The organism is Agathobaculum ammoniilyticum, assembly GCF_025567315.1.
GTDB classification, from domain to species: Bacteria; Bacillota; Clostridia; order Oscillospirales; family Butyricicoccaceae; genus Agathobaculum; species Agathobaculum ammoniilyticum.
Map to the genome: position 1 here is coordinate 51,002 of NZ_JAOQJE010000009.1, position 56,356 is coordinate 107,357.

General features: G+C 58.5%; 51 protein-coding genes, 3 tRNA genes, 2 pseudogenes and 1 riboswitch (1 of these 57 only partly in view). Of the genes and pseudogenes, 24 read left to right on the forward strand and 32 right to left on the reverse strand.

The genetic code is table 11. The features are described 5' to 3' along the window. The 3 genes from uraA to rnr all read right to left on the reverse strand — a co-directional run. Positions 1-1,130, reverse strand: a 1,130-nt coding sequence (gene uraA / locus OCV66_RS10550) for a uracil permease (RefSeq protein WP_147574281.1), incomplete at its 3' end; no start/stop codon positions are given. Positions 1,131-1,204: 74 nt separating this feature from the next. Then, the gene (locus OCV66_RS10555) at positions 1,205-2,047 is read right to left on the reverse strand and encodes a patatin-like phospholipase family protein (protein WP_054327994.1); all 843 of its coding nucleotides are present in this window, start codon (positions 2,045-2,047) and stop codon (positions 1,205-1,207) included. A 60-nt stretch (positions 2,048-2,107) separates the two neighbouring features. Next, on the reverse strand, positions 2,108-4,351 hold the full coding sequence (gene rnr / locus OCV66_RS10560) for a ribonuclease R (protein WP_054327993.1): 2,244 nt from the start codon (positions 4,349-4,351) through the stop codon (positions 2,108-2,110). 157 nt (positions 4,352-4,508) lie between these two features. Between rnr and OCV66_RS10565 the strand changes: the two genes are divergently transcribed. From OCV66_RS10565 to OCV66_RS10580, 4 genes are all read left to right on the forward strand, one after another. After that, a complete protein-coding gene (locus tag OCV66_RS10565; RefSeq protein WP_054327992.1) occupies positions 4,509-5,264 on the forward strand; it encodes an SDR family NAD(P)-dependent oxidoreductase in 756 nt (251 codons plus the stop codon). Next, a complete protein-coding gene (locus OCV66_RS10570; RefSeq protein ID WP_054327991.1) occupies positions 5,261-6,058 on the forward strand; it encodes a tRNA 2-thiocytidine biosynthesis TtcA family protein in 798 nt (265 codons plus the stop codon). Before OCV66_RS10565 ends, OCV66_RS10570 begins: the two co-directional genes overlap by 4 nt. Before the next feature lie 120 nt (positions 6,059-6,178). Continuing rightward, the gene (locus OCV66_RS10575; RefSeq protein WP_054327990.1) at positions 6,179-7,159 is read left to right on the forward strand and encodes a diaminopimelate dehydrogenase; all 981 of its coding nucleotides are present in this window, start codon (positions 6,179-6,181) and stop codon (positions 7,157-7,159) included. Between the two features lie 114 nt (positions 7,160-7,273). Beyond that, positions 7,274-9,001: an ABC transporter ATP-binding protein gene (locus OCV66_RS10580; protein WP_054327989.1), complete on the forward strand. Its 1,728-nt coding sequence runs from the start codon at positions 7,274-7,276 to the stop codon at positions 8,999-9,001. A 49-nt stretch (positions 9,002-9,050) separates the two neighbouring features. Here the strand turns inward: OCV66_RS10580 and OCV66_RS10585 are convergent, their stop codons facing one another. The 5 genes from OCV66_RS10585 to OCV66_RS10605 form a co-directional block, all read right to left on the reverse strand. Then, a complete protein-coding gene (locus OCV66_RS10585) occupies positions 9,051-11,447 on the reverse strand; it encodes a heavy metal translocating P-type ATPase (protein WP_147574265.1) in 2,397 nt (798 codons plus the stop codon). A gap of 387 nt (positions 11,448-11,834) precedes the next feature. Continuing rightward, a complete protein-coding gene (locus OCV66_RS10590) occupies positions 11,835-12,527 on the reverse strand; it encodes a class II aldolase/adducin family protein (protein ID WP_147574266.1) in 693 nt (230 codons plus the stop codon). Positions 12,528-12,532: 5 nt separating this feature from the next. Continuing rightward, entirely contained in the window at positions 12,533-13,198 is a 666-nt protein-coding gene (locus OCV66_RS10595) for an HAD family hydrolase (RefSeq protein ID WP_147574267.1), read from the reverse strand. A gap of 1 nt (position 13,199) precedes the next feature. Further along, on the reverse strand, positions 13,200-14,186 hold the full coding sequence (locus OCV66_RS10600; RefSeq protein ID WP_054328143.1) for a transketolase family protein: 987 nt from the start codon (positions 14,184-14,186) through the stop codon (positions 13,200-13,202). 15 nt (positions 14,187-14,201) lie between these two features. Next, a complete protein-coding gene (locus tag OCV66_RS10605; RefSeq protein WP_147574268.1) occupies positions 14,202-15,104 on the reverse strand; it encodes a 1-deoxy-D-xylulose-5-phosphate synthase N-terminal domain-containing protein in 903 nt (300 codons plus the stop codon). A gap of 400 nt (positions 15,105-15,504) precedes the next feature. Between OCV66_RS10605 and OCV66_RS10610 the strand changes: the two are divergent. Together OCV66_RS10610 and OCV66_RS15635 are read left to right on the forward strand one after the other, a co-directional pair. Next, a pseudogene (locus tag OCV66_RS10610) lies at positions 15,505-16,335 on the forward strand (zinc-binding dehydrogenase); the annotation flags it as partial. 9 nt (positions 16,336-16,344) lie between these two features. After that, a pseudogene (locus tag OCV66_RS15635) lies at positions 16,345-16,467 on the forward strand (sorbitol dehydrogenase); the annotation flags it as partial. 63 nt (positions 16,468-16,530) lie between these two features. Here the strand turns inward: OCV66_RS15635 and OCV66_RS10615 are convergent. Continuing rightward, positions 16,531-17,487, reverse strand: a complete 957-nt coding sequence (locus OCV66_RS10615) for a sugar-binding transcriptional regulator (protein WP_107631274.1) — start codon at positions 17,485-17,487, stop codon at positions 16,531-16,533. A 172-nt stretch (positions 17,488-17,659) separates the two neighbouring features. On the opposite strand from OCV66_RS10615, the gene OCV66_RS10620 reads away from it, so the two are divergent. The 7 genes from OCV66_RS10620 to OCV66_RS10650 all read left to right on the forward strand — a co-directional run bounded on the left by OCV66_RS10620 (position 17,660) and on the right by OCV66_RS10650 (position 22,542). Continuing rightward, positions 17,660-17,920 (forward strand): HPr family phosphocarrier protein, encoded by a 261-nt coding sequence (locus OCV66_RS10620; protein ID WP_054328146.1) that lies wholly within the window; start codon positions 17,660-17,662, stop codon positions 17,918-17,920. Between the two features lie 18 nt (positions 17,921-17,938). Then, positions 17,939-18,397: a PTS sugar transporter subunit IIA gene (locus tag OCV66_RS10625; RefSeq protein WP_054328147.1), complete on the forward strand. Its 459-nt coding sequence runs from the start codon at positions 17,939-17,941 to the stop codon at positions 18,395-18,397. 45 nt (positions 18,398-18,442) lie between these two features. Next, positions 18,443-18,739, forward strand: coding sequence for a PTS sugar transporter subunit IIB (locus tag OCV66_RS10630; protein ID WP_054328148.1), 297 nt, complete (start codon positions 18,443-18,445; stop codon positions 18,737-18,739). Between the two features lie 88 nt (positions 18,740-18,827). After that, positions 18,828-20,240, forward strand: coding sequence for a PTS galactitol transporter subunit IIC (locus OCV66_RS10635; protein ID WP_107631273.1), 1,413 nt, complete (start codon positions 18,828-18,830; stop codon positions 20,238-20,240). A 101-nt stretch (positions 20,241-20,341) separates the two neighbouring features. After that, positions 20,342-21,427 (forward strand): 2-hydroxyacid dehydrogenase, encoded by a 1,086-nt coding sequence (locus OCV66_RS10640; RefSeq protein ID WP_107631272.1) that lies wholly within the window; start codon positions 20,342-20,344, stop codon positions 21,425-21,427. A gap of 18 nt (positions 21,428-21,445) precedes the next feature. Continuing rightward, positions 21,446-22,090 (forward strand): L-fuculose-phosphate aldolase, encoded by a 645-nt coding sequence (locus tag OCV66_RS10645; RefSeq protein WP_054328150.1) that lies wholly within the window; start codon positions 21,446-21,448, stop codon positions 22,088-22,090. A gap of 41 nt (positions 22,091-22,131) precedes the next feature. Beyond that, a complete protein-coding gene (locus OCV66_RS10650) occupies positions 22,132-22,542 on the forward strand; it encodes an eL24 family ribosomal protein (RefSeq protein ID WP_054328151.1) in 411 nt (136 codons plus the stop codon). Positions 22,543-22,547: 5 nt separating this feature from the next. Here the strand turns inward: OCV66_RS10650 and OCV66_RS10655 are convergent, their stop codons facing one another. Continuing rightward, complete coding sequence (locus tag OCV66_RS10655; protein WP_147574269.1) at positions 22,548-23,063, reverse strand: IS110 family transposase; 516 nt, start codon at positions 23,061-23,063, stop codon at positions 22,548-22,550. 259 nt (positions 23,064-23,322) lie between these two features. Here OCV66_RS10655 and OCV66_RS10660 point away from each other — a divergent pair, with 259 nt between their 5' ends. After that, positions 23,323-23,661, forward strand: a complete 339-nt coding sequence (locus tag OCV66_RS10660; protein ID WP_262564447.1) for a DUF4368 domain-containing protein — start codon at positions 23,323-23,325, stop codon at positions 23,659-23,661. Between the two features lie 93 nt (positions 23,662-23,754). On the opposite strand, the gene OCV66_RS10665 is transcribed toward OCV66_RS10660, so the two are convergent. Together OCV66_RS10665 and OCV66_RS10670 are read right to left on the reverse strand one after the other, a co-directional pair. Further along, complete coding sequence (locus OCV66_RS10665) at positions 23,755-24,663, reverse strand: DMT family transporter (RefSeq protein ID WP_262564449.1); 909 nt, start codon at positions 24,661-24,663, stop codon at positions 23,755-23,757. A gap of 37 nt (positions 24,664-24,700) precedes the next feature. Next, the gene (locus OCV66_RS10670) at positions 24,701-24,904 is read right to left on the reverse strand and encodes a type II toxin -antitoxin system TacA 1-like antitoxin (protein ID WP_054328155.1); all 204 of its coding nucleotides are present in this window, start codon (positions 24,902-24,904) and stop codon (positions 24,701-24,703) included. 121 nt (positions 24,905-25,025) lie between these two features. Between OCV66_RS10670 and OCV66_RS10675 the strand changes: the two genes are divergently transcribed. After that, positions 25,026-25,307 carry a hypothetical protein gene (locus OCV66_RS10675; protein ID WP_147574271.1) on the forward strand — a complete coding sequence of 94 codons (282 nt, stop codon included), beginning with the start codon at positions 25,026-25,028 and terminating at the stop codon, positions 25,305-25,307. A 22-nt stretch (positions 25,308-25,329) separates the two neighbouring features. Here the strand turns inward: OCV66_RS10675 and OCV66_RS10680 are convergent. The 4 genes from OCV66_RS10680 to OCV66_RS10695 all read right to left on the reverse strand — a co-directional run bounded on the left by OCV66_RS10680 (position 25,330) and on the right by OCV66_RS10695 (position 27,450). Continuing rightward, positions 25,330-25,405, reverse strand: a tRNA-Thr gene (locus OCV66_RS10680). A 4-nt stretch (positions 25,406-25,409) separates the two neighbouring features. Continuing rightward, a tRNA-Trp gene (locus tag OCV66_RS10685) sits at positions 25,410-25,485 on the reverse strand. Between the two features lie 3 nt (positions 25,486-25,488). After that, positions 25,489-25,564, reverse strand: a tRNA-Asn gene (locus OCV66_RS10690). A 710-nt stretch (positions 25,565-26,274) separates the two neighbouring features. Beyond that, positions 26,275-27,450, reverse strand: coding sequence for an iron-containing alcohol dehydrogenase (locus OCV66_RS10695; protein ID WP_054328158.1), 1,176 nt, complete (start codon positions 27,448-27,450; stop codon positions 26,275-26,277). A gap of 130 nt (positions 27,451-27,580) precedes the next feature. Here OCV66_RS10695 and OCV66_RS10700 point away from each other — a divergent pair, with 130 nt between their 5' ends. The 3 genes from OCV66_RS10700 to nifU all read left to right on the forward strand — a co-directional run bounded on the left by OCV66_RS10700 (position 27,581) and on the right by nifU (position 30,403). Further along, complete coding sequence (locus tag OCV66_RS10700; RefSeq protein WP_054328159.1) at positions 27,581-28,477, forward strand: putative ABC transporter permease; 897 nt, start codon at positions 27,581-27,583, stop codon at positions 28,475-28,477. A 183-nt stretch (positions 28,478-28,660) separates the two neighbouring features. Then, complete coding sequence (locus tag OCV66_RS10705; protein ID WP_054328160.1) at positions 28,661-29,893, forward strand: cysteine desulfurase family protein; 1,233 nt, start codon at positions 28,661-28,663, stop codon at positions 29,891-29,893. A gap of 60 nt (positions 29,894-29,953) precedes the next feature. Continuing rightward, complete coding sequence (gene nifU / locus OCV66_RS10710; RefSeq protein ID WP_054328161.1) at positions 29,954-30,403, forward strand: Fe-S cluster assembly scaffold protein NifU; 450 nt, start codon at positions 29,954-29,956, stop codon at positions 30,401-30,403. A gap of 110 nt (positions 30,404-30,513) precedes the next feature. Here the strand turns inward: nifU and OCV66_RS10715 are convergent, their stop codons facing one another. Beyond that, entirely contained in the window at positions 30,514-31,104 is a 591-nt protein-coding gene (locus OCV66_RS10715; RefSeq protein WP_147574272.1) for a hypothetical protein, read from the reverse strand. 102 nt (positions 31,105-31,206) lie between these two features. On the opposite strand from OCV66_RS10715, the gene mfd reads away from it, so the two are divergent. Together mfd and cysS are read left to right on the forward strand one after the other, a co-directional pair. Then, a complete protein-coding gene (gene mfd, locus OCV66_RS10720) occupies positions 31,207-34,665 on the forward strand; it encodes a transcription-repair coupling factor (protein WP_147574273.1) in 3,459 nt (1,152 codons plus the stop codon). A 628-nt stretch (positions 34,666-35,293) separates the two neighbouring features. After that, complete coding sequence (gene cysS, locus OCV66_RS10725; protein WP_107631265.1) at positions 35,294-36,712, forward strand: cysteine--tRNA ligase; 1,419 nt, start codon at positions 35,294-35,296, stop codon at positions 36,710-36,712. Positions 36,713-36,798: 86 nt separating this feature from the next. On the opposite strand, the gene ppk1 is transcribed toward cysS, so the two are convergent. Then, complete coding sequence (ppk1, locus tag OCV66_RS10730; protein ID WP_159068123.1) at positions 36,799-38,934, reverse strand: polyphosphate kinase 1; 2,136 nt, start codon at positions 38,932-38,934, stop codon at positions 36,799-36,801. Between the two features lie 212 nt (positions 38,935-39,146). Here ppk1 and OCV66_RS10735 point away from each other — a divergent pair, with 212 nt between their 5' ends. Continuing rightward, positions 39,147-39,704 (forward strand): inorganic diphosphatase, encoded by a 558-nt coding sequence (locus OCV66_RS10735; protein WP_054328163.1) that lies wholly within the window; start codon positions 39,147-39,149, stop codon positions 39,702-39,704. Positions 39,705-39,753: 49 nt separating this feature from the next. On the opposite strand, the gene pflA is transcribed toward OCV66_RS10735, so the two are convergent. Together pflA and pflB are read right to left on the reverse strand one after the other, a co-directional pair. Continuing rightward, a complete protein-coding gene (gene pflA, locus OCV66_RS10740) occupies positions 39,754-40,452 on the reverse strand; it encodes a pyruvate formate-lyase-activating protein (protein ID WP_054328164.1) in 699 nt (232 codons plus the stop codon). Between the two features lie 123 nt (positions 40,453-40,575). Continuing rightward, on the reverse strand, positions 40,576-42,804 hold the full coding sequence (gene pflB / locus OCV66_RS10745) for a formate C-acetyltransferase (RefSeq protein ID WP_107631262.1): 2,229 nt from the start codon (positions 42,802-42,804) through the stop codon (positions 40,576-40,578). 73 nt (positions 42,805-42,877) lie between these two features. Beyond that, a riboswitch (ZMP/ZTP riboswitch) is annotated at positions 42,878-42,967 on the reverse strand. 203 nt (positions 42,968-43,170) lie between these two features. Between pflB and OCV66_RS10750 the strand changes: the two genes are divergently transcribed. The 3 genes from OCV66_RS10750 to OCV66_RS10760 all read left to right on the forward strand — a co-directional run bounded on the left by OCV66_RS10750 (position 43,171) and on the right by OCV66_RS10760 (position 46,748). Beyond that, entirely contained in the window at positions 43,171-44,244 is a 1,074-nt protein-coding gene (locus OCV66_RS10750; RefSeq protein ID WP_054328165.1) for a 6-phosphofructokinase, read from the forward strand. A gap of 278 nt (positions 44,245-44,522) precedes the next feature. After that, positions 44,523-45,086: an alkyl hydroperoxide reductase subunit C gene (gene ahpC, locus OCV66_RS10755; protein WP_054328166.1), complete on the forward strand. Its 564-nt coding sequence runs from the start codon at positions 44,523-44,525 to the stop codon at positions 45,084-45,086. Positions 45,087-45,119: 33 nt separating this feature from the next. Further along, a complete protein-coding gene (locus tag OCV66_RS10760; protein WP_054328167.1) occupies positions 45,120-46,748 on the forward strand; it encodes an FAD-dependent oxidoreductase in 1,629 nt (542 codons plus the stop codon). Positions 46,749-46,808: 60 nt separating this feature from the next. Here OCV66_RS10760 and OCV66_RS10765 read toward each other — a convergent pair whose 3' ends face one another. From OCV66_RS10765 to OCV66_RS10815, 12 genes are all read right to left on the reverse strand, one after another. After that, positions 46,809-47,045 (reverse strand): DUF6514 family protein, encoded by a 237-nt coding sequence (locus OCV66_RS10765; RefSeq protein WP_054328168.1) that lies wholly within the window; start codon positions 47,043-47,045, stop codon positions 46,809-46,811. Beyond that, complete coding sequence (locus OCV66_RS15640; protein ID WP_082397365.1) at positions 47,017-47,259, reverse strand: helix-turn-helix transcriptional regulator; 243 nt, start codon at positions 47,257-47,259, stop codon at positions 47,017-47,019. The genes OCV66_RS10765 and OCV66_RS15640 overlap by 29 nt, the downstream gene beginning before the upstream one ends. A gap of 302 nt (positions 47,260-47,561) precedes the next feature. Next, entirely contained in the window at positions 47,562-47,987 is a 426-nt protein-coding gene (locus OCV66_RS10770; RefSeq protein ID WP_147574274.1) for a hypothetical protein, read from the reverse strand. Positions 47,988-48,042: 55 nt separating this feature from the next. Further along, positions 48,043-48,780 carry a DUF4367 domain-containing protein gene (locus OCV66_RS10775; RefSeq protein WP_147574275.1) on the reverse strand — a complete coding sequence of 246 codons (738 nt, stop codon included), beginning with the start codon at positions 48,778-48,780 and terminating at the stop codon, positions 48,043-48,045. Beyond that, positions 48,773-49,324 carry an RNA polymerase sigma factor gene (locus tag OCV66_RS10780; protein WP_054328170.1) on the reverse strand — a complete coding sequence of 184 codons (552 nt, stop codon included), beginning with the start codon at positions 49,322-49,324 and terminating at the stop codon, positions 48,773-48,775. Before OCV66_RS10780 ends, OCV66_RS10775 begins: the two co-directional genes overlap by 8 nt. Positions 49,325-49,334: 10 nt before the next feature. Beyond that, a complete protein-coding gene (locus OCV66_RS10785; RefSeq protein WP_054328171.1) occupies positions 49,335-49,712 on the reverse strand; it encodes a helix-turn-helix domain-containing protein in 378 nt (125 codons plus the stop codon). 667 nt (positions 49,713-50,379) lie between these two features. Beyond that, the gene (locus OCV66_RS10790) at positions 50,380-51,696 is read right to left on the reverse strand and encodes an acetyl-CoA hydrolase/transferase family protein (RefSeq protein ID WP_054328597.1); all 1,317 of its coding nucleotides are present in this window, start codon (positions 51,694-51,696) and stop codon (positions 50,380-50,382) included. A gap of 29 nt (positions 51,697-51,725) precedes the next feature. Then, positions 51,726-53,171 carry a 4-hydroxyphenylacetate 3-hydroxylase family protein gene (locus OCV66_RS10795; RefSeq protein ID WP_390125245.1) on the reverse strand — a complete coding sequence of 482 codons (1,446 nt, stop codon included), beginning with the start codon at positions 53,169-53,171 and terminating at the stop codon, positions 51,726-51,728. Positions 53,172-53,230: 59 nt separating this feature from the next. Further along, positions 53,231-54,259, reverse strand: a complete 1,029-nt coding sequence (locus OCV66_RS10800) for a zinc-dependent alcohol dehydrogenase (protein WP_054328359.1) — start codon at positions 54,257-54,259, stop codon at positions 53,231-53,233. A gap of 12 nt (positions 54,260-54,271) precedes the next feature. Beyond that, complete coding sequence (locus OCV66_RS10805) at positions 54,272-55,243, reverse strand: transketolase family protein (RefSeq protein ID WP_054328358.1); 972 nt, start codon at positions 55,241-55,243, stop codon at positions 54,272-54,274. A 20-nt stretch (positions 55,244-55,263) separates the two neighbouring features. Beyond that, positions 55,264-56,103 carry a transketolase gene (locus OCV66_RS10810; RefSeq protein ID WP_107631256.1) on the reverse strand — a complete coding sequence of 280 codons (840 nt, stop codon included), beginning with the start codon at positions 56,101-56,103 and terminating at the stop codon, positions 55,264-55,266. A gap of 34 nt (positions 56,104-56,137) precedes the next feature. Then, on the reverse strand, positions 56,138-56,356 hold the 3' portion of the coding sequence (locus tag OCV66_RS10815; RefSeq protein ID WP_054328357.1) for a cupin domain-containing protein. Its footprint extends 156 nt past the window's final position; 219 of the gene's 375 nt are visible here — the last part of the coding sequence; its start codon lies off the right edge, out of view; the stop codon is at positions 56,138-56,140.

A 56,356-nucleotide genomic window follows, 5' to 3' on the forward strand; every position in this document is an offset into this window, starting at 1 on the left:
GAGGTAAGCACCATGTTGCGGTTTTTTCCGTAATCCACATGGTTATCCACCAGGATGCGCAGGCCGGAGGTGCCGATCATGCCGTACAGCAGGAATGAGATGCCGCCGATGACCGGACCGGGGATGGTCTGGATGAGCGCCGCGAGCGGGCCGACGAACGAGCAGATGATGGAAAGCACAGCCGCGCCGCCGATTACGCGCACCGAGTAGACCCTGGTGATCGCCATTACGCCAATGTTTTCGCCGTAGGTCGTGGTCGGCACCGAGCCGATGAAGCCGGACAGCATGGTCGAGAAGTTATCCGCGAACAGCGAGCGGTGCAGGCCGGGGTCCCGCAGCAGGTCACGCCCGACCACCTTGCTGGTGACGAGCTGATGGCCGATGTGCTCGTTGGCAATGACCAAGATCACCGGCAGGATGATGAGGATAGCTTCCAGGTCGAACTTGGGCGCCTGGAAATTCGGAAGCTGGAATAACGGCTGGTGGAAAGCGGCGATAATGCCGTCCAAGATCACGCGCTCTCCGGCAAAATACTCGGTGACAAGGCCGGCGGCATAGCCGCAGAGGATCGCGATCAGGATCGGGATAACGGACAGGAATTTGCGGAACAGCACGCTGCCCAGCACCGCCACGCCCAGCGTGACGCAGAAGGTAATGACCGAGGCGGTGGTCACGCCGTCCCCCACAATCTCGCCAGTGGAGGCGGCGCTTCCGGCCAGCTCGAGGCCGATCAGCGCGACGACCGGACCCATGGCGGCAGGCGGCAGCACCACGTCTATCCATTTGGTGCCGCATTTGTAAATGACTGCCGCCAGGACGCAGCCGCACAGGCCGACCACCACGAAGCCGCCGAGCGCATAAGGGTAGCCCCAGTTCTGGATGACCAGCGTCGCCGGAGCGATGAACGCGAACGACGAGCCTAAGTAGGCGGGCGCTTTGCCCTTGGTGATGAAGATGAACAGCAGCGTGCCGATACCGTTCATGAACAGTACGATCGCTGGATTGATGTCGAACATAAACGGCACCAGCACGGACGCGCCGAACATGGCGAACATATGCTGGATGGACAGCGGCACCAGCAGACGGGGCGGCACCTTGTCCTCTACCTGGATGATTCTGTTTGTCTGCATTTTTCTTTTATCCCCTCTCATTTCTTTTGCGCCGCGTCGTGCGGCACTGTATGAAAAACGCGCGGCGGCGTTCCTCAGTCAAACAGGCGCCGGATATCCTCCATGCGCGAGCAGGCCATATTATACCCCATTTCATAGCCCCATTCAAGCTTTTTTACATCCTTTTCAAAGCTCTCAAGCCGTTCGGCGGGCTGGAGCAGCACGGTGTTTTCCGGCTGGGCCGCCGCAAGCCTGTGGCAGAAGCACACCGTTTGATTGTACCGCTTGGGGCGGGACAGCATGGTTGCGGCCAGCCGGGGGTAGCGATGGTGCAGGGCGCGCGCGGCGAACCGCGTGCCGCACGTCAGCTCCTTGCGGTAAGCGTCCGGCTGTGTCAGCACGATCAGGTTTTTGTGGTTGCCGTCGCGCAGGCTTTTCAGGATCGGGATTGGGTCGGCCAGGCCGCCGTCGTAATAGGTTTCGCTGCCGATGGATATGGGCGGGAAATAGATCGGGATGGCGCAGGTTGCGCGCAGCATGGTGCTGGGGCGGTCAAGCCGCATCCCGTCCAGATATTCCGCCTGTCCGGTGCGGGCGTTGGTTACGCCGACCAGCGCGCGCCCGCGGTAGGTGTGGAACGCCTCCCAATCGAACGGGATCAGCTCGTTTGGGATGGTGGAGAATACGAAATCCACGCCGAATACCGAATGGTCGCGCAGCAGGTTGCGCGCGCCCAGATAGCGCTTGTCGTTCCGGTACCGGCGCAGGACCTCCAGATTGCGCCCGCGCTGGCGGGACAGGTAGGAAACCGCGTAGGTGATGCCGGCGGAAACGCCGATCACATAGTCGAACAGAAGATCATGGTCCAGCAGCGCGTCCATCACGCCGCAGGAAAAGATGGGGCGGAACGTGCCGCCCTCCAAAACAAGTGCGGGCATTTTTTCAAACCTTTCTCAGATAACAGGGGCGCGCGGCGCGCCCGTCCGGTACGCCGGAGCCTACCGGCGTTTGCGCGTGGGTGGCTTTTTCCGGCTTTTGCCCCCGCGTGCGCCGCGCCGCCGCTGGGCGCGGTTCCCGCGCGGCTCGTCCGTGCGCTCCCGCGCAGGGGGAACGGCAGGCACATCGGCGGTCGGGAGGCTCCCCTCGGCGGGCGCGAAGTCGATCTGGCCAGTCACCTCGCTCGCGGCGAGCAGCCGCACGCGCAGGGGCGTGCCGATCGTAAAGCGCTTGCCGGTATGGCGGCCCTGCAGTGCCATGTGCTGCTCGTCATACTGGTAGTAATCGCCCGTGAGCAGTTCGATGCGGATCAGCCCCTCGCAGCCGTTTTCCAGCGCGACAAAGATGCCGAACGCCTGCACGCCGGACACCTCCGCGTCAAATTCCTCGCCGACGAAAGGCTTCATATACGCCGCGATGAACAGCTTGTCGATATCGCGCTCGCAGTTGTCCGCGGCCTGCTCGCGGGTGGTGGACTGCGCCGCGGCCTCCTCGCACGCGTTTTGGTCGGCGGCGGTGAACGCTTCGCCGGCGAGCGCCTTTTGCAGCATCCGGTGCGCGACGAGGTCGGGATAGCGCCGGATGGGCGAGGTGAAATGCAGGTAGAATTTCGCCTTGAGGCCGTAGTGGCCGATGCAATCGTCCGCATAGCGCGCGCGGGCGAGCGAGCGCAGCAGCAGCGTCGGCAGGATACGCTGCCTGGGGTCGTTTTTCACGCCGCGCAGCACGGCCTGGAACTGGAACGTATCCTCCGGCTTGCCGGGGTCGATGCGGTAGCCGAACGGCCGCGCGAACTGCGCGAATACGCGCAGCTTTTCCGGATCCGGATTTTCGTGTACGCGGTACACGGTGGGCTGGCCGCGCTTGCACATGAATTCCGCGACCGCCTCGTTGGCCTGCAGCATGAATTCCTCGATCAGCTTTTCGCTTTCTCCCCGTTCGCGGAAGCAGATGTCCACGGGATTGCCCGTTTCGTCCACTGTGATCTGCGCCTCCGGAATATCCAGTTCCAAAGCGCCGCGCTCAATGCGGCGCTGATATAGCGCGTGTGCAAGGCCGTTCATCTTCTCCGCAGTGGGGACGAGGAACGCATATTCCTCCCGCAGCGCCGCGTCGCCCGCGAGGATGCGGTTGACCTTGTTATAGGTCATGCGCGCTTGGGAGCGGATGACGGACTTTGCAAAGCTCGCCCGATAGCGCCGTCCGTCCCTGTCCACCTCCAGGAGCGCGGAAAAGGTCAGCCGGTCCACGCCCGGGTTGAGGGAACAGATGCCGTGCGACAGCGCAAACGGCAACATCGGTACGACATGGCCGGGATAATAGACCGAGGTGCCGCGCCGGTACGCTTCTTGGTCGAGCGGGCTGCCCTGCGTTACATAGTGCGACACATCCGCGATGTGTACGCCGAGCAGGTAATGCCCGTTTTCGAGCGGCTCGAGCGATACCGCATCGTCAAAGTCCTTGGCGTCGTCCCCGTCGATGGTGAAGATCAGCTTGTCCCGCAGGTCGAGCCGCTCTCCGGCGGCGGCCAGGTCGACCGTCTGCGGGATGGCGTCCGCCTGCCGTAGCACCTCGTCCGGAAAGGCATTGAATACGCCGTTTTCATGCAGGATGGCCGCGATCGAGGCCTCCATTGTCCCGTCCTCGCCCAAATCGGCCTGCACCACGCCCTGCGGCGCGGATTTTTCGTCCCCATAGTAAGAGATCGATACCGCCACGCGGTCGCCGGGCCGCGCGTCGCCCAAGTCGTGCCGGTCAATCGTGATTTCGGGATATTTTTTTGAGGTGGGCTGCACGAAAAAGGCGTTTCCACGCTGCACCAGCGCGCCGGTCAGTTCTCTGTCCGCTCGGCGCAGGACGCGCACGACTGCGGCCTCCCGCCGCCCGCGCCCGTTTTTCCGTTCGGAGAGCTTGACCAGCACCCGATCGCCGTGCCACGCGCCGCCCGAGGCGTTGGGCGGGATGAACAGGTCGTCCGGACGGGGCTCGCCCTCGGCTACATCCGGCGTGACGAACGCGAACGCACGCTCGGTGGCGAGGTAGGTGCCGGTGACGCAGCCGTAATGCGCGGAAACAGCGAAGCGGTTTTTCTTGTTTTTCATGACCGCACCGTCCGCGGTCAGGCGGTCGAGCGCGTCCTTTACCTCCTGCTTGCCGGCTTCCGGCAGGGCGCGGCGCAGCTCATCCAACCGCATGGGCTGTGTGAGCAGCGAAAGCAGCCTGCTTTCCAGCGCATGATCTTGCATAAATAGCCCTCCTCTTCCTCTTTTCTTCTGGTATCAGTATACCATCTTTGCTGTCCGAATAAAAGGAAAATTGACGTAAGGCATGGTTTGACGTTCCTCCAGCGGCATGATACACTAAGGATGGGAGAAAATAAGTCCGGCAAAGGAGGAAAAAATGATGAAAGCACTTGTTACCGGCGCGTCCTCCGGCATTGGGAGAGAGATCGCGCGCCTGCTCGCCGCGCGCGGGTATGACCTGATCCTGTGCGCGCGGCGCGAGGAGCGCCTGCGGCAGCTCGCTGCCGAACTGCCCACCGCGTGCCGTGTGATCGCGGCGGATATCGCGGATGAAAGGGAATGCCGCCTGCTGTACGAGGCGGTGCGCGGGGAGGAGCTGGAGGTGGTCGTCAACAACGCGGGCTTCGGCCTGTTCGGTGAATTCGCTTCGACCAGCCTGGAGGAGGAACTGCGCATGATCGACACGAACATCCGCGCGGTGCATATCCTGACCAAGCTGGCGGTGCGCGATTTTGCTGCGCGCGGGCGCGGGTACGTCTTGAATGTGGCGTCCTCGGCCGGCTTTCTGCCCGGCCCGCTCATGGCGACCTACTATGCGACCAAAAACTATGTCCTGCGGCTGACCGAGGCCATACGGGAGGAACTGCGCCGCGCGGGCAGTCCAGTCAAGGTCTGCGCGCTTTGCCCAGGGCCGGTGGATACCGAATTCAACAAGGTGGCGGGCGTGCGGTTTTCGCTCGGCGGCCTGAGCGCGCAACGCGTGGCGCGCGAGGCGGTCGGCGGGCTGTTCGCGGGCAGGGGCGTCGTTGTGCCGGGCGCGGCGATGAAAGCCATGACCCTGGCGCGCCACTTCGCGCCCGACTGCCTGCTCGCGCGCGTCACCTATCATTTCCAGCACAGGAAAAACGGCGGATGACCGCGCAGGAGATCAAAAGGACGCTGCAGCGCGAATTTGTGCGCCTGCTGCGCCGGCCGTTTGCGGCCGCGGTCCGGGAATACGGCATGGTGCGGCCGGGCGATCGGATCGCGGCATGCATTTCCGGCGGCAAGGACTCGATGCTGCTCGCCCTGCTGCTGCAGGATCTGCAGCGCACGGTGGACTTTAAACTGGTGTTCCTTGCCATGGACCCAGGATACGCGCCCGCCGGCCGCGCGCGGCTGGAGGAGAACGCCGCGCGCCTTGCTCTTCCGCTTGAGATATTCGACACCAATGTGCTGCGCGTCGCGGCGCGCCACGCGGCGGCGCATCCCTGCTTTCTGTGCGCGAAAATGCGGCGCGGCTACCTGTACGCCGAGGCGCGGAAGCGCGGCTGCAACAAGATCGCACTCGGCCACCACTATGACGACGCGATCGAAACCGTGCTCATGGGCTTGCTGTACGGCGGTCAGGTGCAGGCCATGCTGCCGCGCATGCGGGCGAAAAATTACGCGGGGATGGAGTTGATCCGGCCGCTTTGCCTGGTGCGCGAGCGCAGCGTGCAGGCCTGGGCGGATTACTGCGGGCTGACGTTCCTCCCGTGTGACTGTCCGGCGAAAGCGCTCGCAAACGATACCCGCCGTGCGGCGGTCAAAAAGCTGATCGCGTCGCTGGCCGCGGAAAACCCACAGGTCGAGGCGAATATCCTCAACGCGGTCAAAAACGTGGATACCGCGAAGCTGCTCGGCTGGCGGGACGGGGCGGGGCGGCACAGCTTTCTGGACAGGCTTTGAGCCGCCCGCCGGAAAGCAAGGAAAACCAATAGGAATACTGGACAGACGCCGGCGGACATGGTATCATAGGAGCAGAAAAAACACGCTTTTTCGGCACACAGTAAAGGAGACTTCTGAACTATGACCATTCGTATCGGTATTTTGGGGTATGGCAATCTGGGCCGCGGTGTGGAGGCCGCGGTTCGCCAGAATCCGGATATGGAGCTGAAAGCGGTGTTCACCCGCCGCGACCCGCAAGCCCTCCGGATCGCGGACGCGGGCGCAAAGGTGCTGCATGTGGATGCGGCAGAAGGCATGAAGGACGAGATCGACGTGCTGGTGCTTTGCGGCGGCAGCGCGACCGACCTGCCCGAGCAGACCCCCAAATACGCGGCCCTGTTCAACGTGATCGACAGCTTTGACACCCATGCCCGCATTCCGGAGCATTTCGCCAGCGTTGACGCGGCGGCGAAGAAAGCCGGCAAGGTGGGCGTTATCTCCTGCGGCTGGGACCCGGGCATGTTTTCGCTGAACCGCCTGTACGCCTCCTGCATCCTACCGGAGGGACAGGACTATACCTTCTGGGGTCGCGGCGTGAGCCAGGGCCATTCGGACGCGGTGCGCCGCATCGCGGGCGTAAAGGACGCGCGCCAGTACACCGTGCCGGTGCCGGCGGCGCTCGAGGCCGTGCGCGCGGGCCGGAACCCCGCGCTGACCACCCGCGAGAAGCATACTCGCGAGGTATATGTCGTCACGGAGGAGGGAGCGGACCGCGCCCGCATCGAGAGGGAGATCAAGGAGATGCCAAACTACTTCTCGGATTACGACACGACCGTGCATTTCATCGACGCGGACACGCTCGCGCGCGAGCATGCGGGCCTGCCGCACGGAGGCTTCGTCATCCGCAGCGGCGAAACCGGCGCCGGCAACAGGCATATCATCGAATATCGTCTGCAGCTTGACTCCAATCCGGAGTTCACGGGCGCGGTGCTGACTGCCTACGCCCGAGCGGCCTACCGCATGGCGCAGGAGGGTATGAGCGGCGCCAAGACCGTGTTTGATATTGCGCCCGCCTACCTGTCCGCGCGGACGGGCGAGGAGCTGCGCGCGCGCATGCTGTAAAAAACAAAAAGCAAACCGGCAAAAAGGATCTGCAGCCCTGCAGCTCCTTTTTGCTTTGCACGCCGGAAAAGAGAAAGGAACGGTGCTCTGTTGAAGCAATCGACCGGCGCCCTGATGCGGCGCTTTGCCCCCTATTTCAAGCCCTACGCGGGCGTCCTGCTGCTCGACCTGTTCTGCGCCGCACTGACGACGCTGTGCGAGATCGGCCTGCCGATGATGATGCGCCGCCTCGCGCAGGTCGGCATGGACGATGTTTCCCTGCTGACGAGCGGACTGGTGCTGCGCGTGGCGGCGCTGTATATCGTGCTGCGGCTGATCGACGTGGCCGCCTCCTACTTTATGGCGAACATCGGGCATGTCATGGGCGCACGCATCGAAACCGACATGCGCTCGGCCCTGTTCGGCCACCTGCAGAAGCTGTCGTTCGGCTATTTTGCAAACACCAAGGTCGGTCAGCTGATGGCGCGCATCACGGGCGACCTGTTCGACGTGACTGAGTTCTCGCATCACTGTCCGGAGGAATTTTTCATCGCGGGGCTGAAGATCGTGGTGTCGTTCGTCATCCTGTGTACGGTCAACGTGCCGCTGACCATCATCATCTTCGCCATTGTGCCGGTCATGGCCATCGTCGCGGGCAAGTTCAATATGGCGATGCGCAGGACGTTTGCGAAAAACCGCCGACAGGTGGGCGAGGTCAACGCGCAGGTCGAGGACAGCCTGCTGGGGGTGCGCGTGGTCAAGTCGTTTACCGGCGAGGCGCGCGAGATCGAGAAATTCGAGCAGGGCAACCGCGACTGGCTGGAGATCAAAAAGGAGAATTACCGCTGGATGGGCGCGTTCACCGCAACCACCCGCGCGTTTGACGGATTGATGTATATTGCGGTCATCATCGCGGGCGGCCTGTTCATGGTACACCGCCGCATCGACCCCGCGGACTTTATGGCTTACCTGCTGTATGTGGCGACGCTGCTCGCGACCATCCGCCGCATCGTGGAGTTCGCCGAGCAGTTCCAGCGCGGCATGACCGGCATCGAGCGGTTTTTCGAGGTCATGGACGTGGAGCCGGATATTGAGAGTCCGGAAAACGCGGAAAAGCTGCCGCGCGTACAGGGCAATATCCGTTTTGAGGACGTCTGCTTCGCCTATGCGGACGACCCGAATACGCCGGTGCTCGACCATCTGGAGCTGGACATTCGGGCAGGGCAGAGCGTGGCGCTGGTCGGCCCGTCGGGCGGCGGCAAGACCACGATTTGCAACCTGATCCCGCGGTTTTACGATGTGACCGGCGGCCGCGTCACGGTGGACGGGCATGACGTGCGCACGGTCGAACTGGATTCGCTGCGCGGACAGATCGGTGTGGTGCAGCAGGATGTGTATCTGTTTTCAGGCACGATCTTTGACAATATCGCCTACGGGCGGCCGGGCGCGACGCGCGAGGAGGTCGTCGAGGCGGCCAAGCAGGCGGGCGCGCACGAGTTCATCAGCGCCACGCAGGACGGCTATGATACCTTTGTCGGCGAGCGCGGCGTGCGGCTGTCCGGCGGGCAGAAGCAGCGCATTTCGATCGCGCGCGTGTTCCTCAAGAATCCGCCCATCCTGATTCTGGACGAAGCGACCAGCGCGCTGGATAATGAATCCGAGCGCTTGGTGCAGCAGTCGCTCGAACGGTTGGCCAAGGGGCGCACGGTGCTGACCATCGCGCACCGCCTGTCCACCATCCGCAACGCGGACAAGATCGTCGTGCTGACCGAGGACGGCGTGGCCGAGCAGGGGACGCATGCCGAGCTGCTCGCGCGGGGCGGCGCGTACGCGCACCTGTATCAACTCGCCACAGAAGACTGAAAAAAGAGGAAACCGGCCTCGGTTTCCTCTTTTTCTGTTCCGCAGACGTTTATTCAGTTTTCATATACAGCATGCGCACGGCATTGAGCACGCACAGCATGGCGACGCCGGTGTCGGCAAACACCGCCAGCCACATGGAGGCGATGCCCCTCAGGCCGAGTATCATGACCAGCAGCTTGACCGCCAGCGCAAACACGATATTTTCCCTGGAGATCAAGCTTGCCCGCCGCGCGATCTTTACCGAGGTTGGAATGGAGGACAGGTCGGCGTTCATAAACACCACGTCCGCGGCTTCGATCGCCGCGTCCGCGCCGCTGCCCATGGCCGCGCCCACGTCCGCGCCCGCCAGCACGGGCGCGTCGTTGATGCCGTCGCCCACAAACATCACCGCGCCGCGCTTTTCGCGGATATCGGTCAGGGCGGAAAGCTTATCCTCCGGCAGCAGGCGCGCGCGCACCTCGTCGATGCCGACCGCCTGCGCGACCGCGTCCGCACTGTCCTGCCCGTCGCCGGTCAGCATCGCGGTCGTCAGGCCCTGCGCTTTCATGCGGGCGACCGCCTGCCGCGCATCCGGCTTGACCGTGTCCGCGATGTCGATATGGCCGATAAAGCGGCCATCCATCGCCAGCAGGACCTCGGTGCTGCCCAGCGTACCGTGGTAGCCGGACAGACCGATGCCGTGGCGCCGTAGCAGCTTGGCATTGCCGCACAGCACGGGCTTGCCGCACAGTACGGCTTCCACGCCCTCACCGGCCTGCTCGCGGATACCTTCGGGTGCGCCGACCGAGATCAGGCTGGGCCGACCGGCGCTTTCCGCTGTTTCCTTGCACGTCTCATAGGCGGCGAGGATGGATTTTGCGATTGGGTGGGTGGACGCGCCCTCGCACGCAGCGGCGAGCCAAAGCAGCTCGTTTTCGTCGATGTCCGCGCCCTCCGCCGGGCATACGCGCTGCACCACAAAGTTGCCCCTGGTGATCGTACCGGTCTTATCCATGACAACGGCCTTCACATCCTTCAGCGCTTCGAGCGAGGCGCCGCCTTTGAACAGAATACCGCGCCTGGAGCCTGCGCCGATGCCCGCGAAATAGGTCAGCGGCACGCTGAGCACCAGTGCGCAGGGGCAGGAAATGACAAGGAAGGTGAGCGCGGTGTACACCCATTTGCTCCAGTCGCCGGTGGCCAGACTGGGTACGACGGCGGTCAGCAGCGCGATGGCGACGACAGCCGGGGTGTACACGCGGGAGAAGCGGGTGATAAAGCGGTCGATCCTGGGCTTGCGCGCGGCCGCGTTTTCCACGCTGTCCAAGATGCGCTGGACCATGCTCTCCGCCAGCACATGGGTGACGCGCAGCTTAATCGCACCGTCCGTATTAACACAGCCGGAGATCGCGCGGTCGCCAGCCGCGACGCGCACCGGCACCGGCTCGCCGGTCACGGCCGAGGTGTCCAGGCGGCTCTCGCCCTCCACGACCTTTCCGTCCAGCGGTACGCGGTCGCCCGGGCGAACCAGCACGATATCGCCCACCGCAGCGTCCTCCGCAGGGATTGGGCGGACACCGCCGTCCGCCTCGACGAGGTTGACCGTTTCCGGACGCAGGTCGACCGCGGCCATGATCTGCCGCCGCGAGCGCTCGACCGCACGGTCCTCAAAGTATTCGCCCACGCGGTAAAACAGCATAACGCCGACCGCCTCGTCGAACGAGCCGATCGCCCACGCGCCGACCGTGGCAAGCGCCATGAGGAAATTTTCGTCAAACACGCGGCCCCTGCCGATATTGCGGACCGCGGTCAGCAACACGCGCCAGCCGAGCAGCAGGTACGCTGCGAGCATGACGAGCACTTTTGGCATGCCGCCGAGCGCCAGCTCACCGGCGAGGAACAGCCCCGCGCCGATCAGGATACCGGCAAGCGGATGGCTGCGGCCGGTGCCGGCCTCATCCTCTGAAGCGATAACCTGTGTCTCGCTTTCGATGGATTGGCAGATTTCGCGGATGCGCGGCAGCAGAGCGTCGGGATTTTTGCCGGTCACGCGGAGCTGCTTAGTCTCGTAGACCAGTACGCAGTCGTCCACGCCGTCGAGTTGGCTGATCTGGCGCTGCATCTCGGCGGCGCAGTGCGCGCAGCCGAGGTTTTGCAGGGTGTATACCCGTTTTATGCCGTGCGCGCTCGTGCGATGGCGGTGCTCCTGTCCGTGGCTGTGCTCCTGTCCGCAGGCGCAGCCGTCGTCGTGATGGTGGTGATGCTCGTGCTCGTGGCCGCAGGCGCAGCTGTCGTCGTGATGGTGGTGATGCTCGTGCTCGTGGCCGCAGGCGCAACCGTCGTCGTGATGATGGTGATGCTCGTGTTGATGATCGCGGCCGCAGCCGCACGTTTCCGGATGATGACTCTGTTCGGCTGTATGTTCGTCCGGCACTTGTAAGGCAGTGCGCGTTCTTTCGCTCGCCATAATCTCGCCTCCTGAATTATATATGAATGATTGCTCATATGTTCATGTATTCATATTAGTCCGAGAACGGTGATTTGTCAATAGCGGGAAAGAAAAAAAGATGCACAAAAAACGCCGTCAAAGGTGCGGTCCCATAGGGACAACACTGAAACCGTTTAGAGTATAAGACTGAAAAGCAGATCCAATCTCGACTGCTGCGGGAATCATCCGATGCAAGCCTATTCTTTTCATGCGTATAAGTCGATGGTGTAAAATGGGCATTTCTCCTAATGAGGTTATTCTAAAACCCCTTGATCATGCAATCAAGGGGTTTTAGATGTTACATCATAAACGTCATGCAGTGTGTGCTTGGGGAAAGCGCTCGCGCAGGCGGCTTTTTCCGGTTGCTTAGCCCAAACGCTGAACCATCTCCTGCGGGATTGTGGCTGTTCCCTGACCGTAGTATTTGAACACATCGACCATCTGCTGAATCTGGGCATCGCTCATTAACTTGGTTTCGCCGTTGACACAGGCTGCGCGCGCTGCCAGATAGCATTTGGCGGCTTCTTCCAGATAAACCGCAGCATATAGTGCTTGGTTAAGATCCTTGCCGACGGTCATAACGCCATGCTGGGACAGGATAACAGCATGACCGTCGCCGACATACTTAACGGTGTCAATGCCCATATCGATCGAGCCGGCGGCCGAATACGGGGTGATAGGCACGTTACCGCCCGCAGCGTTTGCCAACGCGGTGATGCATACACGGAACTCGGTTAGGCCGGGGATAAGAGAAACCGCAGTTGCATAGGGCTGGTGAGTGTGGATAACAGCGTTGATATCCGGGCGTTCGCGGAAGATATGTAGAATAGCAGGTGTGTCTGATGACGGCTTGCGTGTACCTTCTATGATGTTGCCGTCGAGATCCATGACGATCATGTCGTCCTCAACCATTTTTTCGTACATCATACCGGATGGAGTGACAAGGATCTCACCTGACGGCATTCGCACACTCAGGTTGCCGCAGGTCAGTGAAACCAACTCATAGCGGTCAAGCATGATGCCGGCATCAATGATTTCTTTTTTCATTTCGGAAAACATAGCGGTTACCTCCTAAATATTTCGATCAGATCGCCCGGGGCATGTATCACATGCTCGGGCGAATAGGGCATGAGCTGCTCGATGGACTGATACCCCCAGCAGGCCGCGGCTGCGGCTGCGCCAGAGTTGTGCGCTGTTTGCATGTCTATATCCGTATCGCCGACATACAGGATCTCACTGCACTGCACATGCAACGTATCCAGCACCCGGTCCATCGACCGCGGGTCAGGTTTAGAAATGGTTTGCGGTGTCTGACCGATGCAAGCTTCCATCAGTCCGCCGAAGAACTGCCTGGTCAATGAGTGGGCCAGTGCATCCGGCTTATTGGTCAGCACGGCGTTTTTGATCCCCATATCCCGCAGCGCTTCAAGGGTTTCGCGTATGCCTTCATACGGTTCGGTCAGATGGGAAAAATCCTTCAGGTAACTGGCGCAGTCATAATCGCGGATCGCGGGCTGTAGCCGTTCCACATCCTGCTCCGGGCAGCCGCCCAATCTGAGCAGACGATGATAAAAATGCGAGATCGGCAGCCTGCACAGATCGCGGCAGTCCTCCATCGCAATGCTGTGCAGCCCGAAATGCGCCAGCGACTGGTTACAGTAATACAGAATGGTCGGCAGGGTGTTGAGCAGTGTGCCGTCCATATCCCACACGCAGGCACGATAGGGCACGTTATACCTCCAGGAAATCGACGAAACGAACCTTCTCAAGGTCGTCTTCCTGAATACCGAGTTTCTTTCCAGTCAGCTCCTCGACGGCTTCGACCAGATGCATTGCATCGATACCGTACTTTTTCATTAGGTACATCTTGGACGCGCCGTGCGGATAGCCCGGCAGGCCGATCTTGACCAGACGTTTACCCAGGCCGTTTTCTGCGATTATGTCCGCAACTGCCGTGCCGAGACCGCCGATGTCCAGATGGTTTTCGATCGTGATAACGCCGTACTTGCTCTTGTTGATCGCCTCGACGATGGTCGGGTCGGTGAACGGCTTGAGGGTAGAAACATGCATATGCTGCACAGAAACGCCCTTTTCCTTGAGCGCTGCCGTGGCGCGCATGGCTTCCTCGGTGCAGATCGACGAGGACAGCAGCACGATATCGTCGCCTTCGGACAGCACGCGGGCACGGTTGAACTGCATCGGCTCGTTGGCAGGGAACAGACGCGGCACTTCCTTGCGGAGCATGCGGATGTAAACAGGGCCGTTGCACTCATATGCCAGATCGAGCACGCCTTCGATTTCGGTTGCGTCGCCGATATCGAAAATGGTCATGTTCGGCACGGTGCGCAGCACACCGACGTCATTGATCGACTGGTGGGTAACGCCGCCCGGAGTGGTGATGCCGGGAACGAAGCCGACAAATACGACCGGCAGGTTCGGATAGGCCACGCTCATCTCAAGCTGGTCCAGAATGCGGCGGTAAAGGAATACGGCAAAGGTGTGCAGGAAGGGGCGGTAGCCCTCTCGCGCCATACCAGCCGCCCAGGAACACATATTCTGCTCGGCGATGCCCATGGTCAGATAACGGTCCGGATAAACCTGGCGGAACTTCTTGACCTCGCAGGACGAACCGAGGTCGGCGGACATAACCACGACCTCCGAATGCTCCGCGGCAAAGCGGATCATATTTTTTTCGTGGGTATTGACTTCAATTTTCATGGTTGAACCCCTCTCTTACATCGCGTCGTAGATCTTCTGGAATTCATCGCGCTCGTCCTTGCCGATGCGGATAAAATGCATCGAACGGGGCTTCTCGAGCGGCTTAATGCCGGTTGCGCCGCTGGTGCGTGCAATAACAACGAGCGGACGGCCCTCATGCGGGGTTTCAAACGCCTTGCAGAACGCTTCAATATCGTGGCCGTTGCATTCCACGCAGGTCGCGCCAAAGGACTCGAAACGAGCAACGATCGGTTCCTCGGTCATCTGATCCGCGATCTTGCCTTCAACCTGCTGGTCGTTGGCATCGACAACAACGATAAAGTTGTCCAGTTTATAGTGACCAGCCGCTTGGATACACTCCCAAGTCTGGCCTTCCTGCAGCTCGCCATCACCCAGCAGCACATAGCACTTGCCGGTGTCGCCGCGGCGCTTGCGGGCATGGGCAGTGCCGCCTGCAATCGAAATTGTCTGGCCGAGCGAGCCTGCGGTGTTTTCAAAACCGGGAGAATGCTCTGCGCCGATCATTTCCATATTCCAGCCGTCGACATTGAACTTCTCCATGCAGTTCGGGCTGATACGGCCGGTCGCCGCCAGCGCACTGTAAATAACCGATGCGTAATGGCAGCAGGAAACAAAGAAGCGATCCTTGTCTGGCGCAGGGGCGCCGTTATACGCAGAACCGCGCTGATAGTCCATGTTATCAGGGCCGGGAACGCCGGGGAACGGGATTGGCTCCCAGTTACCGACGGACGGACCGAGGTTCATCACCTTAGTATAAAGGGAAGCAATGATTTCTGCCGAGGAGCATGCCTGCGCCAGATAGCAGCCGCCGGTCTGCAGGGCTACGCCCAAAATCTGCTTGCGGATCTGGTTGGCTACTTTCTGGACTTCTTCGGTAGAATATTTTTTTTCCGCCATAATATTGACTCCTTTCTGATAAGCGCGTGAAAACAAATGTCGGATTATGCAACCCACTGCTGCTGGGTGCAGCGATACACCGTTTATCGTGCTTTTATTATTTCATAAATATGAACAAATGTCAACTGCATTAAAATGGATATATTGACTAAAAACCCCATTTGGTTTTTGTTGAAATGATCAAATTAAACAATATTTTTCTGGTTTTTGCTTGACAATACAGCCAATCACGCTATAATAAATGCAACTGGATATGATAATTTGTCAAACGAAGAAAGAACATTATTTCTATATATGAACATATTTTCAAGCAAGAGGGGATGCGATGATGAAAGCTGTTGTCAAAACCGAAGCGGGATACGACCATATGCAATATATGGATATCCCGGAACCGGAGGCGATGGGAGATCTGGTCAAAATCAAGCTGGCGTATTCCGGCATCTGCGGAACCGATTTACATGCCTTTAAAGGCACTTATGCAAGCACCAAACCGCCAGTGGTTTTAGGGCATGAGTTTTCCGGTATTGTCACCGCAGTCGGCCCCGATGTCAAAAACATCAAGGTCGGCGACCGCGTGACGAGCGAAACCACTTATAAAACCTGCGGCACCTGCCCGATGTGCGCAAGCAAGGACTACAATCTTTGCGGCAACCGGCAGGGCATCGGTACACAGATCAATGGTTCCATGGCGGAATATCTGGTCAGCCGTGAAGAAAGCGTCCATGTGCTGCCGGATAATGTCAGCCTGCTTTCCGCTTCGCTGACCGAACCGCTTGCCTGCGGCGTACATGCGACGATCGAAAAGGGCAACGTACAGCCCAACGACGTCTGCGTTGTATTTGGCGCGGGTGCGATTGGCCAAATGGTCATGCAAGTCGCCAAGAGCCAGGGCGCAACCGTTATCGTCGCCGGCCTGACACACGATGCCGAGCGCTTCGAAATCGCAAAAAGCGCAGGTGCGGACCGCTGTGTCGACCAGATGACCGAGGATCTGAAAGCAATCGTCATGGAAATGACGAACGGCGTCGGCGCAGACAAGTGCTTCGAATGCTCGGGCGCTGTACCTGCGGCCAATAAGGCGCTTGAGATCGTCCGCCGCAAGGGCACGGTCGTACAGATGGGCGTGTTCCCGGAAGCACACGAAAGCATCTGGACCGACCTGATCCTGCACAAGGAAATTGCCTACGTCGGTTCGCGCAGCCAGAAGCCCTCTTCCTGGGTCAAGTCGCTCGAACTGCTCGCAGCCGGTACGGTCGTACCGGAGAAGATCGTCACCTCGATCGATCCGCTGGAAAACTGGCGCGACGGCTTCGACAAGATGATCCGCGGCGAAGGCGCCAAGGGCGTTATCGTGCTGGACGGCTCGCTGAAATAAGCATAAAAAAGCAGGGATGCCTGCATCCCTGCCTTCGCATTTTTTCACCCCTCATGTTTCGAACGGCTTGCCCTCCAGTTCCAGTATGCGGAGGGCAAGTGGTTCGTCCACGATCAGGGTATTGAGATATTTTCCGTGCAGCGCTGCCAGCGTGCATTCTGCCTTGGCTGCACCGGCATTGATGCCGATCGACCACGTCGGATAATACATCGCTTCCAGCGGGGCGGAAATCACAAAGCGGCCATCCAGCTGCACTTCCTTGCCGTTGATATCAAACATACGGCCAAGCAGGCTGGATACCGCGCCACGGCGCATCAGCTCCTCGCGATCCTCCGGGCTATAGCAGCCGGATTGATACAGTGAAGCATTCGGATCGTCCAGCGAGCCGATGCCGGTGATTACAATATCAACCGAGAGCGCCTTTTTCAGTGTTGTTTCGATCTGCGGTTCAGCAACCAGATAGGAATAAACCAGTTCGCTGTCCACATAAACCGGCGCATAGATGTTGGAATATGTGCCGCCTACCTTTTTCGACAGGCGCAGCGCCAACTCCAGCCCGTCTACACGGGGATTACCGGTACCCAGACAGCCGACCATCTGCACCACGTTAACATTATAATATTCGCTCGGCTCGACCGCATTGCACAGCGCTTCCAGCGCCCGGCCCCACGAGATGCCGATCGACATATTGTTCTCCAAAACCGTGTTGAGAAAATGGGCGGCGCACTTTGCGCAACGGGCAAGCGCCTTGTCGAACTCATAGTTGCCGGAAACCACAATCGCGTCACGCAGACCGAACTCCGTGCGCAGCGCATAGGACAGCTTAGGATGCTTGACGATCGGGCTGTGGATAATCACCTCGACAACGCCGGTTTCCTTGGCTTCATCCAACAGGCGTGAAACCGTTGGGCGGGAAATTCCCATGATCTGACTGATCTCCTGCTGGCTCAGTTCCTGCTGATAATAAAGTTCGGAAATATGCACCAGTAAATCAACACGATTGCTCACAAAAAGGCTCCTCTCACCAACAATGACGTGAAACTTTGTTCACCATTTGAACATAGTATAAGCGATTTTGACGCAAATGTCAAATTATTCTGCGTTGACAGCATAGACAGAGTAAAATACAATAATCAAGCAAAACGGATATAATTCGACAGTAATCGGAGGGAAAAGCATCATGTTTAGCCAAGAATTTACAATCAAGAACCAGACTGGCCTGCACGCCCGTCCCGCGGCGCAGCTTACCGCGCTCTGCAAGGGATTTCCGGAAGAAATCCGCCTTATTACCGAGAAAGGGTCGATCAACCCCAAAAATATTATCGGTATTTTGAGCGCTGGACTGAAAAAAGGCACGCCCATCACCATTGAAGTAAAGGGCGAAAACGAACAGGAAGTCGGCAACAAGATCGTCGCTTTTCTCGACGGACTGAACGAATGATCAAGGGAGGCAAGCGCTATGGAACAGGCAACCTTTCGTGAATTGATCCTGCGCAATGTGGAGGCCAAGAATGCCGAGGACGCGATCCGGCAGGTCGGTCAGCGCTTTTTTGACGCAGGCTTTGTCAAGGATACCTATATCGATGCGGTGTTAGCGCGCGAGGTAACCTATCCCACCGGCTTGCAGCTGGCGGAAATAGGCGTGGCCATGCCGCATACCGACCCGCAGCACGTATATCGCCCCGGTGTCTGCATCGCGCAACTGGCGCATCCGGTCACCTTCGCCCATATGGGCGATCCTGATACGCTCGTTGAGGCGGAAATGCTGTTTATGATGGCCATTCAGGACCCCGATGAGCAGGTTGAGCTGCTGCAGAAAGTGCTCGGCGTCTTCCAGCAGCCGGAAGTAGTCGCGGAATTCCGCGCGGCAAAAACAGACGACGAGCTGTTTGCAGCCGCGCAGAAATATATCGGTTAAAACCCATCCATCTCATTTTCCGTTTACAACAGGAGGAATGTAATCATGAAAAGCTGTACGATTCTCTGCGTGTGCGGTTCCGGCACGGTTAGCTCGGCAATGGTAGCCGGCAAGCTCAAGGAAAAGCTGGCTGAAAAAGGCTGGGACGCTTCCATGACCGAAGCCAGCCCCAACAGCATTGCTTCTGAAATCTCGGGCAAGCAGTTTGACCTGATCGCCTGCGTCAGCCCGGTCCGTCAGGACTTCGGCATCCCGAAGGTGAAGGCTGTCGGCATGCTGACCGGCATGGCAGAAGACAAGGTGGTCGAAGACTGCCTGGCTATTCTGGAAGCCAAGGGCTGATTTCCGGCCTGCATCCAGCAAACCGATACAGACCTTATGCCGCCGCAATTCCGATTGTCCCGTTCAGACAAAAAAGGGGGAAAAGTAAATGACAGAATTTCTGCAGACGTTGAGCAATGTGTTCTCAACCTTTGGCGCAACGGTGTTCGTGCCCATCATCCTGTTCATCATTGGTATGTGCATGGGCGCGCCTGCAAAAAAAGCCTTTCAGTCCGCGCTGCTGTGTGCAGTCGGTCTGACCGGCTTCAACTTTGTAGTTAACAGCTATTCGGCGATTATCGCGCCGGTTGTCAATCAAATGGTCACCAACGCCGGCGTTAACCTGCCCGGCCTGGATACCGGCTGGCAATCGGTTTCGGTCATCGCGTATTCCACCAAAGTCGGCGTTCTGTTTATCGGTGTAGCCATCGTACTGCAGATCGTCCTTTTCTTGGCGAAGTGGACGGACGTTTTCATGGCATCCGACCTTTGGAACAACTATTCGTTCATGGTTTGGGGCTCGCTGATTTATGCCCTGACGGAGAACATGATGCTTGCGATGGCCTGCATGATTATGCAGCTGCTCTATATCCTGCTGTTCTCTGAAGCCTGTGCCAAGCGCTGGTCCACCTATTATGAATATGACAACTGCTGTATGACGGCGCCGCACCATCTGGAAAGCCTGCCGTTTGCGGTTATCATGAACTGGCTGCTGGGTAAGATCGGCTTCAACAAGATCAAGCTTAACGCTGAAACCCTGCAGAAAAAGCTAGGCCTGCTGGGCGAGCCGATGTTCATCGGCCTGATTGTCGGCGCCATCATTGGCGTGATCGGTAACTACAACATGCTGTTCGGCGAAGGCGCACTGGCAGCTTGGGGCACGGTCAGCTCGGCTGCGGTTTCGACTGCGGCGATCATGGCGGTATTCCCCAAGGTTGCAGGTATCTTTGCTAACGCATTCACCACGATGTCCGACGCCTATAAGGCCAAGGCTGTCGAGGCCGGCAAGGGCCGCGAGTGGTACCTGTCCGTTAACGACGCCTGCGGTTACGGCGAACCGAACACGTTGGTTACCGGCATCATCTTGATCCCAATCATGCTGTTGCTCTCGTTCGTGCTGCCGGGCAACATCATTCTGCCGATGGCCGACCTGTGCGCGCTGCCGTACATGGTTGAAATTTTCATCTGCGTATCCAACGGCAACATTGCCAAGAGTGTGGTCAGCGGTGCGATCTGGTTCTCGCTGGGCCTGATCATCGCCTCTCAGCTGGCGCCGACTTTCACTCAGGTAGCTGTAGAAGCCGGCTTCCAGCTGCCGCAGGCAGGCGTGTACATCACCAGCTTCGGTATCCTTTGCCATCCGCTGATTGCCGGCCTGTTCTATTGCTTCCTGAGCAAGAACCCGATCATCATCGGCGCGGTTGTAATTGTATACTTCGTGATGTACTTCCTGTTCCGCAAGAATAAAGCCCGTTTTGTCGAGTATCTGGAGCGCTCTGCCGCAGAGTATTCGGCTTATTAAGTCCATTGCTTTTGGTATAAGGTTTGCAACGCAATAATCAACTAATCGGCCGCTGCTGCATTTTGCAGCGGCGGCTATCGTATTTAGGAAAAGGAGACCAAATGAAAGATTTCACCTTGCGGCCGCAAAAGGTCGTTGTTGTGGGCGACGCGTTCGTTTCGCCCGAAACCATGGAGCAGGCCGTCCGCGCGAGCGCGCTTTGCTGCGGCGAAATCCGGAAGCTGCGTTGGGGGTCGACCGACAAGCAGGAATTCACCGCCCGGCAACTCAGGCTTGAGCGCGGCGGCCCAGAGGCCGTCCCTTACGCCGATGGACTGGACGAAGCAATCGCGGATGCAGACGTCCTTCTGGTGCATTTCAACCCGGTGCCAGCCGCGCTGTTGGAAAAGGCCAAAAGCCTTAAGCTGATCCTGACCTGCCGCGGCGGTCTGGAGCACATCGATTTGGCAGCCGCCAGCGCGCGCAATATCCCGGTGCTCAATGTCATCCGCAACGCCGAACCGGTGGCAGACTTCGCGCTGGGCATGATTCTGTGCCTGACGCGCGACATCGCACTATCCCACCTGAAAATGCGCGGCGGGGAATGGTGCAAAAACTACTATAACTCGGATTTCCTTATGACCCTGTCCGGCCACACGGTCGCGCTGGCCGGTATCGGCAACGTGGGCGCGGCGCTAGCGCGCCGTCTGCTCGCGCTCGGCGTACCGGTCATCGCCTATGATGCTTATACCAACCCGGAAAAGCTCACGCAGGTGGGGCTGGGCGCGGTCAAGCTGGTTGATTCGCTCGAAGCGCTGTTCGAGCAGGGCGATATTGTTTCGCTGCATCTGCGCCTGACACCTGAAAACGAGCATATGATTGGCATGCAGTATTTCTCCCGCATGAAAAAGACAGCGTACTTCATTAACACCGCGCGCGGCGGCCTGGTCGATCAGCCCGCGCTGGTTGAGGCGCTGCAGCAGGGCTACATGGCAGGTGCGGCACTGGACGTATACGACAGCGAACCGCTCGACGCGGACTCCCCGCTGCTACAAATGGACAATGTGCTGCTGACCCCGCACATCGCGGGAACGACGGTGGACGCGATCCCGCGCGCGCCGTTTCTGCTGATGCGTGAAGCGGACCGCTTTTTGCAAAGCGGCGTCAACGATCGTGTGGTCAATGCCGCTTCGATCACTCTGGACTAATGAAAGGAAGAATATGCTATGCTGCTGAAGGAAGAAAGAGAACTGGTTGTAGAATACGGCAAACAAATGATCGAGCGAGGATTGACTGTGGGTACTTTCGGCAACCTGAGCGTGTATAATGAAAAGGAGAATCTGTTTGCCATCAGCCCGAGCGGTATGGATTATTTCAAAACCGCGCCGGAGGACGTGGTTGTGCTGACGCCGGAAGGCGAAAAGGTAGACGGCGACCGCAAGCCCTCGAGTGAAGTGGACATGCACCGCATTTTCTATCAGAAGCGTCCGGGCATCCATGCTGTGGTGCATACCCATTCGACCTTTGCCACCGCGCTGTCCTGCATGGGTTGGTCCATCCCACCGTTGCACTACCTGGTTGCCTATTCCGGCCGCGAAGTGCCGTGTACGCCCTATGTTCAGTTCGGCACCTATGAGCTGGCGCAGTGCGCCTGTGAAACCATGGGCGACAATTACGCATGCATCCTCGGCAACCACGGCCTGCTGTGCTGCGGCAGCAACATCGGCTACACATTGGATGTGGCCGAGCAGATTGAATTCTGCGCGGAGCTGTATTACCGCGTGCGTGCGGCGGGACAGCAGCCCAACCTGCTGACTGACGAGCAGATAGGCGTTGTGCTCAACTCGTTCCAGAACTATCGGAAAAAGTAAAGCCGTGCGGCTTTGCCGCGCATGTTCAGGAGGAAAATCACATGGAAAAATGTGTTTACTGCGGTAAAGCCCTGCCGGAAAACAAACTGATGGCCAAAGTGCATACCAGGTCGTTCGGCGTATGCTGTGAAGAATGCCGTGCGCGTACTGAGCGCTATGTACAGCTCGACCGACGGTTCAAAACCGCGCTGTACCTGCTGGTATTCGCAGGCGGTTTGGGCTTTATGATCAGCGCATTCTTTGGCGGTGACGGGCCGCTGCACATGGTCGGCGCGTATATCGGCCAGTTGGTCGCCGGCCTGGCGTTTCTGGCTTTCCCCTATCCGATCAGTTCGTTTGAAACATTCCACAGCATGAGCATCAGTCGGGTGACGATGATCACCCGACTGATCGGCCTGTTGCTGAGCGTTTCGGCAGTGGTGCTGCTTGTGCTGACAGTCTGGGGGGCTTAATCACGCTATGTAACGGAGCGCTGGGGAGGAAACGTCTGACCTAGCAGTGAGATCAGTCCGTTCTGCAGTTCAACACTGGTTTCCTGTGTTCGTTCATACAGGAGGCATTGCATTTTCAACATTTGTATGGTTTCATCTTCATCAGAGAAATTGCGTAGATCTGTCCAAAATGCAAGACCATAATTTGCGATCTTAAGGGTGTCAGTTTTATCGGTTTTCATCTTTTGGAGGGAATTGTTACTGAAGTTATGGATGCGGATCGCGTTGACAACACTGACAAAGTACCCAGCTGCTCTAAGCATGTGCGCTATAGGTCGCCAATACATTCTGGTACGCTCCATGACGATTCGCATATCGCCGCCGATTTCTCGTAACTGTTCCACTAGTCGAGAGACTCCATCGGCAGTATGGTCGATCTGAACCGGAGGGAGGACAATTTTCCTATCAGCCCTGCGGACAGCGACCGCACGTTTTCCCTTAGACACATCAATGCCAACAGTAGTGATCGTTTGATTCATCATATAGCTCCCTCCAGCAATACATGAAATCAATACCAATCCTAATTTGTTCTCTATTCAGCTTGCGTTGCTATTCGAGCATGCGGCCACGCCGCTACCTCGATCTGCAAAATCGAACGCTGCAACGAAAGCGACGGTTGACAGTTTGCGGCCATGAGCATGAATAGCGCAAGCATCGCGTCGTCAGACCGATTCTCCCTTCATTGTAGCTTCGGAAAAAACTTCCGTATAGATCAAATTTCAATTTCTGGCCGAACTGTTCTTGGTCTTAAAACTCCCCCCCATCCTTGGTTTGTTCCCAAACCCGCAATTCTATGTAGATGACGGATATTCCGATGCCAACTTCAATCGCACGGATTTCCAGCGCGTGATGCCGGACATGGAAAATGATAAAATCGGAATCATCATCACCAAGGACAAGCGTTACACCGACATTCAGAAATTGACGCCGGAGCTGCTGCGTCTGTTCATCCAGAAAATCGTGGTGCATGAAAAAGACGTAAAGTATTCTATACATGCACGCCAAACCGAAGTAATTCACTACACCGATATTGGCATGGTTGGCAACCCTGCTATTCGAGATCAAGCTGAAAACCTATAAAAGGCACAGAAATAGAAACACCCCTGCGGGCATCGTGAACCGATATCCGCAGAGGGATTCCATGCAATTGTAGATACCCTTATGAGGGAGCATCTAATTGACGGCGTTTTCCTTTGGCGCGTTGGGGAGCTGTGCCAGCACGATGGCGGCGAACATTAGCACACAGCCGAATATCTCGCGGCCGGATAGCGACTGGCCCAGAATCAGCCAGCCGGCAATGACCGAAATCACGGATTCCAGGCTCATGATAAGCGAAGCAACAGTGGGGTTCATCCCTTTCTGTCCGACGATCTGCAGCGTATAGCCCACGCCGGAGGACAGCGCGCCCGCGTACAGTACGGGCTTCCACGCAGCAAGGAGCGCGCCCAGGCTGGGCTGTTCAAACAGCAGCATGCCAACGGCAGCGATCGCCGCGCATACAAAAAACTGGACACATGACATTTTGACCCCATCCGTGCGCGGGGAGAAATAGTCGATTACCAGAATATGAACGGAAAACAAGAGCGCGCTGACAAGGCTGATTGCATCCCCAAAATTGATGGTCAAGCCATCGGTCATGCACAGGAAGTACATTCCCACAATAGCAAGCGCTATCCCGCCCCAAACTAACCGCCTGCATCTTCGATGGAAGAACAGCAGATTAATCAACGGGACGATCAGAATATAGCATGCTGTAAGGAAGCCGGATTTACCAACGGTCGTATAGAGTAACCCAACTTGCTGCGCAAGGTCAGACACACAAAGTACAGTGCCGCAGCAGATACCGCCGAGCAGCAGTGTTTTGCGCGCCCTGCACCGGTCGGCAGGCGTTTCGCCCGCGTGCCCCGGCCCCGAGCGGTGCAGCACGGCGACCGCTGGCAACAGCACGATACCGCCGATCAGGCTGCGCGCGAACAGGAATGTAAGTGGGCCAACATAATCCATACCGACGCGTTGCGCAACGAACGCAAAGCCCCAGATGGTAGCAGTAAGGAATAACAGAAGAGAATTGCGGAGCTTCACAGGATTTCCTCCCAGGAGATTTGGTGTAGGACAAGGGTCATGGGTTCCCCTTATTTTGCAGGTCGCGCTCCATGGTTTCCTGGATAGCGCGGGCAATAAAGGCGGCCATGCTTTCGCCCTGGCGTTCCGCATGCGCCTGAATGACCTGCTTCTGCCCTTTTTTGACGCGGAACTGGATCTGGTCGTAGGCTTTGGCGTTGTACTTTTCGTTTGCCCTGCGGCGTGCTTCACTGATTGGCATAGTAATCCCTCATAGCTGTACTGAAATCAGTACAAAAATTTGTGTTATTTTTGTGAAATTTAATAATAGATAATACACTGATTTCAGTGTATTATCTATACAGAGGAAAAGAGGTGAGAAAATGAAAAGTATCTTTGCAGAGATTTTCTATCTGTGGAGCGAGCAGGGCGAAAAGCCCCGCAAGGAGGCGCTCCTGAACCGTTTTGACCGTCTGCACAGCATGACGGAGGCAGGAGAAAGCGGCGAACGGCTGTGGGATGCGTGCATGGACTATGCCGACCTGTTGGAGCAGCAGGCCTTTGAGATGGGGTTCGTCTGGTCGGCAGGTCTGCGGGAAGAGCTGGCGTGTTTTCGGCTGCCGCCGCGCACGGTGTACGAAAAAAGCCCGGCATCCGGCGCATAGCGCGAACGACGGGCTTCTCTACTGGAGCTGCTGACCGGATTTGAACCGGTGACCTCATCCTTACCAAGGATGCACTCTACCTACTGAGCTACAGCAGCAAAATGGCAGGGGCAGTAGGGATCGAACCCACGGCACTCGGTTTTGGAGACCGATGCTCTACCAGCTGAGCTATACCCCTGTATGGCTCCTCAAGTTGGACTCGAACCAACGACCCTGCGGTTAACAGCCGCATGCTCTACCAACTGAGCTATTGAGGAATGTCCAAAGATGCTGGTACATCTATTACAGTTAGCCTAAATATTATAGCGCGCATTATTTCAGTTTGTCAATAGGTAAAGATAAGAAAAACAGGAAATTTATAAATAGCGATCGGGGAGCGGAGGGGGAGGCGTGGGTTTCCGCTTTGGCGAAAGCGGGGAAGCTGCGCCTGCGCGGCGCGGGCGGACAAGAGGGGAGAAACCGTCGGTTTCTCCCCTCTTGCCAATCCCCCCTTTTCCCTGATGCGCAGGCCGGAGGCCGGAACGGCTGCGCCGTTCCTATTTCTGACCAGGACCGCTCCGAAAAAAATACGGAGACTGTTGCGGGAGCTCTGTTCGCGCGGAGGTTAGAGCGGGACAGCGGGAAAACGGATACCGCCTGTCCGAAACGGTCCATGCGCGCGTAACAGTGCGCGGGAGGAAGAAGCCGCCGCCCACCCCACCCACCACCCCCTTGGGGTGGAAGCCGTTGCGCTTACCGTGATACAGCAAATGGGCGGCAGGTGGAACGCACGACCTACCTTGCGCGCGGAGCGCGCGGGAGCAAATGCCGTAAACCGGCCCTGTGGAAGCGCCAAAGCCTTGCAGCCGTGAAAAAAGGAAAGCAGGGAATTCAAAAGGGGAGGACAACCCATGCGGGTTGTCCTCCCCTTTTACCCCCGCGCAGGGCGGCGCACTGTCCCCGCTGCCGAGGGGTCTTTCCAAACAGGTTATTCCGCCAGCCGGAAAATCTCCAGGATTGCCGGCTTATCCAGCGGCACATAGCTTTTGACCGGCCCGCCGGCAGTCCTGATCGCGTTGTCGGCAAGCGTTTCGTAGTTTTCCGGCTTGATGCCGAGCTGCGCCATATGCACAGGCATGCCGATCTCCTCAAAAAACCGCTTGAGGGTCAGGATTCCGTCGCGCGCGGTGCGTTCCGGATGGGAGAAATCCATTTCCACCCCGAGGACACGGTGCGCGAGCTGCGCGAAACGCGGCACGTCATGCTCCATCACATACAGCGCCCACGCGGGGAACAGCACGGACAGGCCCGCGCCGTGCGCGATTTCATCACGGAAAGCGGAAAGCTCGTGCTCGAGCTTGTGGACAGGGAACAGGCGCAGGCGGCCGCATTCGGTCAGGTTATTGTGCGATATGCTGCCCGCCCACATGAGCGTGGCGCGCGCCTCATAGTCGTTCGGGTCGGCGATGGCGCGCCGGCCCGCGTCGCGCGTTGCGATGAGCAGCCCCTCGGCGATGCGGTCGGTGATGTCGGTTTCGCCGCCAGCGGTCAGGTAACGCTCCAGCGTGTGCATCATGATGTCCACAATGCCGCAGCCGGTCTGGAATTTGGATACAGTGAACGTGTTTTCCGGATTGAGGAAACTGATGCGGGGGCGGTTGGTCTGGCTGGTGATGCCGCGCTTTTCCTTGAGCTCCTCGTTGGTAAGCACGCAGGAGTTGCTGGTTTCCGAGCCGGAAGCCGAAAGCGTCAGCACCGAGCCGACCGGAAGCGTTTGATCGGGCGCGGTGCCGGTCGCAGCGAACTCCCAGGGGTCGCGGCCTGTGGCGACGCCCATGCCAATGCCCTTGGCGGAATCGAGGACCGAGCCGCCGCCGACCGCCAGGATGAAGTCGATGCCCTCGCGCTGGCACAGCTCAATACCGCGGCGCACCATCGAAATTTTAGGATTTGGCTCCACGCCGCCCAACTCGACAAACGACAGGCCCGCTTCAAAAAGGCTGTGCTCCACCCGATCGAGCAGGCCGGAGGAGCGGGCGCTCGACCCGCCGAAATGCACGAGCACGCGGTGCGCGCCAATCTCCTTGAGCTTGGGGCCGATATCCTTTTCGATATCGCGTCCGAAAACGACTTCGGTTGTGGTATGGATGGTGAAGTTCAGCATAGTGGGGTTCGCCCGCCCTTCTTATTATAAGATAGTTATATTATACCTGTGCGCTTGCCAAAAGTCAAAAAGTTAGATAGAATAATTACCATATGGGATGAGGGCTGCGGCGGATGGAGAAAGGCTGAATATGGTTTACGATTATTCGTTCCTGCAATGGATGCTGATATTTTATATTTACTGCTTTTTGGGCTGGTGCTTTGAGTCCACGGTCGTTTCCGTGCAGCAAAGGCGCTTTGTCAACCGCGGCTTTCTCCGTGGGCCGATGCTGCCGATTTATGGCTTTGGGGCTACGCTTCTGCTGCACGTTTCGCTGCCGCTGTATAACCATCCGGCGGCGCTTTTTGCTGTCAGCATGCTGGTAGCAACAATATTTGAGTATATTGTCGGCGTAGTCATGGAAAAACTGTTCAAGGTAAAATACTGGGACTATTCTTCCCATCGATTCCAGTTTCAGGGACGGATCTGCCTGCAATCGTCCTTGTGCTGGGGATTTTTTGGGGTGCTTCTGGCGCGGGTTATCCATCCGCCGGTCGAGGTGTTGGCGGTGGGCCTCCCGTCCGTGCTGCTGGCGGTGCTGGTGGCGCTGCTGACCATTGCGTTCGCGGGCGACGTGGCGGTATCCGTCCGCACGGCGCTCGATCTTGCCAGACTGCTTGAGGAGCTCGACGAACTGCGCGAGCAGGGCGCGGCACTGCGGCATGAGCTGTCGCAGACCGCGATGGTGCGCCTGACGAATCTATCCTATCGGGTGGACGAGGCGCGCGGCGAGTGGTCGGAGAAAATGGACGATGCGCGCGCACAGCTCAACGAAAGAATGGACGACGCGCGCGAGCAATGGTCGGATACCAAGGAGCAGATATTGGACCGGCTGGATGCGATCCAGCAGCGTTTCAACGAGCGCGCGGAAAGCCTGAAGCGCACGCGTAAGAGAATGCTGCGCGGCAATCCGAGCGCGCGGTCGGCCCAGTACGACGACGTGCTGCAGCGACTGAAGCGGCATTTGGATTCGGATAAAAAGGGATAAACTGCACAAAATGCACGAAATGATGCAAAAGCGCTGTCGCTGTGCGTCTGGTTTCGTCAGTTTTTTGCTTGCTAAAATGCGCGTTTCAGGTGTATATTAATAGTACCCCCTGAACCTACCGATTTACTGGCAAATGGGGGCATGCAGCAAAACGAACCTTTTGCAGAGAAAGGCTGATATAAGATGAAAAAATTTGTCTATGCGGATAATGCGGCGACCACGCCGCTGTCCGAAACCGCGTTCGAGGCGATGAAGCCGTGGCTGACCGAGTATTACGGCAACCCTTCCTCGCTGTACCGCATCGGGCGCGCGGCAAAGGAAGCGCTTAACGAGGCGCGCGCCACGGTCGGCAAGTGCCTGAACGCGGCCATGCCGGTCAATGAAGCGAATGACTATGCGCCGGGCGAGATTATTTTCACCGCAGGGGGCTCGCAGGCAGACAACCTCGCTATCCGCGGTTTTATGCACGGGCCGGGCGCCAAGGGCCGCAAACATATCGTCACCTCCAAGATCGAGCATCACGCGGTGCTGTATACCTGCGAGGCGCTGGAAAAGGAGGGCTTTCGCGTCACATATCTGGATGTGGACAAGCAGGGGCGCGTCGATCTGGAGCAGCTCAAGCGCGAGCTGAGCGAGGATACCGCGCTCGTCACCATCATGGCGGCGAACAATGAGATCGGCACCATCCAGCCCATTCGGGAGATTGCCGAGCTGGCGCACGCAGCGGGCGCGAAGTTCCATACGGACGCGGTGCAGGCGGTCGGCCACATGCACATCGACGTGCAGGAAATGGGTATCGATATGCTCTCGCTTTCCGCGCACAAGTTCCGCGGCCCGCGCGGCGTGGGCGTGCTGTATGTCAAAAAGGGCGTGGCGCTGGAGCCGCTGGTATACGGCGGCGGGCAGGAGCGCGGCCTGGTTTCCGGCACGGAGAACACCGCGGGCTGCATCGGCCTTGCGGCGGCCATGAAAGAAGCGGTCGAGGGCCTGGATGAAAAAATGGGCTATGTCAAAAAGCTCACCGACCGTCTGGTCGAGGGCGTGATGAAAATTCCCTATACGCACTACACGGGCGATCCGGTGAACCGGCTGCCTGGCACAGCTTCGTTCGTGTTCGAGGCCATCGAGGGCGAGGGACTGATCCTGCGCCTGGATCTTGCGGGTGTGTGCGGCTCGACCGGCTCGGCCTGCTCGACCGGCTCGCTCGATCCCTCCCATGTGCTTATGGCCATCGGCCTGCCGCATGAGATCGCGCATGGTTCCCTGCGCCTGACGCTGGGCGAGCAGAATACCGAGGAGGACGTCGATTATATCATCGAGACTGTCACCCAGGTCGTAGGCACGCTGCGCGCCATGAGTCCGGTGTGGGAAGACGGCAGACCCAACCTGACCGCGGCCTCCAACCTGCACGGATAAGCCCCAAAAGATGAAAACCAAGCATTTTGATAGATTTGAGATATAAAGGGAGTCGTAATTATGCAGTACAGTGAAAAGGTACTCGACCACTTCACCAACCCGCGCAACGTAGGCGAGATCGCAGATGCGAACGGTGTTGGCGAGGTCGGCAACGCCAAGTGCGGCGATATCATGAAGATTTACCTCAAGGTGTCGGACGACGGCGTGATCGAGGATGTCAAGTTCAAAACCTTCGGCTGCGGCGCGGCGATCGCAACCAGCTCGATGGCGACCGAAATGGTCAAGGGCAAGACGCTCGAAGAGGCGCTCAAGCTGACCAACAAGGCGGTCGCGGAGGCGCTGGACGGCCTGCCGCCGGTCAAGATGCACTGTTCGGTGCTGGCGGAGGAGGCGCTTCGCTCGGCCATCGCGGATTATTACAAGCGCATGGGCAAGGATCCGGCCGAGATCCTCGGCTGCAGCCTGGATTGCGAAGCGTGCCACCACGAGCACGACCACCACGCGCATTAAGCCGCGCGTAAACGCATATAATGAGGGCAGATTGCAAAATCTGCCCTTTTGGCATGCTTGATATATAGAAAAAAGGCAGGCTGCAGGCCTGCCTTGAGGGGATGGAAGCGTTAAAGCGCGTTTTCATGGAAGGAAGACAGGGCGCTCTGCATTTTGCCGATATTGGCGTCGTATACGTCCGCAAGCCCTGTGATGGTCAGGATGTAGTAGGCGCCGTCGGTTTGGAAATAGCTGACCTGCGCCCTGGCGGTCACGCCGCTCAGTTCGACGGTGTAGGATGCGGATTTGACGTTTTCGATCTCGGGCGCGTCCGGCCCGCCGCCGATCGCGACCTCGGCCTCGGCCGCGTCGCCGAAGGTGCTGAGCGTGGTTTGCTGGTGGTATGTGGCCAGTTCGTCCAGGTTGGAAAAGAACGCGAGCGACTGGTCAAGCGGTAGGGCCTGCACCATCACGGTGAAGCTCTGGTCGCTGTTGTCCAGCACCAGATGCTCGTCGTTACCGCCGTCGGTTACGGTCCAGCCTCCCTCGATTTCGGGTACGGACAGTGTGAACCGTCCGCTCGGCGCGTCATAGGGCATCAGAGCGGCGGCGTGGTCCGCCGTATCCGCGCCGGCATTATCTGCCGGCTGGCTGCCGCAGGCGGACAGGGAAACGGCCAGCAGGGCGGCGAGGCCCGCTGCGATGCGATGCAAATGCTTCATGAAATACATTTTCCCATTCTCTTTCTTTTTATTGCGGTACTTTCAGTATAGCATACGGGGACTCAGATAGAAACAAAAATCGTTCCGCAAGGGTGGCACACGATGACGGAAATTACAAAAAGTATAACATATCTAAAAGAATACAAAAAGTTAAAAGAAGCCCTGCTTGCCGGAAAAACACCGCTGCTTGCAGTCGGCCTGTCGGCGATCCACAAAGCGCATCTGGCGGCGGCATTGGGAGCGGAGACCGGCCGGCCGGTGTTCGTACTGACCGATGACGACAACGCGGCCAACCGCTTTGCCTCCGACCTGCATGCGTTTTCGGAAAAGCCGGTGACCGTCCTGCCGGCGCGCGACCTTGTCATGGCTGATGTGGCGGGCGTGTCGCGCGGCTATGAGCAGAAGCGGCTGGCGGCGCTGGACGGTCTGCCGGAGGCGCGGTTTGCGGTCGCCTCGGTGCAGGCCGCGGCGCTGCGGACGCTGCCGCCCGACGCGCTCGGGAGTGCGTCGGTGACCATCCGCACGGGGCAGGAGGCCCCGCTGGACGGTCTGGCGCAGGAGCTGACCCGCGCGGGCTATGAGCGGTGTACGCAGGTCGAAGGCGCGGGGCAGTTTTCAGTGCGCGGCGGCATTCTGGATGTATTCCCGCCGCAGGCGGAGCACCCATACCGCGTGGAATTCTGGGACGACGAGGTCGATTCAATCGCAACCTTTGACGTGGGTAGCCAACGGCGGCTGGACACGGCGGAGGCTCTGCGCTGTCTGCCGTGCATGGAGACACTGCCCGCGCTGGCCAAGGGCGGCGCGGCGGGGCTGGCAAAGGCTGTGTTGGGTCTGCTCTCCACCCGCCGCAAAAAGCATCCCGACCTGGCGGCCAACCTGGAACGCGACGCGGAGCGCCTGCGCGAGACCGGAGGACTGCCCGCAGCGGACAAGTACCTGCCGCTCGTCTATCCGGAGCCCGCGTCCGCGTTCGATTACCTGCCGGAAAACGCGCTTGTGCTCATTGAGGACACGCCGCGCCTGCGGGACGCGGCGCGCGATTTCCACGCCCGCATCGCGGACGATGTGACCGCCCTGCTCGAGCGCGGCGAGCTGCCGCCCAGGCTGGACGGATATGCGCTCGATTTTGCCAGCCTGTGCCGCGTGCCGCGTACGGTGCTGCGGTTGGACAGCTTCCTGAACAACGTTCCCGAACTGGCGCCGCAGCATCTGGAAAACTTTGTAGCCAACCAGATGAACGCCTACGGCGGCAATCTGGACATGGCGGCGGCGGATATCCGCGCCTATATCCAGCAGGGGCGCGCGGTGGCGGTGGTCTGTGGCAGCGGGTTGCGCTGCCGCAACATGTGCGACGCGCTGACGGGCGCGGGCATCCGCGCGGCGGTCAGCGACCTGCTGCCCAAGGGGGGACACGTCAGCGTTCTGGAGGGGACGCTGTCCGCGGGTTTTGAGTACCCAGACCTCGGGCTGGTCGTGATGACCGAGGGGCAGGTGCTTGCGCGCCGCAAAAAGGCGCCGGTCAAAAAATCCAACCGCGACAGGGTCAAGTCGTTTACCGACCTGATGCCGGGCGACCTGGTGGTGCATGAGCACCACGGCATCGGCCGGTTCGTCGGCATGGAGCGCATGACTGTGGACGGCGCGGAGCGTGATTTTATCAAGATTGCGTTTGCCGGAACGGATTTCCTGTATGTGCCGGCGACCTCGCTCGATCTGATCTCCAAATACATCGGCGGCGGGGAGAACGAGCGCGTGCGCCTGAACAAGCTGGGCGGCGCGGACTGGTCCAAGGCCAAGGCGCGCGCCAAGGCCGCGGCCAAGGAGCTGGCCGAGGGGCTGATCCGGCTCTATGCCGAGCGCGCCAAGGTCCGCGGCTTCGCTTTCCCGCCGGACGACGAATGGCAGCGGGAATTTGAGGACGCGTTTCCCTATGAGGAGACCGAGGATCAGCTCCGCTGTATCGCGGAAATCAAGGAGGATATGCAGTCCGATCGGCCGATGGACCGCCTGCTGTGCGGCGACGTGGGCTTCGGCAAGACCGAGGTCGCGCTGCGCGCGGTGATGAAGTGCGTGCTGGCGGGCAAGCAGGCCGCCATCCTTGTGCCGACAACCGTGCTGGCGCGCCAGCATTACCTGACCGCGCTGCAGCGCTTCCAGGGGCATCCGCTGACGATCGAGCTGCTCACCCGCTACAAGACTGGCTCGGAGCAGACGCGTCTGCTGCAAAAACTGGAGGCCGGCTCGGTGGACGTGGTGATCGGCACGCACAAGCTGTTCAACAAGAGGATCAAATTCAAGGACCTGGGGCTGCTCGTCGTGGACGAGGAGCAGCGCTTCGGCGTTTCCCATAAGGAGGCGCTCAAGGAGCTTTCCAAAACCGTGGACGTGCTGACGCTGTCGGCCACGCCTATCCCGCGCACGCTCAATATGGCTCTGTCCGGCATTCGGGATATGTCGTCCATAGAGGAGCCGCCGCTCGACCGCCATCCGGTACAGACCTATGTTTTGGAGCAGAACGACGGTGTGCTGCTCGACGCGATCCGGCGTGAGCTGGCGCGCGGCGGGCAGGTATACTACCTGCACAACCATGTGGAATCCATCGCGCGGTGCGCGAACCTGCTCCAGCAGCGCCTGCCGGAAGCGCGCATCGGCGTGGTGCATGGAAAAATGACGCAGAAGGAGATCGCCGCTGCCATGAATGCCATGGCGGATGGCGAAACCGATATCCTAGTCTGCACGACTATCATCGAAACCGGTATCGACATTCCAAACGCAAATACGCTGATTATCGAGAACGCGGATAACCTGGGGCTGGCCCAACTGCACCAGATACGCGGGCGCGTGGGCCGCTCGTCGCGCCACGCCTATGCCTACCTGTGTTACCGGCGCGGCAAGGCGCTTTCCGAGATCGCGCAGAAGCGCCTGTCCGCCATCCGCGAGTACGCGGCGTTCGGTTCGGGATTTAAGATCGCCATGCGCGACCTGGAGATCCGCGGCGCGGGCAACGTGCTCGGCCCCGAGCAGTCCGGTCATATGATGAGCGTGGGCTACGACCTGTATCTCAAGCTGCTCGAGGAGGCCGTGCAGGAGGAAAAGGGCGAAATGCCCAAGCCGCGCGTGGACTGTGCGGCCGAGCTGCTGCTCTCCGCGAACCTGCCCGCTGCCTATGTGCCGGACGCGGGCCAGCGCGTGGACCTGTACCGCCGCATCGCGCTTATCCGCACGGAGGAGCAGAAGAGCGACATGCTCGACGAACTGATCGACCGCTTCGGCGAGCCGCCCGCGGAGGCCGTGGCGCTGCTTGATATCGCACTGCTGCGCAGCCAGGCGAGCGGGCAGGGTATTGCCGAGATCAAACAGCAGGACGGCCGTCTGCTGCTCACCTTTGCGGAAACCGACTTTGCGCGCCTGTCCGTACTGTGCGGGGACAGCGACTTCAGGGGCCGTCTGCTGCTGAACGCAGGCTCGTCGCCGTACCTGTCGCTGCGGCTGAACCGCGGGGAGGAGCCGCTTGCCATGGCGCAGACACTGGTGGCGAAATACGCAGCTACCGCATAAAGCGCATGGGCGGCTTGACTTTCGGGCAGTATATGGTATACTGAAATCAAATTCAGATCGCAACGTATGCGACGACGCGGGAAGAGTAACCGTTTTCCGGCGCGCCCAAGAGAGAGGCCCCTCCGGCTGCAAGGGTCTTGCGCGCCGCGCGGCGAAGTGCGCCCGCCGAGCATCGGGGTCAAGCGCCCCGCGGGAATGCGCCCGTTACCGCGCTTTCGAGTGAAAAACAGGAGTGGAACCGCGACGTAAAGCCGCCTCTTTGGATAAAAGGGGCGGCTTTGTTGATAGAAGGAGACCACATGTGGGATGATCTTTTGACAGCGGTGGGCGAGGTGCTGCTTGGCTTTTGACCGGACACCAGTAAGGCGGAGGATTATTTTGCCGCGGAGGTACTGGAAATAAGGGAAAAGCCCCGCTTTTCTGGCAGAAAGCGCCGTACGGTACGCCTGCGCCCGCTGATATGTCGGCCCGCAGGCTGGTACACCTGCAAAAGCAGGCATCTGCCTCTGTTCACGCCGAGACGGCGCGTTTTTGTTGCCGTCCGTAAAAACCAGATTATCCGAGTATCTGAACTGCGCCAAACAGATCAACCAGCCATTGTAAACAAATCCGAAAAGGAGATAAAGCCATGAAACTGTTCAACACCCTGACCCGTCAGAAAGAGGAGTTTGTCCCGATCACCCCGGGCGAGGTCAAAATGTATTCCTGCGGCCCGACCGTGTACAACTATTTCCACGTCGGCAACGCGCGCCCGTTCATCGTGTTCGACCTGCTGCGCCGCTACTTTGAATACCGCGGCTATAAGGTGCAGTTCGTGCAGAATTTCACCGATATCGACGACAAGGTGATTAACAAGGCCAACGAGGAAGGCGTGACCTATGACGTGATTGCCGACCGCTATATCAAGGAATACTACACGGACGCGGAGGGCCTCGGCATCGGCAAGGCGACCGTGCATCCCCGCGCGACCGAAACCATGGACGCAATTATCGGCATTGTGCAGAAGCTGCTCGATACCGGCCACGCCTACCTTGCCCCGAACGGCGATGTGTACTTCCGCACCAAATCCGATCCGGACTACGGCAAGCTGTGCCATCAGCCGATGGAGGAGCTGCAGGCGGGCGCGCGCATCTCAGTGGGCGAGCAGAAGGAGGACCCGATGGACTTCGCGGTCTGGAAGGCCGCCAAGCCCGGCGAGCCGGCGTGGGACACGCCGTGGGGCAGCAAGGGACGTCCCGGCTGGCATATCGAGTGCTCGGCTATGGTCAACAAATACCTCGGCCCGACCATCGACATCCACTCCGGCGGCCTTGACCTCATCTTCCCGCACCACGAGAATGAGATCGCCCAGTCTGAGTGCGCCAACGGCTGCGCGTTTGCGCATTACTGGCTGCACAACGGCTTTTTGACCATCGACAACGAGAAGATGTCCAAATCCAAGGGCAATTTCTTCATGGTGCGCGACGCGGCAAAGGAGTTCGGCTATGAGACTATCCGCATGTTCATGCTGTCCGCGCACTACCGCACCCCGCTCAACTACTCGGCCGAGTCGCTCGAGATGAACAAGGCATCCCTCGCCCGCCTGTACGAAGCCCGCAATAATATGGAGTTCCGCATCAGCAAGGCCGAGGGCGACGCAATGACCGCGGAGGAGTCCGCCAAGCTGGAAACCCTCGCGGCGTACAAGCAGAAATTCATTGACGCGATGGACGACGACCTGAACACCGCGGACGCGCTCTCCGCTGTGTTCGAGCTGACGCGCGAGATCAACGCCTGGATGGGCGCGCACCAGGACGCGACAAAGGCGTTTCTGACCGCGGCGCACAGCCTGTTTATGGAGCTGACCGGCGTGCTCAACCTGGTGCAGAAGCGCGAGGACGCGGCCGCCGATCCGGACGCGGACAGGATCGAGACGCTGATCGCCCAGCGCGCGGCGGCGAAGAAGGAAAAAAACTTCGCCGAGGCAGACCGCATCCGCGACGAGCTGGCCGCTATGGGCGTGACCATCAAGGATACCCGCCAGGGTACCCAGTGGAGCCGCGCGTGAGAGCGGACGGCTGAAAAATGGGAAAAATGAAAAAAGCGGTTCCGGTAGGAACCGCTTTTTGCTGCTTTGGGGGAGCGGGCGCGGGGTCAGTCCTCGCCGCCGAACAAATGATGGAGGAATTTTTTCCAACCGGGCGCCGGCGGCGCGGGATTGGCCGACTGCTGGTGCGCTTCGGAAATTGCCTGCTGCATGAGCAGCGCCTGCGCGCACACCGGATCGGGAACGGCCGGCTTTTTGCAGTACGTTCCGTCCGGCTGCAGGACGCGAGCCTTAACGGTGTCATGCTGCATGGCGTATAAGATATCATGCAGGCGCGCGCGGACCTCCTGACTGTCGATCGGGCAGGCGATCTCGACGCGGCGCTCGGTATTGCGCGTCATCAGATCGGCCGAGGAGATATACATTTTTTCATCCGCGCCGCGGCCGAATACAAAGATGCGGGAATGCTCGAGAAAACGGCCGACGATGCTGGTGACCGAAACGTTTTCCGTATGGCCCTTGACGCCGGGCAGCAGGCAGCAGATGCCCCGCACGATCATTTCGACCCGAACGCCTGCGCAGGACGCCTGCCGCAGCTTCTCGATCACATCGATGTCGGTCAGGGAGTTGAACTTGAGCAGGATGTAGCCCTCGCCGCCCTTGGCGATCTGCTCGTCCATCAGCGCGAGGATATGGTCCTTGAAGCTATTGGGCGCGACGAGCAGACGCTCGTATTTCCCCTCCAGATTGCCAAGCGCCATGTTGTTGAAAAACGCGCCCGCGTCCATGCCGATATGCTCGTTGGAGGTGATGAGCGACACGTCGGTATACTGCGCGGCGGTTTTTTCGTTGTAATTGCCTGTACCGACCTGGGTGATATAGCGCAGGCCCGCGCGGTCCTGGCGGGTGATCAGGCAGATTTTGGAGTGGACCTTGTAGTCCTCAAAGCCGTAGATAATCTTGCAGCCGGCCTCCTCCAGCCGTTCGGACCAGTCGATGTTGTTCTGCTCGTCGAAACGGGCGCGCAGCTCGATCAGCACGGTCACATCCTTGCCGTTTTCTGCGGCCGCGCACAGGTATTCAACCAGCTTGGCCTTGCGCGCGAGACGGTAGATCGTGATGCGGATGGAGACAACGTGCGGGTCGCCTGCGGCCTCGCGGATCATCTGCAGGAACGGCTCCATGGTTTCATAAGGATAGGAAAGCAGGATGTCCTTTTTGAGCGCCGCCTTGAGCAGGCTTTGCCCAGCGGGCAGCATGCCCGGCTGCTGTGGCGTGAACGGCGGGTCGGAAAGCGCAGCGCGCTGCTTTTCCGGCAGGTGCTCGCCCAGGCTGAACGCATACGCCATTTTGAGCGGCGCCCGGCGCGACAGAAAAATCTGCGCGTCGGTTACCTCGAAGCGGGTGCGGAAGTATTCCTTGAAGTGGTCGCTGATCGGGCGGTTGAGTTCAACGCGCACCACGGCCATACGGCGGCGCTGGCGCAGGAGCTTTTCCATCCGTTTGCGGAAGTCCCCCTCCTCCGCGCCGAACGTTTCGTCGTCCGGATTGATGTCCGCGTTGCGGGTGACGCAGAACACGGTTTTTTCCAGCACGTCGTACATCTCGAACACATGGTCCGCGTATTCGAGCAGGATATCCTCGACCGGAACGTACTGCCCGGGCTGGCCGGGCAGGAACACCAGCGCGGGCAGCGAGGCGGGTACGGGCAGCAGGCCGAGGCGCTCGTTTTTCTTATGGGCCAACAGAGCGGCGATGTGCAGCACCTTGCCCTCCAGATGCGGGAAAGGGTGGTGCGAATCCACGATCTGCGGCGACAGCACGGGCGCCATCACATTTTTGAAATAGTGCTTGATGTACTTCTGTCCCGCCGCGTCCAGCTCGCTGATGTGCAGACGGCACAGGCTCTCGCCGCGCAGCCGGCGTTCAACGTCGGAAAACGCGGCGTCCCGCCGCTCGTACAGCGGCTCCACCGCCGTGTAAATGCGGCGCAGCTGCTCGCGGGCGGTCATGCCGGATTTGTTGTCAATGTGGTTTTTATCGACTGCCGCCATGTCGTCCAGGCTGCCGACGCGGATCATAAAAAATTCGTCCAGATTGCTGGTGAATATGGAAAGAAACTTCAGCCGTTCGAGCAGGGGGACGCTCTCATCCTCCGCCTCGGCCAGCACGCGTGCGTTGAACTGCAGCCACGACAGCTCGCGGTTTTGTGTATAACCCTGTTCCCAAATCGCCTGTGTCATGCTGTACCCCTCTTTTCCCCACACAGGGCCGCGGCGGAATGCGCACACGGCTTGCATTATAATATCTTACTATTATTATACCGTATTTCCGCGCCCATACAATGCGTATTTTGTAAAAACCGCGTAAAATAATGCGCGTTTTTCGGCAGCGTAAGACTTGCGGAAAGGGAGAGGATTTGATACACTGAAAAAAAGAGAAAGGAAGACGTGGCATGAGAAATATTTGGCACGACATTAACCAGCGCTACATATCGCCGGGGCGCTTTACGGCTGTGATCGAGATTCCGGCCGGCAGCAAGAAAAAGTATGAGTTGGATAAGGAGACCGGTCTGCTGCGGCTCGACCGCATCCTGTATACCTCCACGCATTATCCGGCCAACTACGGCTTTATCCCGCGCACCTATGCAGACGACGGGGATCCGCTCGACGTACTGGTGCTGTGTACGGAATCGCTCGACCCGCTGGTTGAGGTGGAATGCTATCCGATCGGCGTGATCCGCATGATTGACGACGACGAGATCGACGATAAGATCATTGCGATCCCGTATGAGGACCCGACCTGGAATTTTTATCACGATATCGACCAGCTTCCCCCGCACTACGGCAGCGAGATATCGCACTTTTTTGAGGTGTATAAAGGCCTGGAGCATAAGCATACGGCCACGTCGGACGCGCTCAATCGGGAGACCGCGATAGAGGTGATCCAAGCCTGCATGGACCGGTACGAGGTGCATTTCTGCGGCCGCCGGCCGGAAAAAGAGGAGCGCTGACCGCGCGGTGTAAAAAAGAGAGGGAACGCCCGTTCCCTCTCTTTTATTATTACAGCTTGTCAAGCAGCAGCTTGAGCCAGGCGTCGTTCATGGCGGGGGTGTCGCGCAAGGGGAATTCCAGCCCCAGCCGGTCGTATTTTTCCAGGCAGAGTTTGTGGAACGGCAGGAACTCCAGCTTTTCCAGATTGGGGTAGCTTTCCGCCTTTGCCTTGACCAGCCGCAGATGCTCCAGGCTGTCCGTCAGGCCGGGGACGACCACATGCCGGATCCAGAGCGGGACGCCCTTCATGGCGGTGAGCTGCAAAAAGCGTTCCACCTGCGTGAGGTCGGCGCGGCAGTATTGGAGATAGTCCGCCTGGGTGAGGAATTTCAGGTCGCACAGCACCAGATCGGTATGGCGCAACACACGTTCAGCCCCGGCAAGATTGCCGACGCCGGAGGTGTCGAGCGCGGTATGTACGCCCTGCGCCTGAAGCTTTGCGAAAAATTCTTCCACAAACGGTGCCTGCAGCAACGGCTCGCCGCCCGATACCGTCACGCCGCCGGAATCGCCCCAGTAAGCGCGGCAGCGCAACGCCTTTTGAACCAGCGCGTCTGCTTCAACCGTGTCGCCGCCTTCTGCCGCCCAGGTATCCGGATTGTGGCAGTAGACGCAGCGCAGCGGGCAGCCCTGCAGGAATACGACATACCGTATACCCGGCCCGTCTACCGCGCCGAGCGACTGGATGGAGTGGATGCGTCCGGTCATCGTTGCACAACCTTTCTGGTGGGATAGGAACGGATGGCCCCGCCGCAAAAGCGGGGAGTACCGGCGAAAGCCGCTGCGGGAATTCTCTGAATCCAGGCGGAATGAGCTGCCCGTTCGCGGCCGTTATACCGCCTCGTGGAAGGTGCGGGAAATGACCTCGCGCTGCTGCTCGCGGCTGAGCTTGTAGAAATTGACCGCATAGCCGGAAACGCGGATGGTCAGGTTGGGGTACTGCTCCGGATGCTCGTAGGCCGCCAGCAGTGTTTCCCGATGGAGGACGTTCACATTGAGATGGTGGGCCTTCTGCGCAAAGTAGCCGGACAGGATGGAGACCAGGTTGCCGATGCGTGTGTCCTCGGTCTTACCGAGCGCGTCCGGCGTGATTGAAAACGTGTTGGAGATTCCGTCGCGGCAGTATTCATAGCTGAGCTTGGCGACCGAATTGAGCGACGCCAGCGCGCCGGAGGCGTCGCGCCCGCTCATCGGGTTCGCGCCGGGTGCCAGCGGCTCGCCCTTGCGGCGCCCGTCCGGCGTGTTGCCGGTTTTTTTGCCATACATCACGTTGGAGGTGATGGTCAAAATGGACAGCGTATGCACCGCGCCGCGATACAGCGGGAACGCGCAGAGGGCTTCGTAGAATTTGCGCACCTGCTCGCACGCGATCTGGTCGGCCCGATCGTCGTCGTTGCCGAAGCGGGGAAAATCGCCCTCGATCTCAAAATCGACGATGACGCCGTTCTCTGGATGGCGGATCGGGCGCACCTTGGCATAGCGAATCGCCGAGAGGGAGTCCGCCATGCAGCTCATGCCCGCGATGCCGAACGCCATCAGGCGGCGCACCTCGGTGTCGTGCAGCGCCATCTGGCTTTTTTCATAGGCATACTTGTCGTGCATATAGTGGATGGTGTTCATGGCCGAAACATAGGTTTTGGCCAGCCAGGGGCGGTAAAAATCCATCCGCCTCATAACTTCATTATAATCCAGATATTCGCCCTCGTAAACCGGCATTTCCGGACCGACCTGCTCAAATTTATTTTCGTCCCGACCGCCATTGATCGCCAGCAGCATCAGCTTAGCGATATTGGCGCGCGCGCCGAAGAACTGCATGTCCTTGCCCACGCGCATCGCGGAAACACAGCAGGCGATCGCGTAGTCGTCGCCGTAGAAGGGGCGCATCACATCGTCGTTTTCGTACTGCAGCGCGTCCGTATCGATCGACACCTTGGCGGTAAACCGCTTCCAGTTTTCGGGCAGCCGCTCGCTCCACAGCACGGTCAGGTTGGGCTCGGCCGCGGGGTTGAGGTTATACAGCGTGTTCAGCATGCGGTAGCTGTTTTTGGTGACCATATGGCGGCCGTCCTCACCCACGCCGCCGACCGCCTCGGTGATCCACATCGGGTCGCCGCCGAACAGCTCGTTGTATTCCGGCGTGCGCAGGTGGCGTGCCATGCGCAGGTGCAGTACGAAATCGTCCATGATCTCCTGCGCTTGGGCTTCGGTCAGCACGCCTGCGCGCAGGTCGCGCTCGAAGTAGATATCCAGAAAGGTGGAGGTGCGGCCCAGGCTCATCGCCGCGCCGTTCTGCTCCTTGATGCCCGCCAAGTAAGCGAAGTACAGCCACTGAACCGCCTCCCGCGCGTTTTCGGCGGGACGGGCGATATCAAAGCCGTAGGACGCGGCCATTTTGACTATGTCCTTGAGCGCCCTGATCTGGTCGGACAGCTCCTCTGCGCAGCGGATCTCCTGTTCGGTGGTCGGGATCCCGCCCAGCGCGTCCCTGTCCTTCTGCTTTTCCACGATCAGGCGGTCCACGCCGTACAGCGCGGCGCGGCGGTAGTCTCCGATGATGCGCCCGCGGCCGTACGCATCCGGCAGGCCGGTCAGCAGGCCGACGTGCCGCGCCTCGCGCACATCCCGCGTATAGGCGGAGAACACGCCGTCGTTATGCGTTTTGTGATGCCTGAATTCTTCCTCAATCCTGGGGGAGACCTCATAGCCATAGGCCTTGCAGGCGTCGCGCACCATGCGCATCCCGCCGAACGGGTTGCAGGCGCGCTTGAGCGGCTCGTCGGTCTGCAGGCCGACGATGACCTCGTTTTCCCGATCCAGATAGCCCGGGCCGAACGCGTCAATCGTGATAACGGTTTCGGTATCGATATCCAGCACGCCGCCCTTTTCGCGTTCCGCCGCGAGCAGGGCCGCGAATTTTTCGCGCATCCGCACGGTGCGTTCGGTCGCGGGTGCGAGGAAGGCGCCGTCGCCGTCATAGGGGGTGTAGTTTTTCTGAATAAAGTCGCGGACGTTGATCTCTTTCTGCCAATCGCCGCCGGTGAAGTTGTGCCATGCGTTCATTGATCGCTTCTCCTTTTCCTGGTCCGGCTGCCCTTTTCTGCATGCAAAAAAGGGCAGCATCGCTTGTTGCTTGCGACACTGCCCAGACGGTCGGCATTTATTGCGGAACCCCTGCTTCCCGGTGGTTTACGCTCCACCTTGCCCGTCAGTCGCAGGGAATCTGTCATGGCTTTAGGATATCATAGCGGGCAGGGAAAGGCAACTGCCGAAACTGACAAAAATTTTGTGAAAAAAACAGCATAGTCTGCCTGTCCCGTCAAAAAGCGAACAAATGTAAAACTGTGTAAAACCTTGGGTAAGCTCTTCACAAGCGGGGGAAAATGGCGTATGATAAGGATATAAAAACGAATGGGAGGAAGAACTGCCATGAGAATCGGAATGCTGACAAGCGGCGGCGACTGCCAGGGCTTGAACGCCGCGCTGCGCGGCGTGGCGAAGACGCTGTATAACGAATTTGGGGACAAGCTGACCCTGTACGGGATTCGGGACGGCTACCGCGGGCTGATCGAGGGAGATTACCATGAGATGAAGGAATCCGATTTTTCGGATATCCTGACGGTGGGCGGCACCATTCTTGGCACCTCGCGCCAGCCGTTCAAATCCATGCTCAAGGCGGAGGAGAACGAGGAAACCAAGCTCGAGAAAATGCTCAAAACCATTAAGGAGGCCAAATTCGACTGTTTGGTGATTCTGGGCGGCAACGGCACGCACAAGACCGCGAATCTGCTGTCCGAGCATGGCGTTCATGTGGTGACGCTGCCCAAGACGATCGATAATGACCTGTGGGGGACGGAGATGACGTTTGGCTTCCAGTCCGCGGTCGATATCGCGACAACGGTCATCGATTCCATCCATTCGACCGCGTTCTCGCATTCGCGTGTGTTCATTGTGGAGGTCATGGGGCATAAGGCAGGCTGGCTGACGCTGTACGCGGGAATTGCGTCCGGCGCGGATGTAATCATTATTCCGGAAATTCCGTATAGCGCCAAGGCCATCGCCAAGGCCATCCAGAAGCGGGAAAAAAGCGGCAAGCGTTTCTCCATCCTCGCGGTCGCCGAGGGCGCGATCAGCCAGGAGGAGGCGAAAATGAGCAAAAAGGAGTTCAAGGCCGCTCGGGAAGCCATGCCGTACCCCTCGATCTCCTACCGGATCGCGGAGGAATTGAAGGAGCTGACCGGCCAGGAGATCCGTGTGACCATCCCCGGCCATTACCAGCGCGGCGGCGCGCCCTGTCCGGCGGACCGCCTGCTGACCAGCCGCCTGGGCGTGGCGGCGGCCCAGTTAATCCGCGACGGGAAGTTCGGCAACATGGTTGCGGTGCAGGACGATAAGATCGTCCCCGTGCCGTTGTCCGAGGTGGCGGGCAAGCTCAAGACCGTCCCGCCGGACAGCGATATCGTGCAGGCGGCGCGCGATCTGGGGCTGTCCATGGGGGACTGACCCGAAATAGATGAAAAAGCACCGGAGCATAGCTCCGGTGCTTTTTTGCCGAAAACGGATAAAACAAAAGCGTCCGGACATGCTAACAGGGCGGAGCGGCGGAAAATATCCGTTTTTGGACAGAATTCACAGCTTCCGCGAGGTAAAACAGGGCCAATGCTGGAATTTTTCCAGAATGATAAGGATATCCCTGTCTAAACTTGACAAACTATCAAATGAAATATATAATCAAAAATAAGTTAGCTATTGCTAACTAAAAATAAAAAGGAGTTTTGTTTATGTCTTTGATTCATAAGGAAATCAGCGATTTTTCCGTGCAGTCCTATCAGAATAATGCGTTTCATACCGTCACCAAGAAGGATATCCTCGGCAAGTGGAGCGTGTTTTTCTTCTACCCCGCGGACTTCACCTTTGTGTGTCCGACCGAGCTGGAGGACCTGGCCAACAAGTACGCGGAGTTCAAGGCCGTCGGATGCGAGATCTATGCGGTGTCCTGTGACACGCATTTTGTCCACAAGGCATGGCACGACACCTCCGACCGTATCAAGAAGATCGAATACCCGATGCTGGCGGACCCGACGCACGCGCTGGCAAAGGACTTTAAGGTGTATATCAAGAAGGACGGCCTGGCGGAGCGCGGCAGCTTCATCGTCAATCCGGAGGGCCGGATCGTTGCTTACGAGGTAACGGCGGGGAATGTGGGCCGTAACGCAGACGAGCTGTTCCGCCGCGTACAGGCGAGCCAGTTTGTTGCCGAGCATGGCGACGAGGTGTGTCCGGCCAAGTGGCAGCCGGGCGCGGAAACGCTCAAACCCAGCCTGGATCTGGTCGGCCAGTTGTAAGGGCGTCGCGGAAAACAGCGGGGAGAGCATAGGATGAACCAAGATGTTTTGTATGACGCTGTTGTTGTCGGCGGCGGTCCGGCTGGATTGACGGCGGCATTATATCTGGCGCGTGCGCGTTACCGTGTACTGGTTGTGGAGAAAGCACGGTTCGGCGGGCAGATCACGATTACGGCCGAGGTGGTCAACTATCCCGGGGTGGAGCGCGCCAGCGGCGCGGACCTGACCGAAACAATGCGCAGGCAGGCGCAGCGCTTCGGCGCGGAATTCCTGCTGGCCGAGGTCACGGAGCTTAAACTGGACGGGGATATCAAAACGGTCCGCACCAGCCGGGGCGACCTGCGGTGCTTCTGTGTCCTGCTGGCGACCGGCGCGCACCCGCGGATGGTCGGTTTTAAGGGCGAGGAGGCGTTCCGCGGGCATGGCGTGGCGTACTGCGCTACCTGCGACGGCGAGTTTTTCACCGGCAAGGATGTTTTTGTGGTCGGCGGCGGCTTCGCGGCCGCGGAGGAGGGCGTGTTCCTGACCAAGTATGCCAGGCATGTCACCATCCTGATACGGGGCGACGATTTCAAGTGCGCGCCGTCTGCGGCGGCTGCGGCGCGCAGCCACGAGAAGATCACCGTACGGACGCATACCCAGGTGGAGGAGGTGTCGGGCGATACGGCGTTGCGTTACCTACGCTACCGCAACAGCCAGACCGGCGAGGTCACCGAGTACCGTCCGCCCGAGGGGGATACGTTCGGCGTGTTTGTGTTTGCGGGCTACCAGCCGGATACCGCGCTGCTGCAAGGCAAGGCGGAGCTGAACGCACAGGGCTATGTTGTGACCGATGCGTGCCAGCGCACCACGCTTCCCGGGGTGTATGCGGCGGGCGATGTCTGCGTGAAAAGCCTGCGTCAGGTTGTGACCGCGGTCGGTGACGGTGCGCTCGCGGCGACCGAGATAGAGCGCTGCGCGGCCGAGCTGCAGCGAAAAACAGGGCTGATCCCGCAAAAGCCGCAGATGGAGCCGGAATCGCCCGTGCAGGCAACGCAAGCGGCGGAGGACGGCTTGTTCTCAGCCGATATGCTGGCGCAGCTTCATACGGTGTTTGACAAGATGGCGTCCCCGCTGCGGCTGTGTCTGTATCTGGACGACCGTCCGGTTTCGGCGGAACTGAAAGCCTATATGGAGGAACTGGCCGGCCTGACCGATAAGCTGTCGGTCGAAGTGGTACAGTCCGAAGCGGCGGACCAGCCGTTTGTCCGCATCTGCCGCGCGGACGGCGCGCCGACCGGCCTTGCGTTCCATGGCGTGCCGGGCGGGCATGAGTTTACCTCGTTCGTTCTGGGGCTGTACAACGCGGCAGGGCCGGGGCAGGCCATCGAGCCTGCGGTAAAGGCGGCGGTGGAAGCGCTGGACAAGCCGGTCGAGTTGAAGATACTGGTTTCCCTGTCCTGCACGATGTGTCCGGAGTTGGTCACGGCGGCGCAGCGCATTGCGGCGGAAAGTCCGCTGGTTTCCGCGGAGGTATATGACCTGAACCATTTCCCCATGCTGCGGGAGCAATACCATGTAATGAGCGTACCGTGTCTGGTCGTCAATGACGGCAAGGTTTCATTCGGCAAAAAGAACATGGCGCAGGTGATGGACCTAATACGGAACGAACAAAAAGGATAAACAAAGCGCCGGAACGGCTGTAGAGCCGCTTCGGCGCTGTTTTATGCGGCTGGTCTGGATTCAGCAAAGGGAATCCAGCACCGCGTCGAGAAAATGACAGGGTGATAGCTGATGCCTGGTGAACCTGTCCGCCAGGCCGCGGACAAAAATCTCGTCGCAAGAGACATCAGGGATAAAAGCAAGCTGCGGAACGCCCTGTTCCGGCGCGCAGCAGCGCAGGCCGAAGGAGACATACCGTGTTCCGGCCTCCGCGGAAAAGAGCGTTTCTCTAACAGGATAATACTGAAGCTGTGGCATTGAGACCGACCTCCTGAGTAAATGACGTGACATCAATTTCGAGTAGGATGATCAGCCGGAGCATAACAGGCGTACTGGGAAGATGCGTCCCTTTTTCAATATGCTGGTACCAGCGTACCGAGATCGAGGCCGCCTCAGCGACCTGTTGTTGCGTCCAGCCGTGCTGGGTGCGCGCTTTGAAGAGTTCGCGAGAAATTGTAGAATTTAGAGACATGGTTTATTACCTCCTTCTTTAGAGGAAACATAAACCACGAAAAATGAAACAGAAACGAACTTATAGTTCAGGTTGTGGAAAATGACGAAAATTTCCTTTTAATCCAATAATTAGCGGAAAAATAAAGGGAAATAGTGTCGGAAATCCTGAATTAAAGCGCGATATTTGTCGATTGAATTTATATGCGGTTGCAGGAAAAATATACAAATATTTTTAAATTAATACAATTTATGGAAAAAGAAAGGCTTGCGCGGAGGCAAGCCTTTCAGGATGGGTGGAGGATGTTTTTTTATTTTTATATTTTAGTATTCTCGGATGAGAGATGTTGCGGATGGAGATTCAATGTACTTGCCACTGGAATCGGTAACATAAGCGACAATCTCTGTCATATATGTACCATGATCGACCCAATAAGTTTCACTTTCGTTGACACCAACAACTCCAGAACCAGTATGTATCCATGATTTAATCGTCGTCCAAGAATTATTCTCAAACTTTAGAAGATTGATAGTAAGACTAACGTTATAACCTGGACGGACGCTGACAGTTCCGGTGCAGGTTGCTTGCCCAAGGGAAGAAATATTAAGTTTTGCAGACATATTCATTACTTGTTCATACAGTAACTCAACATCGCTATCTTCTTTAGATGACAAATCACCTGCAAAAGCAATATTTGAACTGAACATTAGGCAAAAGATTACCATTAAACATAGAAATTTCTTTTTCATTTTACCCTCCTGATTTATCCTCCAATTATTAAATACAGGAAAGTAAAAAATGCACCTATTTTTTTGAAATTCCCTGAGCAACCTTAATCAGCTCATCTTTACTAATTCCAGATTGCAATAAATAAGTTGATGCAGTAGATGGATCGACCCATACTAAACTATATAACCCGTCTTTCTCACTTAACTCTCCAGTTTGGTTATTGATTTTGACGGCTATAGAGCTTTGGCTCTCTTCTTCTGCATCAGATAAGATAAGCTGCCCATTTTGAGAAATATTAAGAAGAATATACTCTTCTTTGTCATACATATTTATATAGTAAATACGAATAGTATCATCAGATACTTCATAAAGACGTTGACTAAAGCCGTTTGGAAGATACTCAAACAGATATTCTTGCTCATCTTCTTCTAGTGAACGATACTCGGTTGAAACGTTACCATGAATATTAAAGAAATTAAAAAATTTCGACCTCGCTCCGGCGTTCGCCAAGGTGGCCAAAAACAGCGCGATCAGCACCGCCGCCACCGGAATGAGCCGCTTTGCAATACGGCGCCGCTTCGGGGGCGCGGACTTTTGGGCAGCCTGCGCCAGCTTGTCCTTCAACTGCTGAATCTGCGCCTCGGTCGGCTGCTTGGGTACGCCGTCCGGCAGGTTTTTCTCTTCTTCAAGCAGTTCTTCCCCATACTGCTCCATATATTTTTGCATCATCAGACGCAGATAAGCCTCCTCCAGATGGTTCTGGAGTTCTGCTTCCTTGTCGGTCCCTTTATATTCAAAAGAGTCGTTACGCATCTTCGAGCTCCTTTTCCAGTTCCTTTTTCAAAGCCCGGCGCGCTCTGGTCAGAGCGCTTCTGATAGACGCCGGCTTGAGCCCGACCAGATCCGCAATCGCGGCGTCGGGCAGGTCCTCAAAGTATTTATCGAGCAGCAGCTCGCGGTCTCGGTCGCTCAAGCGCTCCAACGCGCGCCGGAACGCTTCGGCGGTTGCCTTTTTATCAAACAGCAGCGCAGGATCGATCGACCGGTCCGCCAGACCGGTTTCGATTTCATCCGTTACCTTGTAGCGGCTTCGGTTGGAGTATACCCGCCGCGCACGGTTGAGAAGTGACTTGGTTATGTAAGCGATCTGCTTTGCTTCGGGAAGCGTTTTCAGCAGTTCAGTTTTGGAAAGCATTGCTACAAAGGTATCCTGAATGATATCGTTGGCATCGTCAATGCCGGAAAACGAATTGAGTTTGCTCACCCATAGACCGTAGTGATCCGCATAAAGATGGATGAGCAAGGCTTGTGATGCGGGGTCATTTTCTTCGGTTTTGGCGAAAAGAAAAGATATCATGTCAGCATACTCATTTCTGTGGGATGATAGGGCAGTTAGAAGCCGGCACGGATGGGGGGCTGGGCAGTTTTTCCGAGGTAAGCTCCTGTATGCGCTGGGCAAAATTTAAAATCAGTTTGATATCGCTGTCGTTGAGTCCTTTTAATGTATTAACTGTTTCATGGAACAGCAGGGTGGCCGCCGGATCGGTGTCAAAAAACTGAGCGGGTGTGATACCGAAATAGTCGCATATATTGAGCAGCTGCTTGACCGAAGGCTGCGATTTACCCGAAGTGATCCCCTGAATATAGCTTTTGCTTAAGCCTAACTCCAAAGAGAGCTGGTATTCGGATATATCCTTCTCAAGCCGAAGCTGCGTAATGCGCTGGCCGATAAAATGAGAGTACATGGAGAATCACCTCTTGCATTGATGATACAACATAGATTCCCCAAAGACTCTGATAATAGAAGTCGTTTTATGGAAATAGTCCAATTATAAGCGGTAATTTAATGGTGTGACTTGTAAAAAAACGGATTTTATACAAATTTAAGTGGTAGCATTGGAAATATGAGGAATTTCCTCTAGGATGACAAAAAAGAAAATGAAGAAATTGTATAAAATAGTATTATTCTGGTAAATTAAGTGAATAATTCATGCTTTTTCGTCCAATTATATCATATTTTTAATAGGTAATCAATAAATGCAATTACACATCCGGCATGCACGGGACAATACGGCAAAACGCGGCCGGCGCAAAAGAAAAACAGACTGCGGCGGTGGCATCGACATAGGCAAGGCGGTTGCTGCGGTGGCGACCAACGGCCGCTCGAGCTGGGATTACGCGGCGCTGGAAACCAGGCCGTATGAGGAGGTCACTATTCCGCCGCTTCTCCCGATTGCGGTGCCGACAACTATTCGGGCGGCCACCCGAAAGTGTCCAGACGGTAAAAATAACCACAGGCGCCCGCAGCAAAACGCTGCGGGCGCCTGTGGTTTGTCCAGACGGAGGGATACCCCGTCTGGACGGAGAAGAAAGAGAAGTGAAGAAGTGTATCGTAAAAGAGAAAGCGCACAGTCAGACGGGAGAAAGCGGGAGCTTTTCCCCGAAGCGCTGCTCATATTCCGCGGCGAGCTGTTCGCGGAAGCTGGGATGTGCGATGGTGATCAGACGGCGGGCGCGTTCCCGCAGCGTCTGGCCGCGAAGCTGCGCCACGCCGTATTCCGTCACGATATAGTTGACATCGCACCGGCTGGTCGTGACCGGCGCGCCGGTCGTCAGCGTGGGTACGATTTTGGAGGCTGAACCGTCGTTGGTTGTGGAATGCAGGGCGATGATCGACCGTCCGCCTCTGGAAAGGTTCGCGCCACGCACAAAGTCCATCTGTCCGCCGATGCCCGAGATCTGCCGCAGGCCGATGGCCTCGGCGCAGACCTGTCCCTGCAGGTCTACCTCCACGCAGGAGTTGATCGAAACCACGTTGTCGTTTTGTGAAATAACCGCGGGATCATTGCAAATATCCACCGGAAGCATCCGTATAAGCGGGTTGTTATCCACATAATCATACAGCCGGCGCGTCCCCATCAGGAATGTCACCGTGATCTTGCCGGTATCGCGCTGCTTGCGTCTGCCGGTGATCACGCCGCTTTCCAGCAGCGGCAGGATGCCGTCCGAGATCATTTCGCTGTGTAGGCCGAGGTCGTGCTTTTCCCCCAGAAAAGAGCAGACAGCGTCGGGCAGCGCGCCGATGCCAAGCTGCAGGCAGTCCCCGTCCTGCACCAGGCCGGCGATATATTTGCCGATCTGCCGGTCGGCGTCGCTGATTTTCGCCGGCCTGGATTCGGGAAGCGGCTCCCAAGAGCACAGGAAACCATCGATTTCGGACACATGCACAAAGGTTTCGCCATAGGTGCGCGGCATGTTCGGGTTGACCTCTGCGATCACGGTTTTGGCGGATTTGACCGTCTGCGCGCCATAATCGCAGGACAGACCGAGGCTGACATAGCCCCGTTCATCCGGCGGGGAACAGGTAAACGCGAACACATCGACAGGCAGCGTGCCGTCGCGGAACAGACGCGGCACATCGGAAAAGAACACAGGGGTATAATCCGCGCGGTGCTCCGCGATCGGCTTGCGTGCCAGCCCGCCGACAAACAGTGCGTTGTGGCGGAAATGCGGCTCCATGCCGGGCTGCAGGTACTCGCCCGAGCCGAGATAAACCATATGCGCGACCTCAACCTGGTGGAACTGTTCCGCCAAGCGCGCCATTGTCCGCTGGAAAATGATCGGTTCGCCGACCGCGTGGCCGAACACCACCCGATCGCCATCCTTGATGACCGAAACTGCCTGCTCCGGCGTCATCGTATGCTCCTTATAATAGGTTCTCCAATCCATTGATCTTTCCGCCTTTCCAATGCCTGCGATTACTTGATACGGGCAATCTTCTTGGCGAGTTCTTTTTTCATTTCGAGGTTGGACTGTCGTGCGATCATGATGCGCTGGGCCTGCGGGGAGCCTGCGCCGTGCATGGACTCGGGCAGGTAGCCAACCGCGGCCGTACCCATCGTCATGTTCTCGATCAGCCGGAGCACGCGCATGCGGTCCTCGGTCGGCACGCTTGCCACCCCCTTGAGGTACTTCTCGATGTAGTCGTGCGTCGCCGGATTCCGGTAGTCCGCCTCGCTCGGCTGCGTCACCATCAGACCTCCCGCAAGGTCCTGCGCCAGCCGCGCAATCTCATACGGGAACCGCGTCACATTCTGCTTGCATACGTTCGCCAGCAGCAGGTCGATCAGGTAGTTGCCGCTCTTTGTCTTCGTTCCCTGGCTGGAGCATGCGATGCCACAGCAGTACAGCGTCTCGTTCAGGTGCGTCATCTCGATCAGCTTATCCTTTACATGGCTGGCCTTCGCAGAGCCTGCCATATCGCCCGCAAGCGCCGTCGCGCCGATCAGCACGTCGCCCACGCCTACCTTGCACCCGCCGTAGCTCTGGCGGTGGTAGCCCGCGAACCGCTCTACCATCATGCCCGCGAACTGCACCTCCCCGTTCAGGAAGATCATTTCGTTCGGGATGAACACATGGTCGAAGATCACCAGCACCTCATGCCCGCCGTAGACCTTGTTGCCCACGTCGATGTCGTTGTATTCCTCGGTCTTGCGCGTGTCGCACGACTGCCGCCCAAGGATCAGCGTAATGCCTTCCGCGTCCGTCGGGCAGGCGAACGAGATCGCGTAGTCCTCGTCCCCCTCGCGCATCGAGATCGTCGGCATCACCAGCACATAATGGCTGTTGATATAACCGGTCTGGTGCGCTTTCGCGCCCGTGACGTAAACGCCGTCCGCCGTGCGCTCCACCACATGCAGGAACAGGTCCGGATCCGCCTGCTTGGAGGGGGACAGGCTGCGGTCGCCCTTGACGTCGGTCATCGCGCCGTCCACCGCCCAGTCGTTCTCCTGCACGTCGGTCCAGAACTTCACGAAGTTATCAAAGTAATGCGTGCCGCACGCCTCGTCGGTTTCATAGGTGGTGGAGTAGACCGCGTTGGACGCGTCCATGCCGACGCAGCGCTGGAAGCAGGCGGCGGTCTTCTGCCCCAGCAGGCGCTGCATCTTCACCTTCTTGATCAGGTCGTCCGTGGACTGATGCAGATGAGTGAAGCGGTTGATCTTCTTGCCCGTGAGGTTGGAGGTCGCGGTCATCAGGTCCTCGTACTGCGGATCCTCCGCCAGCTCATAGGTCGCCGCGAACGAGTTCAGCGACGGGCGGATGATCGCGTTATCCACCGGATTCTCCACCTTTTCCCCAAAGCTGTACAGGTTCAGGTGCAGCTTCCGCAGGGACTCGATATATTGGTCTTTGGTCATCATATCGATCAAGTATCCTTTCTTGTTTGATAAATATCGGTACAAAAGGTGTATGGAAGATGTTATGATCCGATCTGGACAAGCACCTTGAATGCATCCTTGTGCGTCTCCGCATAGTCGAACGCGTCCGCGACCGCGTCAAAGGGAAATACCTTGCTGATCAGCAGGTCGAGCGCCTCGTCCAGCATGCCGGAGGAAACCAGATTGACCGCGCAGGAGAAGGCATATTGGCTGTGGATACGTACCCCCTGTACGCGCAGCTCCTTGGCGAACAGCTTGCCGGTATCCACCGGATAAGGCTCGCGCGTCATGGCGATCTGGACGATGGCGCCGGTATTCTTGGTGTAATCGACGCAGTTGGTGATAGCGGAGGGGACGCCGGCGGCCTCAAAGCTGACGTCGTAGGGCTTGCCGCCGTTCGCGGCGAGCAGCTTGGCCGCGAAATCGTGGTCGAGCGGGTTGAGGGCGATGCAGCCGAGCTTTTCCGCCAGCACGCGCCGGCTTTCCACGACCTCGGAAACGACCACCCTGCGCGCGCCCGCGGCCTTGGCAACGCAGGCGATGAGCTGGCCGATCGGGCCGCCGCCTACGATGAGCGCGCTTTCCCCGATCTTCAGGCCGCTCATGCGCACGTCATGGACCGCCACCGCGAGTGGTTCGATCAGGGCTGCCCGCCGCAGGTCCACACTTTTGGGGACGCGGTACATCTTTCTGGTTTTTACGCGCACATATTCGGCAAAGCCGCCGTCCGCGTGTACGCCGATGATCTTCAGATGCTCGCAGACGTTGTCCTCGCCCTTGGCGCAGGCGTCGCAGCGTCCGCAGGTCAGCAGCTCCTGCGCGACGACCGTGTCGCCCAGCTCAAAACCCTCGGCACCCTCCCCACTGATCTGCACCAATTCTCCGACGAACTCGTGGCCGGGTACCAGCGGGAACACCGCCGTGGGATGGTGGCCGTTAAACACATGGATATCCGTGCCGCAGATACCGATGTACTGCACCCGTATCAGCGCCTCGCCGCTTTCCAGCTCCGGACGGGGGATCTCAGTTAGGTGCATTTTGAGAGGCTCTTCAATAACCAATGCTTTCATATAACAGCCTCCTTACCGTGCTTTTCGGGCGATTGCTTTTTTCGCCGCTTCCACAATATAGGGTGCGGTCAGGCCGAAGCGGTCGGCCAAGTAATCCACTGGCCCAACCTCGCCAAATTCATCGTGTACGCCGACCATCTCGAGGGGTGCGGGCTGGTTTTGGCACAGGATCTCGCACACCGCGCTGCCCAGGCCGTTGATGATATTGTGGTTTTCCGCAGTCACGACTGCGCCGGTCTGCGCGGCCGCCGCGATGATTGCCTGCGCGTCGATCGGCTTCCAAGTGAAGATGTTGAGTACGCGGGCGCTGACGCCCTGTTCCTGCAGCGCGGCCGCCGCCTTGAGCGCTTCCGCGACGCAGAAGCCGGAGGCGATGATCGTGACATCCGTTCCCTCGCGCAGCAGCACGGCTCTCCCAATATCGAAAGTCGCGCCGTCATGGAAGACACGGACCGTTGTCTTCCGGACGAGGCGCATGTAATGCATGCCGTAGACGCCGGCAATCTGTCGCATCAGATCCCGCAGCATAACGGTGTCCACCGGCTCCAGCACGGTCATGGTCGGTATGCCGCGCATGATGCCCATATCCTCAAACGGCATATGCGTGCCGCCGTTGAGCGCCGCCGTGATGCCGGGGTCCGAGCCGACGATCTTGACATTGAGCTTTGCGTAAGCGCCGGATACAAAGATCTGGTCGCACGCGCGGCGTGTTGCGAACGGCGCAAACGTATGCGCGAACGGGATTTTGCCGGCCGCGGACAGGCCCGCGGCCACGCCCATCATATTCGCCTCCTGGATGCCGCAGTCTACGGTCTGCTCGGGAAATGCCTTGGCGAAGGGCTTTGTACCCATCGCGCCCATCAGGTCCGCGTCGAGTACCATGATGTCCCGATTCTGCCCGGCCAGCTCCATCAGTGTGTCACAGAAGACCGAACGCATTTCCACGGGGTCGTTGCTGAGCTTTTCTTCTAACTGAAATTGCATAAGTCTATCCTCCTGCGGACTTAATACGAGTCGATCGTAGACTGCATTTCCGAGAGCGCCTCTTCCAGCTCCTCCGCTGTCAGGCCGCGGCTGTGGCTGCCCACCTGGCCGGCGGATTTGCTCCAGCCGTTGCCCTTGATCGTATGCAGCACGATCATGGAGGGCTTATCCGACTGCGCCCTGGCGTTTTCGATGGCCGTGTTGATCGCCGCAACGTCGTGGCCGTCCGCCTCCTGCGCATACCAGCCGAATTCGCGGAATTTGGCGGTGATATCGCCCAAGGCACAGACCTCGTCGGTCGTACCGTCGAGCTGCAGCTTGTTGTAATCGACAAAGGCGATCAGGTTGGAGAGCTTGCGCTGGGCGGCGAACAGCGCCATTTCCCAGACCTGCCCTTCGTCGATCTCCCCGTCGCCGAACACGGCGAACACGCGGTTATCCTTGTGGTCGAGCCGCAGCGCGAGCGCAATGCCCGCGGCGGCCGAGGCGCCCTGGCCGAGCGAGCCGCAGGTCATATCAACGCCGGGGGTTTTCGTCCGGTCGACATGGCTGGGCAGGTTGGTGTGCGGGCGGTTGAGCGTTGCCAGCTCGGACACGGGGAAAAAACCCTTGAGCGCGAGCGTGGCGTACAGCGCCGGACCGGCGTGACCCTTGGACAGCACCAACCAGTCACGCCCCTCCCAGCGGGGGTTTTTAGGCTCGTAGCGCATCTGATTGCAGTACAGAACGGAGAGCAGGTCGGTGATGGACAGCGAGCCGCCCAGATGCCCCACGCCCAGGCCGGCGATCATTTTTACGACCTCCATCTGCACCTGCTTGGAAAATACCTTCATTTCCCGAATTTTTTCGGCACTTAACATAATGATCTCCTTCGGTTTTCAGGGATTGTTTTGGTCAACCGTCTAAGAACTTCTTTTCCGGCCCGGGCGGCGAGTAGATCCAGAGCAGCCGGAGCTGCTCCGCGCCGGTGTTGCGGAACTGGTGCGGCTCTCCTTTTTCGATCGCGATCAGGTCGCCCTGCTGCACCTGCACCTCCTGCCCTGCGATCCGGCCTGTGCCGGTCCCATGGACGACGAAGATCAGCTCCTCGCTGTCCGGATGCGCGTGCTCCTC

What these genes read in the sequence shown, in the direction of transcription:
- OCV66_RS10555 (WP_054327994.1), bottom strand. Translation starts at nt 2,047, where the DNA reads ATGCCCGCACTTGTTTTGGAGGGCGGCACGTTCCGCCCCATCTTTTCC.
- rnr (WP_054327993.1), bottom strand. Translation starts at nt 4,351, where the DNA reads ATGCAAGATCATGCGCTGGAAAGCAGGCTGCTTTCGCTGCTCACACAG.
- OCV66_RS10565 (WP_054327992.1), top strand. Translation starts at nt 4,509, where the DNA reads ATGAAAGCACTTGTTACCGGCGCGTCCTCCGGCATTGGGAGAGAGATC.
- OCV66_RS10570 (WP_054327991.1), top strand. Translation starts at nt 5,261, where the DNA reads ATGACCGCGCAGGAGATCAAAAGGACGCTGCAGCGCGAATTTGTGCGC.
- OCV66_RS10575 (WP_054327990.1), top strand. Translation starts at nt 6,179, where the DNA reads ATGACCATTCGTATCGGTATTTTGGGGTATGGCAATCTGGGCCGCGGT.
- OCV66_RS10580 (WP_054327989.1), top strand. Translation starts at nt 7,274, where the DNA reads ATGCGGCGCTTTGCCCCCTATTTCAAGCCCTACGCGGGCGTCCTGCTG.
- OCV66_RS10585 (WP_147574265.1), bottom strand. Translation starts at nt 11,447, where the DNA reads ATGGCGAGCGAAAGAACGCGCACTGCCTTACAAGTGCCGGACGAACAT.
- OCV66_RS10590 (WP_147574266.1), bottom strand. Translation starts at nt 12,527, where the DNA reads ATGTTTTCCGAAATGAAAAAAGAAATCATTGATGCCGGCATCATGCTT.
- OCV66_RS10600 (WP_054328143.1), bottom strand. Translation starts at nt 14,186, where the DNA reads ATGAAAATTGAAGTCAATACCCACGAAAAAAATATGATCCGCTTTGCC.
- OCV66_RS10605 (WP_147574268.1), bottom strand. Translation starts at nt 15,104, where the DNA reads ATGGCGGAAAAAAAATATTCTACCGAAGAAGTCCAGAAAGTAGCCAAC.
- OCV66_RS10620 (WP_054328146.1), top strand. Translation starts at nt 17,660, where the DNA reads ATGTTTAGCCAAGAATTTACAATCAAGAACCAGACTGGCCTGCACGCC.
- OCV66_RS10625 (WP_054328147.1), top strand. Translation starts at nt 17,939, where the DNA reads ATGGAACAGGCAACCTTTCGTGAATTGATCCTGCGCAATGTGGAGGCC.
- OCV66_RS10630 (WP_054328148.1), top strand. Translation starts at nt 18,443, where the DNA reads ATGAAAAGCTGTACGATTCTCTGCGTGTGCGGTTCCGGCACGGTTAGC.
- OCV66_RS10635 (WP_107631273.1), top strand. Translation starts at nt 18,828, where the DNA reads ATGACAGAATTTCTGCAGACGTTGAGCAATGTGTTCTCAACCTTTGGC.
- OCV66_RS10640 (WP_107631272.1), top strand. Translation starts at nt 20,342, where the DNA reads ATGAAAGATTTCACCTTGCGGCCGCAAAAGGTCGTTGTTGTGGGCGAC.
- OCV66_RS10645 (WP_054328150.1), top strand. Translation starts at nt 21,446, where the DNA reads ATGCTGCTGAAGGAAGAAAGAGAACTGGTTGTAGAATACGGCAAACAA.
- OCV66_RS10650 (WP_054328151.1), top strand. Translation starts at nt 22,132, where the DNA reads ATGGAAAAATGTGTTTACTGCGGTAAAGCCCTGCCGGAAAACAAACTG.
- OCV66_RS10655 (WP_147574269.1), bottom strand. Translation starts at nt 23,063, where the DNA reads ATGATGAATCAAACGATCACTACTGTTGGCATTGATGTGTCTAAGGGA.
- OCV66_RS10670 (WP_054328155.1), bottom strand. Translation starts at nt 24,904, where the DNA reads ATGCCAATCAGTGAAGCACGCCGCAGGGCAAACGAAAAGTACAACGCC.
- OCV66_RS10675 (WP_147574271.1), top strand. Translation starts at nt 25,026, where the DNA reads ATGAAAAGTATCTTTGCAGAGATTTTCTATCTGTGGAGCGAGCAGGGC.
- OCV66_RS10695 (WP_054328158.1), bottom strand. Translation starts at nt 27,450, where the DNA reads ATGCTGAACTTCACCATCCATACCACAACCGAAGTCGTTTTCGGACGC.
- OCV66_RS10700 (WP_054328159.1), top strand. Translation starts at nt 27,581, where the DNA reads ATGGTTTACGATTATTCGTTCCTGCAATGGATGCTGATATTTTATATT.
- OCV66_RS10705 (WP_054328160.1), top strand. Translation starts at nt 28,661, where the DNA reads ATGAAAAAATTTGTCTATGCGGATAATGCGGCGACCACGCCGCTGTCC.
- nifU (WP_054328161.1), top strand. Translation starts at nt 29,954, where the DNA reads ATGCAGTACAGTGAAAAGGTACTCGACCACTTCACCAACCCGCGCAAC.
- OCV66_RS10715 (WP_147574272.1), bottom strand. Translation starts at nt 31,104, where the DNA reads ATGAAGCATTTGCATCGCATCGCAGCGGGCCTCGCCGCCCTGCTGGCC.
- mfd (WP_147574273.1), top strand. Translation starts at nt 31,207, where the DNA reads ATGACGGAAATTACAAAAAGTATAACATATCTAAAAGAATACAAAAAG.
- cysS (WP_107631265.1), top strand. Translation starts at nt 35,294, where the DNA reads ATGAAACTGTTCAACACCCTGACCCGTCAGAAAGAGGAGTTTGTCCCG.
- ppk1 (WP_159068123.1), bottom strand. Translation starts at nt 38,934, where the DNA reads ATGACACAGGCGATTTGGGAACAGGGTTATACACAAAACCGCGAGCTG.
- OCV66_RS10735 (WP_054328163.1), top strand. Translation starts at nt 39,147, where the DNA reads ATGAGAAATATTTGGCACGACATTAACCAGCGCTACATATCGCCGGGG.
- pflA (WP_054328164.1), bottom strand. Translation starts at nt 40,452, where the DNA reads ATGACCGGACGCATCCACTCCATCCAGTCGCTCGGCGCGGTAGACGGG.
- pflB (WP_107631262.1), bottom strand. Translation starts at nt 42,804, where the DNA reads ATGAACGCATGGCACAACTTCACCGGCGGCGATTGGCAGAAAGAGATC.
- OCV66_RS10750 (WP_054328165.1), top strand. Translation starts at nt 43,171, where the DNA reads ATGAGAATCGGAATGCTGACAAGCGGCGGCGACTGCCAGGGCTTGAAC.
- ahpC (WP_054328166.1), top strand. Translation starts at nt 44,523, where the DNA reads ATGTCTTTGATTCATAAGGAAATCAGCGATTTTTCCGTGCAGTCCTAT.
- OCV66_RS10760 (WP_054328167.1), top strand. Translation starts at nt 45,120, where the DNA reads ATGAACCAAGATGTTTTGTATGACGCTGTTGTTGTCGGCGGCGGTCCG.
- OCV66_RS10765 (WP_054328168.1), bottom strand. Translation starts at nt 47,045, where the DNA reads ATGCCACAGCTTCAGTATTATCCTGTTAGAGAAACGCTCTTTTCCGCG.
- OCV66_RS15640 (WP_082397365.1), bottom strand. Translation starts at nt 47,259, where the DNA reads ATGTCTCTAAATTCTACAATTTCTCGCGAACTCTTCAAAGCGCGCACC.
- OCV66_RS10770 (WP_147574274.1), bottom strand. Translation starts at nt 47,987, where the DNA reads ATGAAAAAGAAATTTCTATGTTTAATGGTAATCTTTTGCCTAATGTTC.
- OCV66_RS10775 (WP_147574275.1), bottom strand. Translation starts at nt 48,780, where the DNA reads ATGCGTAACGACTCTTTTGAATATAAAGGGACCGACAAGGAAGCAGAA.
- OCV66_RS10780 (WP_054328170.1), bottom strand. Translation starts at nt 49,324, where the DNA reads ATGATATCTTTTCTTTTCGCCAAAACCGAAGAAAATGACCCCGCATCA.
- OCV66_RS10785 (WP_054328171.1), bottom strand. Translation starts at nt 49,712, where the DNA reads ATGTACTCTCATTTTATCGGCCAGCGCATTACGCAGCTTCGGCTTGAG.
- OCV66_RS10790 (WP_054328597.1), bottom strand. Translation starts at nt 51,696, where the DNA reads ATGGATTGGAGAACCTATTATAAGGAGCATACGATGACGCCGGAGCAG.
- OCV66_RS10795 (WP_390125245.1), bottom strand. Translation starts at nt 53,171, where the DNA reads ATGATGACCAAAGACCAATATATCGAGTCCCTGCGGAAGCTGCACCTG.
- OCV66_RS10800 (WP_054328359.1), bottom strand. Translation starts at nt 54,259, where the DNA reads ATGAAAGCATTGGTTATTGAAGAGCCTCTCAAAATGCACCTAACTGAG.
- OCV66_RS10805 (WP_054328358.1), bottom strand. Translation starts at nt 55,243, where the DNA reads ATGCAATTTCAGTTAGAAGAAAAGCTCAGCAACGACCCCGTGGAAATG.
- OCV66_RS10810 (WP_107631256.1), bottom strand. Translation starts at nt 56,103, where the DNA reads ATGTTAAGTGCCGAAAAAATTCGGGAAATGAAGGTATTTTCCAAGCAG.